Here is a 49,269-nt window from a genome sequence, read left to right as displayed (position 1 = left end):
TCGTTGCGACGATCGAACCCGGCGAATGCAAAAACTACTTCGCAAACGCCGGATACGCTTCCGTCAAAACGTGAAAGACTCTAGCCGCGTCCAAACGCGCGGAGCGACAAGAATGCCAACGTTCATTCCGATTACGATATACCTCAATGGCAACGCGACGGTGGTCAAAACGATAGCAGACGCCGCTAAGGCGCTTGAACAACCATGGCCATATACGGCCAAGCCAGGACGGCTCAAAGCGATGCGGATGATCAAAGAATGCATGGCCGGCCATTGCAGCCAATATGCTGCATTCGGTGCCTTCAAGGCGGCGGCAACGGAACAGGGGCTTCTTAGAAAACGTCTGTGACCACCGCCAAATGAATCAGGTCGACCCGCACGCCTGGCCCACCCCGCCCCTCGAGCGCACCGCCAGTGGCCGGCTATACAGCGATATCGACGCCGTTACGCCATGGAACTACCTGCGCTGAACGGCCTTCGCTGCACGACGCACGCACGGGACCAGGGCCTCGATCAGTGAGCTTATCGCTTCGCGTGGCTCATCACGATGGTGCGAACCCAGAGGCGCGATGCTGACTAGCGAGTCCGCTAGGCGCACGGCTGGCTCACTCCCATGCTCAAACCTGAGTGCTATGACCGGCTTCGCCGCTAGGCGACAAGTTGGTCCCCAGCCTCCTTCGGCGTTTCGGTGGGAGGTGCGATGACATCCCCCTCCATGTGAAGAGCGTGATTACATGCGTACGACCATAATGAGCATCATCAAGCCCCTTCTGGGTGTTAGCTTTCACAGCGCCGCTATCTGCGTAGCTCTGTGCCCGTCCCCATCATAGCCAGGACCATGGCGGCTGTGCCGTCGAGGCTACCCCTTGACCGCTGAGCCGATGATTGAATCCACGAAGAAGCGCTGCAGAAAGACGAAGAGCACCAACGGCGGCAGCACAGCAAGTGTGGCCCCAGCCATCACCAGTCCCGTATTGAGGGCGCCTCTGTTGTAGCTGAGCAGGCGGCTCAGGCTGATAACGATAGGATAGTCGTGTGCATTGCCCTGTAGAACCGTCAGCGGCCATAGATAGCTGTTCCAGTGGTAGACGAAGGCAAACAGCGCCAGTGCCGCGATTGCCGGCGCCACGCTCGGCGCGACGATCTTGAACAGGATCAGGAGTTCCGACGCCCCGTCCATCCGCGCGGCGTCGATCAGATCGTCCGGCACGCCGGCTATGAACTGGCGCATCAGGAAAATGCCGAACGCATTGGCGAGGTTGGGTACGATAATGCCGGCAAGGCTGGCATTCAGGCCGATTGATCCGACGAGACGGTACAGCGGGATCAGGGTGACGATCGGCGGCAGGAACATGGTGGCGATCAGCACCGAAAACAGCAGTGAGCGGCCGGGAAAGTGATGCTTGGCGAAGGCATAGCCAGCCATCATGCTGGTGACCAGAATGCCGGCGGTGGTGATCGTGGCGATCACCAGCGAATTCCACATCGAGCGGCCGACATTGATGACGCCGGACACTTTCTCATACGCTTCAATGCTCGGCGTGCGCGGTATCCAGACCGGCGGCACCTGCATGGTTTCGGCCGTCGTCTTCAGACTGGAGAGCACCATCCACAACAGCGGAAAGGCGGAGGCGACGGCAACCAGCAGCATCAGCGTGGCGAGCAGCGCTCTGCGGCCTGCCAGGCGCTTGCGCGCCAGCCGGCGCGATCCTGAGCGGCCCGGCGCGCTCATTCGTCATCCTTCCGGTTGGCATAGGCGAACAGCGCGCACACAACGACGATCAGCGCCAGCATCAGCATCACTGCCATGGCCGAGCCCAACCCGCCTTGCGCGCGCTCGATGCCGACTCGGCGGATATGGTAGGTCAGCACGTTGGTCGAGCCGACCGGCCCGCCTTGGGTGATCAGCGCCACCGGCTCGAATACCTGCACGGCGTTGATGATGGCGATGACGGCGCTGAACAGGAGCGTGCGGCGCATTAGCGGCAAGGTGATGAAGCGGAACTGTTCGCGTCGGTTGGCGCCGTCCAGCGTCGCCGCCTCGTAAAGACTGCCCGGGATCTGGGTCAGCCCGGCAACCGCCAGCACCGTAAAATAGCCGATCTGCTGCCAGACATTGAGCACGACGATTGAGATCAACGCCGATCTTGGCGAAGACAGCCAGGGTTGCGGGCCGATGCCGGCGAGGCCGAGCATCTGGTTGAGCGGCCCTTCGCTCGGCGAATAAAGCTTCGACCAGACCAGCGTCACGGCGATCATCGGCACCATGTAGGTGGAAAACAACACGGTCCGCAGCGCCGTGCCGCCTGCGACATCGCGCTGGTAGACCATCAAGCCGAACGCTACCGAAAGGGGCAGGATAAGCATCACCGACAATGCCGTGTAGATGGCGGTGTTGAGCAGCGCTCGCTTGAAATCCCGCCCGACCGAGGTCGGGCCGAATATTTCGCGAAAATTGTCGAAGCCAATGAAGCTCGCATTGGAAAAAGGTGTCTGCGCCGACCAGTCCTGGAATGACAGCCAGATGGTGAGCAGCATCGGCAACAGGATGAAAATGCCGATCAATGTCACGGCGGGCGCCAGCATGATGCCCGCCGAGGCACGATAGGTCTTGATCATCGCTCTGCTTCCAAAGCGTTGGGCTCTCGAAACAGCGCCTTCGCTATTTGGCGGCACGCTCCAGGATCGAGACGGCATCGGCCTGCGCGTTCGCCTGCGCATCCTTGGCCGAGAGCTGACCATACTGCAACGCCTCGAGCGTCTGCTGCAGCGATTCGCTGAACTCCTGGCCGCCCGGCACGACGGGGAAGGGCTTGGCGTCGGCGAGCACGCTGACATAGCCGGATAGGAACTCGGAGCCGAGCTTGTCCTTATGGGCTTCGATGTCGGAGGTCCGCGTCGGCAGGATGCCCATCGACATCAGAATATCCGACATTGCCGAGGCGCCGTTCTTGCCGGACTTCGGACTGTTCAGCCATGCCAGGAAATCCCATGCCGCTTTTTGTTCGGCCTGACCGGCATTGGCGTTGACGACGGTCATCCATGAATAGGAGATCGAGTGCGGCTTGTCGCCGCTCGGACCGACCGGGATGGGTGCGGTGGCGATATTGGAGAACTTGTCGCCCATGCCGGTCTTCAATGCGCTTTCCCACCAGTTGGCCATGATGATCATGCCGGTCTTGCCGGAGACGAAATTGTCGAGGAAGGGACCGGTTGTGTTGGCGTCGGCGGTGGCCATCGCCGGATCGCTGACGCCGGATTTGATCAGATCCTCGTAGAGCTGGAAAGTCTCACCGGCTTGAGGACTGTCGAGCATCGGTTTGCCGTCCTTGACCAGCTCGCCGCCATTGGAGACCAGCAGCGAGGCGAAGGGATGGACGACGCCCGCCGCCCAGGAATTGATCATGCCGAAACCTTGCTGGCCGGCATCTTTCCTGGTCAGCTTCTCGGCCGCATCCTTCAACTCGGACCAGGTCTTCGGCGCGGCCGTAATGCCTGCCTGTTTGAACAGCTCCTTATTGTAGTTCAGCGCATAGACGTCGATCTCGTTCGGAATGCCGTAGAGCGTGCCACCAACGGAGGCTGCGCTGACGACACCGGCCGGCCACGCACTTTTGACCTCGCCGGCAACCACATCGGGGGCCGGCGCGACCAGCTTGTCTCGCGCCAGTTCGGGCAGCCACAAATCATAGATGCCGCCGATTGTCGGCCCATCGGAACTGCCGCCCTGGGAACGCAGTGTCGTCAGGAGGTCGCCGAAGGGAACGGCGCGAATGGCGACGGTCACATCTGGATTGGTCTTGGCGTAGTCCTTGGCCGCGGCGTCCAGCAAGGCCACCGTCTCCGGCGACCAGTGGGTCAGATAGGAGATGTTGACCGACTGAGCCCAGCCGACGGTGGGCGATGTCAACAACCCTGCAGCCAGTGCCAGTTTCGAAATCCAAGCCAAAGACATCCAGACCCTCCGCACAGCCGCACAGCGATGTCAATGACGTTATGACAACATGAAGCAGCGATGCAAGCGCTATCTTCGTGGAGAGCTCCTGCCGGAACTGCGGCGTTTTCTTACTGTGGCCCATAAAGGCGCGAGATCACGTTTTGAAAACAGGTAATTAGCTGAAATCGCTCGAGCTGTTTCTCCCTGCCGGCCATGCCCCACCTACCGCAAAGGCCCTTGCGATCGAAGTCATGTCGTTATAATGAGATGAGAAAAGCTATGACTGCCTTTGCGGCTTTTGAACCGTCGTAGGGATCACAATATCGACAAGAATGGGAGACTGAGCATGTTTTCAATTCATCGACGCGCTGCACTCGGCCTGATCGGCGGCTTTGCCGCAGTCTGCGCCGGGGTCTTCACCGCACTGCCGGCCAAGGCCGACGACACCGTGACCCTGTGGAGCTGGCGCACCGAGGACGAGGCTGCGATGCGCCGCATCTTCGACGCCTTCGAGGCCAAGACTCCCGGCATTAAGGTCAACATCCAGTTCACCCCCGACGCCGACTACCAGAACCGGCTGAGCACGGCGCTGCGTGGCGGCCGCGGGCCTGATATCGCTCAGCTCAAGGCTTACGGCGAACTGCAACCGTTCATCGAGGGTGGGTATCTCGACGCGCTCGACGACAGCGTGCCGGAGCTGAAGAACATGCCCGATAGCGCGCTGGGCGGCGCTCGTGGCCGTGCCGACGGCAAGATCTATGGCGTGCCCTATTCGGTGCCGATGATGGGGGTCTTCTACAATCAAGACATCTTCGCCGCCCAGGGCATCGAGATTCCCAAGACCTACAAAGATTTCGTCGCCGCCTGCGAGAAGCTGAAAGGGGCGGGGATAACGCCAATAGCCGCCGGCGGTGCCAACGGCTCCGCCTGGGCGCTGGAGATCGGCGTCGGTGTTGTCGGCCCGACTATCTATGGCCCGGGCTTCTACGACGAAATGATGAGCGGCAAGGCGACCTTCGAGGATCCGCGCTACGTGGCTGCCCTGAAACGCTATGCCGAGTTGAAGCCGTATTTCTCCGACGGCTTTGCCGGTGTCGATTACACCACTTCGACACAGCAATTCATCGGCGGCAAGGCGGCGATGTTCTTCGGCGGCTCGTTCGAGAACGGCAGCTTCAAGGCGCAGAACCCGAAGCTGAAATTCTCGATTTTCCCATTCCCCGCCGACGATCCTGCCACCAAGCTCTACACCTCGGCCTTTTCGGACGGCTCCTATGGTCTCGTCTCTGAAAGCACCAACAAGGAGGCAGCGATCAAGGTGCTCAACTTCATGGCTTCGGCCGAGTTCGCGCAGCTCTTCGCCGACGAGTTGGGCTGGCCGCCGGCCCGTACCGACGTCACCGTGAAAGACCCGGTACTCGCCACGATGATGGAGATGTCGAAGAATTCCACACCCTATCTGACGCTTGTCGGCTTCCGCTGGCAGACGCCGACGGCCTCCTCGATCCTGCAGTCCGAGATCATCGACATGGTCGAAGGCAACATTACGCCGCAGAAGCTGGCGGCGGATATGCAGGCCGCTGTCAGCAGCTGGTTCAAGCCGAAGCAGTAGGCCGTCACACCCTGCGCGAAACAGCACATGATCGCCCGTCGCCGCAAAAGCAGCCTTCAGCGCACCCAGCAGCGCATGGCCGTGCTGTTCATCGTGCCGGCACTGGCCGTTTATGCGCTGTTCGTCCTTTATCCCCTGGTGATGTCGCTGTGGGGCAGCTTCTTCGTCTGGAGGGGCCTGCGCATGCTGGAGTTCGCCGGCGTCTCGAATTTTACCCGCCTGTTCGTTTTCCCGAGCGGTGGACGGCTCTATGGGGCGCTCTGGCACAACGTCGCCTGGTTCTTCGGCATCATGCTGTTCCAGAACGGCCTTGGTCTGCTGTTTGCCTGGCTGCTGTTCCTGCGCGACAAGGGCGCTGCCTTCTTCCAGTCGGTATTCTTCTTCCCGGCGGTGCTGAGCCCCGTCATCGTCGGCGCCCTGTGGCGGCTGCTGCTGGCTCCCGGCGGCACCATCGAATGGATGCTCAACGGCCTTGGCCTGCATCAAGGCAGCCTGACCGTCCTCGGCAACAGCCATACGGCACTAGTGATGCTGATCGCCGTCGACGCCTGGAACTGGATGGGCCTGCCGGTGCTGATCTACACCGCCGGCCTCAGGCAGATTTCGGCCCAGATATTCGAGGCTGCCAGGCTGGACGGCGCTGGCAGCGGCCGCATGCTGGTCTCGGTTGCCGTGCCTTTGCTGATGCCGGCCATCGGCACGTTGACGACGCTGTCGTTCATCAACACCTTCAACCAGTTCGACATCGTCTATGTCATGCAAGGCGTGCAGGGCAACCCAAGCTATTCCACAGACACGCTGGTGACCTATTTCTACCGGCTCGCTTTCGGCGCCGAAGGCGCAGTCGGTATCACCGATATAGGCCTGGCGCTTGCGCTCGGCACGCTGCTGTTCCTGATCCTGAGCGTCGGCACGCTTTTAATGTTGCGCTTCTTCGACCGTCGCACGGTGCAAATGTGAATATGCTCGCCATCCCTCAACAGCTTGCACGGCTGCCCGGCTGGACGGCGCTGGTTGTATGGACCGCAGCGGTGCTGTTGCCGCTCTACATTCTCGTCGTCTCGTGTTTCAAGACCACGGCGGAAATCTACGACAATAGGCTCGGCCTGCCGCAAAGCTGGGTTTTTGACAATTTCGCCGCTGCCTGGACGCGCGCCGATCTCGGCCAGAATTTTCTCAACAGCCTGATCGTCACCGCTGGTGCGGTGCTCCTGACGATTGTCGTGTCGGCAATGGCCGCCTATCCGCTGAGCCGCTACCGGCTGGGATGGAACGGCATCATGCTCGGCCTGTTCCTGGCCGGCATCATGCTGCCGATCCGGCTTGCCTCGGTGGAGCTGTTCACGTTGATGCGCAACCTTGGCCTGCTCGATTCGCTGACTGGCCTGATCCTCGTCTATTCGGCGATCCGCATTCCCTTCGCCGTCTTCATCTTCGCAAACTTCATGCGGGTCCTGCCGTCCGAGATCGACGAGGCGGCGCGCATGGACGGGGCCGGTGAGGCGCGCATCCTGTTCCAAATCGTGCTGCCGATGGTGAAGCCCGCTATATCGATCGTTGCCATCTTCACCGCCATCGCCGTCTGGAACGACTTCTTCTTCCCGCTGATCTTCATTTTCGACGACCGCTACAAGACCGTGCCGCTGGCCATCAGCGTGTTTGTCGGCCAGTTCCGCACGGATTGGGGCCTTGTGTTCGCCTCGCTTGCCATCTCCATGACGCCCATCCTGATCATGTACTGTCTGCTTGCCCGCCAGATTCGCGAAGGCGTCGGCTCCGGGGGAGGCGCGAAATGATCGAGGACAAGGTCTATGCCGCACGTACGATCCTGGTCGTCGGGGCGCATGCCTTCGATGCCGAGGTGATTGCTGGTCCACTGGCGGCGGCGGCAGTGCAAGGTGGCGCCGAAGTCACCTTCCTGCATCTCAGCATGGGCGAGCGGGGCCATCCAAGCCTCATCCCCGAGCGCTATCGCGTCCAGAAGGAGGAGGAGGCGGCAAAGGCGGCAGCGAGGCTCGGGGTTACCATGCGCAGTCTCGGGCTGCACGACGCCTTTGTGCCTTGCGACGACGAGACGGCGCTCAAGGTTTGCGATGTTGTCCGCGATTTGAAGCCGGAAATCGTCATCACCCATTGGCATGGCAGCTGGCACAAGGACCATCGCGCCGCGGGCCGACTGACGCAGGCCGGCATTTTCTTTGCGGCATTGCCGACGTTGAAGCGCGACCACGCCGCACACACGCCGCAACTGCTGCTGTTCGGCGAAAATTGGGAGGATGACGAAGGCTTTCGCACCGAGCACCTCGTGGATGTCAGTGACGGCTTCGACATCTGGAGTGAGGCGGTGCAGGAATACGAACTGGCACGTGGCCTGAGCAGTTTTCCCTACGTCGATTATTACAGCGCACTTTATCGGCTGCGCGGGTGCCTGCGCGGCACGCGCTACGCGCAGGGTTTTGTGGCGGCTTCGCAATCCTGGCATGCCGGCAGCGGGTTGTTCGCGCCGGCTGCCAATCGGAGCCGCTCTCGATGACACGCGTTCTCGCCATCGATGTTGGCGGCACCAATTTGCGCGCCGCTATCCATACCGGCGATGTTCGCTGGCTGGAGATGCTGAGCCGCGAGCCTGCGCCGGCAAGCCTTGATGCCTTCGTTGCTCGTATCGACGCCTTGCGCGCCGAGGCCGGCCCGGTCGAGGCACTCGGCCTGGCGGTGCCGGGGCTAGTCGAAGGCTCGGTCTGCCGCTGGGTTCCCAACCTGCCCTATCTCGACGGTATCGATGTGGCGGCCTTGTTTCCTCGTCTGCCTGTTGCCATTGGCAATGACGCGCAGATCGCCATGCTGGCCGAGGCGGTCGAAGGTGCTGCAAAAGGCATGTCCGACGCGATCCTGCTGGCGATCGGCACCGGCATCGGCTCCGCCGTTCTGGCCAATAACCGCATCGTCGCCGGTGCACATGGCGGCGCCTGCTCATTCGGCTGGGCTTGCGCCGACGTCGAAGATGAAGGCGAAGACCGGAGCGGCTGGCTGGAGCGCTTCGCTTCCGGGCGGGCGTTCGACGCCGCGGCGCGCCAGATCGGGCTGGCCAATGGCGGCAGGCTCGTCGAGGCCGCCCGGGCTGGCAAGACGGCCGCACTTGACGCCTTGGAGCTGCCGGCGCGCCGGCTGGGCACCGCCCTTGCGGGTGCGGTCGCGCTGCTCGATCCGCACGCGATCCTGATTTCCGGCGGCCTTGCCGATGCGCTGGACGTGGTAGGGCCGCCGCTGCTTTCGGCTTTGCGGCGTCAGCTGCCGCCGCATCTGCGCGACATCGTTCTGCGTTCCGGCGAATTCGGTTCCCGCGCCGGTCTCGTCGGCGCCTCGCTGGCCGGCCTCGCCGGAGCGCAGTGGAGGCAGATAAGATGAGCGAGCCGAGCTTTCAGCAGCCCGACCGCCGAAGGCCCGAGCCGCTGTGGTATCAGGTGGAAGAGGCCATCCGCGCCATCGTCAAGAGCGGCGAGTGGGCGACCGGCGACCAGATTCCGGCCGAAGACAGACTGTGCGCACTGTTCGGGGTGAGCCGTATCACGCTGCGTCACGCACTCCGCAATCTTGAGGAGCACGGGCTGCTCAGGCGCGAACATGGCCGCGGCACCTTCGTGCGCTCCACCACGCTGGTCGCCGGCACCCGCGAACTCACCAGCTTCACGCAGGAAATGGGCAATATGGGCGTGGTCGCCGGCTCGCGCTTGCTCGACTGCAGCCTGACCACCGCCAATGCCGCCGCGGCCGGGGCGCTGGAGATCGAGGAGGGCGACCCGGTGGTGCGCATCCGGCGGCTCAGGCTCGGCAACAACGAGCCGATCGGTATTCAGACGGCGCAGCTCTCGTCCGCGCGCGTGCCCGGCTTTCTCGATGCCGGCCTCCTGCAGGGCTCGCTCTACGAAGCGCTGGAACGCCATTACGGCATCGTGCCGGTCGCGGCGCGCGAAAACTACCGTGTCGGCGCTGTCGGGGCGGCGGATGCCGAGTTGCTCGATCTGCCCACCGGAAGTCCCGCTTTCGTGGTCGAGCGCATCACCACCGACGAGCGCGGCCCGTTCGAATTCACCGTCTCCGTGATGCGTGGCGACCGCTACGAAATCCGCTCGACGCTGCGTGCCGGCCGCGCCCCGCCAAACGCAAGAAGCTGAGCCATTACCGAAGCCGACACACAACAGGAGTACCGACGTGTCCGATCTTTACATACCCCGCCTTGCCGCCCTCATCGAACAGGCCTCGAAAGCCAATGCCGAAGCCTTTGGCGAGGCGGCCAGCCGCTTTGCCGACACGCTCGAGAGCGGTGGCTTGGTTCATCTCTACGGCTCGGGCCATTCGGTGTTGCCGGTCCAGGAAGTGTTTCCGCGCTACGGCAGCTATGTCGGCTTCAATCCGCTGACCGACCCGCGCGTCATGTGGCACAACGTGCTCGGCGCCGGCGGCGTGCGCGAACTTCTGTGGCTGGAGCGGACCGAAAAATACGCCGAGAAATTCCTCGACCACCAGCCGCTGAACAAAGGCGATTCCATCATCATCTTCGGGCACAGCGGCCGAAATTCGTCCGGCATCGACACCGCGCTCTACGCGAAGAAACGCGGCATCTTCGTCGTCGCGGTGACCAGCAAGAACAATCTCGACAAGCCGGCGACGCACTCGTCCGGCAAGCGGCTTGCCGATGCCGCCGACCTTGTCATCGACACCTGCTCGCCGATCGAGGATGCCATCGTGCCCGTCGAGGGCTGGAGCCGGCCGGTCTCCGGTTCCTCGACCGTGCTTGCCATGATCCTGGCGCATGAGCTGATCGCCCGCACCGCCGAGGCGCTTTCGAAACGCGGCATCGAACTGCCGGTCTTCGCCTCGCCGACTATTGCCGGCGTCACACTGCACGACACTGACGTCATTTATGGCATCTATCGCGAGAGAATGCTCGAGGCGCAGAAGAAGCACCTGCCGACCTTCCAGGCGACCATGCGCGGCGAATGACAAACCGGGGAGGCCACGCAGATTGCGAGGCCTCCCGAAACGGGTAGTCAGGTCGCGATACCGGGCGGCCCCGCGATCCGCGGGAGCCGATCACCGTTTTCTTCGGGTTCGGGGTGCAAGATCGGGAGCAGCTGTTTCCGGGGACAGCGGCGAGCCATCCCGCATGGCTGGGGCGCCAGATTGCTCGCCGTGTTGGCCCCCATCTTCGCGGCCGATATGCTGGTGAGTGGGTAGCAGTTCCGGAATGGTGAAAACCGGCACCTCGCCCTTGAAACCCTGGAGCTCAAAGGCGCCCGCCTGGACGACCGGCATCGGCGCTCCTGCCGCAAAGCCGGGACCAAGCACCAGGGGGACGCCAAGCTTCTTGGTCGTCGATTCGAGCCGTGCCGTGCGGTTTACCGGCGAACCGATCGCGGTGTAATCGAAACGCCGTTCGGAGCCGAAATTGCCTACCGAGCAGATGCCGGTCTCGATGGCGACGCCGATTGCGATGGAGTGGTGGCCGTCCGCGGTGAAGGCGGCGTCTTCGCGCTTCACCCGCGCGATCAGGGCAAGCCCCGCTTCGAGCGCGCGCTCGCGATGATCCGGCTGATCAAGCGGCGCGTTCCAGAAGGCGAGCACCGCGTCGCCCATGAACTTGTCGATGGTGCCGTCGCGCTTGAGGATCTCATCGGTCGCAATGCCGAGGAAGTGGTTGACCACCTTTGCGATTTCTTGTGTATCGAGTTGTTCGCTCATCGTCGTGAAGCCGCGTATGTCGCTGAGCAGGATTGTGATCTCGCGCTTCTCGCCGGACAGGATCGCTTCGGTGTCCGAGCTTGCGAGGCGCTGCACCACGGAAGGCGACAGATACTGGGAGAACTGCCGTGCCAGGGTGGACCGGCGCTGCTCGCTGCGCCTGTAAAGGACATAGCCTTCGAAGCCGGCTACGAGGACCGTCGCAAGCGCCGGCTGCAGCGGGTCATAGAGTGCACCCTGCAGGCTGTATTCGAGAGCGCCGAACACGAACGGCGTGACGGCCAGCAGCGCCAGAGCGAGGGCACCAAGCACGACACGTTCGGCGAGCACTCCGGAAAGTCCGATGAAGACGATGGCACTGAGGACAAACCAGAGCCGCTCGAGCATACGCGCGTGCGTTGGTTCTGTAAGATAGCGCCCGGCGAGCATCTGGCCGATTGCATCGGCGTGTATGTCCGCGCCTGGTCGCGCCGGACGCGTCGGGGTGGGCAGGTACTGCGTCAGTCCGACGGCCGACAGATCGACAATGGCGATGGCGTCCCGCAGCCGCGGATCACTATCGCCCGAAAGGATAGTGCTGGCGGATAAGCGGAGCGTATCGGTGGCCGTTTCCCAGAGGCGGATGCTCCCCTCGGGCTCAAGCGGCACAATGGCGCCGGCCATTCTGAGCGCATTAAACCCGGCGGCATTCATCCGCGCTATGTAGCCGTCCTGCCCGGCATAAAGGCGCAGGAGCTCGAGCGCGAAGGAGGGCCACAGCTGCACGCCTTGTGCGGTATTGCGAAGCCACAGCAGCGGCACATGGCGCAGTTCGCCGTCGGGATCGGGCAAGGTGCGAATTACGCCGAGGCCCGCGGCGGCATTCGAGAATTCGGCAAGCGAGCCGGTCAGGCCGGTGAAGCCGGGAAGTGTGTCGGGTACTTGCCCGACGATCGACCAGCCGGCCTTGGGCTCTGCTTCTGAAACCGTCGCCTCGTTGCCCAGGCTGACAGCAAGCGCGGTTCGATTTTTCGCCAGTGCCGCTGCCAGGCGCTTGTCTCCGGCGATGCCCTCGGGCGAGGTGTCGGCCTCGGGCAGCACCAGCGCAAGCCCAATCACCGCGGCGCCGGATTGAGTGATGCCATCGACCAGATCGGCCAAGAGGCCCCGGTTCCAGGGCCATCGCCCATGTGCCTTGAGGCTGGCGTCGTCTATCGAGACGATCACGACAGGATTGCTCGTCGCCTGGCGCGGGGCGAGAAACTGGTAGAAATCGTAGGTGCGTTCGCGCAGGCGCGACAGCGGCTCGTCGAAAGCTAAATGGCAAGCGAGCAGCAGGAGCACGACGACAAGACCGGATACTTTGCGCCTGGCAGCTTGCCGCCAATCAGCCCAGCGCGAACCCGCCAAGAGGCTCATGTCGTGCCGCCGGGCTTAATTGCAGTCGGAGCAGCAACCCTCACCCTCACACCCACCCTCATCCACGCCGCCGCCCACAGGTGGCGTTGGGCTGTCGGGGAACTCCATGACCACCCCTGGCAATGCGCCGTCGGTGGAGTCGCAGACTTTGAGCGAGCCGCCGAGTGCCGACGCACAAAGCGCGCTTACGTCCAGTCCCGGACCCGGTTCGCCTGGCAGGCCGGTGCCGGCTATCCGGTCGATGCTGTCCAATATCGGGAAGGTGTCGATTCCGCCGTAGCCGGTCAGCAGCTTGCCATCTTCCGATGTGCAGGCGAAGCCCGGGTTTGTGATGACCAGCCGCTTGCCATTGATCGTGCAGGTCATGCGGCCGGCGCGCAGTATGCCGACGGTCTGGCCGGCTGCCACGAGCACTTCGATGATGCCGCCTCTGGCCCCGAGCACCATGTGCGGCGTCGCAACCTGCATGACGCCGCCTTTCGAAACCTGGCCGCCATAAAAACGCGCCAGGCCGCTGTTCATCCCGATGTCGATCTTTCCCGATCCGGAGCCCGGATTGTAGACGAATTCATCGATCGTGAGGCTGGTGTTCGGACCAATCTTGGCGCTCGATTCATCCCGGAACACCAGCATTCCAAGACCAGTGGGATTGCTGCGCAACTGGTCGCCGAGTTCGACGCCGGCACCGACGTTCATCGTCCCGCCGTTGTTGCGGACGATGTTGGTCTGGTAGGCTGTCATCGACCCGACCGTTTCAGCGGCGGATGGTGCCGCGAAGGCAAGGCAGCCGATAAAAATGGCGATCTGACGGTACGGGGTCCTCATCGCGGCCTCTTTCAATTGAGCGTCAACGTGTAGCTCATGAGTATTTCGAACGATTTTCGGTCGCGGTTGGCGATGTCGAAGTTGGTTTCGCGATAGGCGAGATCGACGCTGATCTTCTGCGCCTCCGTCAGCTGAAAATCGCTTTCCGAAGCAATGCGCCAGAAGTCGCTCTTGATACTTGTGCCGATGCCGACGGACAGATCGGGAGCGTCGCTATGGCCGGCCGAGAAGGCGACCTGGTGCGACCATGCGAAAAGATCCGGTACGTTCATCAACAGGCCGCCATAGCGGACCTCGCCCGTGTAGCTGCGGCCGATTTCAGATCCGGAGGCGAAGTCATTCGAGCCGACAAAGCGCAATCCGAGCGCCTGGCCATTGCGGAAGCGGTAGCTGCCGCCTGCCTCATAGAAAACCCTGCTATCGGCGAAAATGCCTTGCGAGGCGCTTAGATCGATGTAGCCGCCACCGGCGAAAAGCGTCGTCTCGACCGTCGGGCGCACAAGAAAGCGCCCACTGACGCCGATGCCAGTTTCCTGGATATCGCTGTCGAAACGATCTGTAACGGCGAATGCGGAAAGCAGCAGGCGCAGCGAATCGATCCCACTATTGGGTAATCCCTTGTCCCAGGTGATCGCGGCGTTCCCGTGGATGAAGGTCTCCTCGCCACCCGGAACCGACAGGTCTTCTGTGAAAAAACGCTGTGTCGCCGTCAACGATCCCGAAAGGACGAGAGCGTCGGCGCTTGGCGTGCCGAGGTCCCACCGGACAAAGCCTTCTGCCCGCCCATAGGGCGAGACGAAGCTGTCGTCGTCTTGCGCCCCGCCGGGCTCAAAATCGGTAAACGCGCTGAACACGCCGCCGGTCAGAGCGAGTTCCCAGGTGACGCCGCGCAACGCGCGATCGATGCGGGCGAGCAGGCGAGCAGCTTCCTGCTGCTCACTTGCGGTCAGGCCGCCGACTTCGATGCCGTACTGCACCTGCCGCCGGGCCAATTCATAGGAGCCGACATGATAGTACAACCGGCTGGCCGCCAGTCGGGCGCGCGCATCGCGGGGATATTTGATCAGATACTGCTCGATTGAAGAGATCGCCTGATCGTACTGCCCGGCGTTGACGGCAACCGTGACGAACTGAGCGAGCGTTCCGTTGTCGGCCGGACTGGCGATGCGGGCTGAAAAAGCATCGTCATAGGACGAAAACAGACCCTGCGCGCCGGCCGGCAATGCACCGGCACAAAGCAGCGCCGCGGCGCAGCCGACGATCGTTCGAAACGAAGATTGCATGCCGAGAACCCACCCCAAACCCGACCACTACGAGCGACTTAGCACGACTACAAGAAAAAAGGCGACTGAACTTTGACGAAATCGTCCGAGTTTTCAACAGCTGTTGCAGCCGCGCAACAAACTATCGGGTTCATTCGTATTTCGGCTGCGCTGGTTGCCAAAACACCTTCTCAGCGTTGCTGTATTGTCGAAGTATTATGTCACGATAGAAACTAACAAAACTCATCGAACGATAGCCAATATAGCTTTCTTCAAGATCAATATAGTTCGCGTGATTCTGCGCGTATTTGGTCGCTGCCTGATCCATCGATGTGACATGTGGCTCATCCGAAGGTCTTCGGTCGCATTGCGGAGGCGATCGGAGAGCTGGCGGGCAATGCTTCACGCCCGCGGTGAGTTCCCGGGCCAGAGGGCCCATGCCTGCGCTTAAACGACGCGCAAAGTCCGTCTGTATCGCAACCTGCTCAGTCACGGCGTTTCAAAGCCCCAAAAATCCCACAGTGGTGATCCCGCCGACCGCGTCCTTTTGTAGGACGCGCATCGGCGGACGCGCCAAAACTACAGAACGAGCATGGTGGCCAGCCCCAGCATCAGGCCCATGCCTACTATATCGGTGACGGTGGTAAGAAAGATCGCCGAAGCGACGGCCGGATCGGCGCCGATCCGCCGCAGGCCCAATGGGATCAGCACGCCGGAGATTCCGGACATGAGGCACGATCCGGACATGGCGAGCAGGATGACAAGTGCCAGCATGGGCGCCTGGGCTGCCGACTCCGGTTGCCGCGAGGCGTAGAACCACATGGCCGCAGCCGCGACAAGACCGACGAGCACGCCGTTGGCGATCCCGAGCGCGCCCTCCCTCATCACCAGGTGCAGTTTCGGTCGTTTGTCCACATCGCCCAGGGCAAGGCCACGCAGCGTCATAGCCAATGCCTGGCAGCCGGTGTTTCCGCTCTGCCCGGCCAAGACCGGGAGGAATGCCGCCAGGGCGACAATCTTCTCGATCGTGCCTGTGAACGAGCTGACCACGAAAGCGGCCATGAAGGCCGTCAGCAGGTTCAGCTGCAGCCACGGATGACGCTTCAGGAAGGCTGAAAACAGCGGCGTGAAAGAACGCTCCTCCTTCTGCACACCCACCATCTGGCCAGACTGAGCGGAAATCTCGATGATCTGCTGCTCGAATAAGCGCCAGCCGCGGACCTGCCCGAGCAGTCGGTCCTCCGCGTCCACCACCGGATAGACAGGGTAGTGCCGGCGGACCGCAGCCTTGCAGGCGTCGCTCAAGGACAGACCGACGGGGAGGGCGAACGGCTTTGGCAGCATGATCTGATCCACGGTGGCGTCCGCTTCGCTCAGCATCAGATCGCGCAGGACCACGAGTCCAACCAGTTTGTCGCCCTGGTCGGTGACGTAGAGATAAGTGAGCTCGGTCGGCACCGGGGTGCGTCTGACGGCCTCCACTGCGGCGGCTACTGTCGTGCCGACAGGAACGCTGGCGGGAATCGGGTCCATCAGCTCGATGAGCGACTCGGGGATCGCGAGGTCCTTGCCATCGCCATGAGGCTTGATAGGCCGCATATGCGGCGGCAAATGCTCCGCCACCTTACGGGCGTGCCGGTCCGGCAACAACTTTAGTGTGTCCCGGATGAACTCGGGAGACTCTCGGGCCAGCAACACCGCCGCGTCATCAGGTGCTCGAGCACGCAGCGTGCGCACCAGCTTCTCAACGTCGTTCTCTTCCTTCATCTGTTCCCCCAATTGCGAGTGTCTTGCCTCTGACGGTATGACACGAATCTGATCGCTCCGCCCTGGCGCAGTGGCCTAAGCGTCTCGATCCGGGAATCTTCGCCTTCTCCAGGTGCCGAGTAGACCGCACCCAAACAAATCTGAGCCATTGCGGGTGCATATAGGCGGGCTGTAACGTCTGCGTGTCGCCGAGAATTTCAAGGTGTTGCGAACTTCACCGATCTTTTCCTGGGCTTTGCGAGCACGCCGCACCAATGAAACGCAAACCCGGAAATTCTGCTGAGGCAGGGCCTCCGGCGCTCGAATTGATTTGCCTCATCCGGCTTATCTTGTCAGTTCCACCAGCTCTGGAGGCGGATGAATTCCCCAGGATGACAAGGTGATTTGGGTGAAACCGTAATAGCCTGAGGCATTCTCTGTATGAGGTCTGTCCGGAACGAGAGGCGCTCTAGAGAGCTTGCACGTCCAGGGCAGGCAGTCTGCTTTGTGAGACTCGAGGTCGTCGCGGTCCGTCCGAGTTAATGTAGGCCCACTGATTATAGCGGTAGACCGCTCGATCGCACCTGGTGGACGAACGAGACCCGTTTCGAGAGTGGCATCGGTTCGGCAATTGCCATCTCACCTACAGTGATCCGGACCGGCCCGGTATTCCTGGCCGTCCGTCATCGGGGATGCATATGAGCAGCTTTATCGCCACAGGTTTTAACTCAATCTCTGCCAATGGCGAGTTGGAGACCATTGAGGCGGACTATCCCAGCTTTGCCGATAGGGGCGTCGAAGCCGTCTACTGGGCCTGACGACCCTCGATCTCATAGCGGGTGGTCGCGTCATCCCCGATGGGCCGACAGGCTTATCACACTGACCAGCCAATTCGATTTCCGCTATTCGGTTCACGGCGTCGTCTCATCGAACCTCATAGACCCGGCGGTCTGCCGCTAGCAGATTGATACCGCCAAGGCGTTGGTCGAACTCTGCGATCGGATCGATGCGCGCGTGCTTGTCCAGCATAGTGGGCATTTTCGCGCCGACCAGATTCCCGGTGGTCCCGGTTTCGAGGCTAGCGAACGCGAAGTGTTGTTCTAGCTCGCTGAGTTCAGCAAGCCCTATGGTGTGCGCATGGCCTTCGAGAACCTCTTCGCCATGGAACCGGGTCAGTGCCGGCAAACCCGGGCGAAGTGGCGGAGTCGGTGAAGTCGGTCGATCATCCCAACCTGGTGGCGCTCATTGATTTCAGTCAAGCCTATATCGAATCCACCCGACGCGGCCTGGACTTCCGCGCACAATTGCGGGTTATGGCGCCGGTCGCGGGGCACCTGCATGTCCATGATTCCTTGGGGCGCCCGCAGGGTTTCCATCGAACCTACTTCCCGCAGGAGCATGCAGCGGTAGGTCTGGGCGACCTGCACTTGCCGCTCGGTTGGGGCGATATCGAATGGGATGACATCTTCAGCGAGCTAGTCTTCTTGCCTGGGACTGTGCATATGAAGGATATAGGGCCCCGATATCGCAATGAGCAGCCTGGCAGCCTGGCGCAGGCAAAAAAACTGATCGCCCTGAACAATCGCGCTGGGCGCAGAGCGGCGGAGTAGAAGGTGGGAATGGCCCGCCGTGGGAACGTCGGTCAGAGGTGGCGAATTCGTAGGTAGGGAGCCGCTCCATATTAAGAGATGGGCCGAGCGTGTCTTTCGATGCTGTTTTTCGATGAGATTGTACGAAGATGCCGGTCTACGATACTACGGCAGAATTTGACTTGGCCAATCCTTAGCTGTCGAGTGCGGGCAGGGGCCAGCCAACCGCCCGTTAGGTCAGCGAGCATCGAAACACTGGCCTTACATTGATGGATGAAGCCTTTACCACCAGTTTGCTGAAAGTCATTTGCTTTCCAGAGGGCGTGCCAGCCGAACGCCAGGCCCGCCGCCATTTTCGGGAATGAATTCGACGCCGCCTGCCTCCAATGCGCGCTTCAGGGCTTCGATCGTCACTTGGTTGGCCTTCAACATGCCAGCGGGTGGCTCAAGCCGCTTAATGGTCGCGACTGACACTTTTGACTTCTCGGCGAGGATCTTTTGATCCCATTGCAAAAGTGCGCGGGCTGCTCGCAATTGCTCACTCGTTATCATTATTTTATACCTTACGCATCATTTGATACCAAAAGTCTTGATTGTGCCGACGGTTTCGTTTAGGACTATAGAGTGGAACTTGCGCTCGCTCAGCCCGGACAACACTCGACCGGTGGCAAACGAGCCCGTGTGAAACGGCCGAATAAGGTGGTGCAACACCTTACCCGGCCTGACCACAACCTAAGCTTCTAGGGAGCTCGGATCATGACTGATTCCGACAATATCATGAGTCTGCCATTCGTCACGCGCAGGCGAGTGCTTGCGGCAACAGTGGTGGCTACCACCGCATGGACGGTCAAAGGTAACGCGTCGGCAGGCGACGCCGAGAGGACCTATGTGCCTTTTGACCCAGCGCTAGCGCTTCGGCGGGAATGGCAGACAGCCCGCAAGTTGACCGATCGGCTTTGCCGCAGGCAGCAGCGCCTGGAGACCAGGCTTGCCGAATCTGTCGGTTTTCCTTGTGTAGACGTCCACCTGCCCGATGGCGAGAAATTAACACTCTACTCAATCGAGGCAGTCAAACAGGTACTCGGCAACAGGCCGGATACCGCCACTCTCCGAGAGAAGGCCGAAACTGAGTTTGCTGCGCATCAGGCACGCTGGGAAGCTGCTGCCGAGAAGTCCGGTTACATTGCCGCGCTCAGAGCCGAACGCCAAGCTGGCGAGCGAACGAAGGATCTTCTGGACGCCTTCTCAATCACCCCCGCTACGACTCTCGCCGGCGTGGCGGGCAAGCTCGATGCGGTGTTGCGCGAGGGCGAAGCCTGGGAGGAATGCTCTGAGTTTCCTTGGCCGCAAATCCGCTCAGCGCTCAGCGATCTGGTGCGCATCGCCGAAGGCTCTGGTGCTCACCGAGTGCGGCGTCGAGGGACCCATCCTGAGCAAGCTGAAGCTCTCCGCCATTCCCGATGACCGCCCGGTCAAGATTACGGTCGAACTGCTCGGCGCCGTTCATCGTGATCTCGTCGCCTATCCTGAATTGCTCGGCCGCGAGACCGGACAGATAGTCGCCGATCCGGCACAGCTGACAGTGCCGATGCTGTGACTGTTCGGGTCATGCCGGTCGGATGACTGTCAGCACAAATATCGATCGCGCAGAAATGAGATGAAGGTCGGCAGGGCCGGATTGGCGTTGTCGGGGCGCCAACGGGCCAAACTGGAGATCTGGATTGGTTTGCCGCCGATCCGCAGCTTGCGACAGACCGCATCCTGAGGAACACTGTCGGCATCTCGATCATGGATCAGAGCGACTCCAAGCCCGTTGCCGACAAGGCGCAAAAGAATGCCCGCACTGACGTGATGTTCGACGATTGGAGGAAGCTGCACGCCGCGTCCAACAGCGTCGGCGAGCTGAAATGCTTCGCCCCTGCGCACCAGCAACGTCTCCTGGTGCAACTCGTGCCACTCGATCACGGAACGGCTTGCGAGAGAATGATTTGAGGCAAGAACGACAGCCAGAGTGTCTTTCCACAGCGTCAATTCGAACGCGCCGCCGGTAAACCGGGAGGAGGAGGTCACGACCACGTCGACCTGGGTGGCACCCAGAGCAGCCTCAGGCGAAGGGTAAGGACTCTCTGTCAAGCTGACGGTCACATTGGGATGAGATTGCCCGAACTCGATGATTGCATCCAAAGCTCGCCCGGCGAGGATGATCCCGTTGGAGCCGATGGAAAGCTTTTGTTGGTCATCTTTGGTGCCGGACCTGGCCAGGGTGAGCGTATTGTCGAGCTCGAGCAGCACCGAGCGCAGACGCTCCAGGAAGCGCTCGCCGGCCGGGGTTGGGCCGACGCCGCGAGCATGGCGATGGAATATCCTCGTACCCACCGCAATAATTGAGGGTCGCAAGTTGGATGGAGCTCCGCATCTCTGCTCAAAGTCAGTTGGCGACAAAACGCGTTTGAGCGCTTTTGGCCGCTGCGGGCTATCGCCAAATCTCAGTATTGACACGGAGTGAGCAGTCCAACCGTTTCCTTTTAGCAAACCGACGAGTTGCTGCGGACGCGATTTGGGCGGTCTTCTCCACCGTTCTCGTCCTGGATCGTCACGGGCGCCGCTAGGGAGAATGCCGTCATCGAGCAGCGCGCGAATTTCGGCGCCGTCGCGGAAAATCTTAAATTCCGGGGGGACCGGTCCGCGGACAGCCATTTGGATGGGCGTTTGCAGGTCTATGCCCACGGGTCGGATCGAGATTGATGATTGGTTCTATCTTAGCTCAAGCTCGACGATTTGGTCGTCTCGACCTGGTGGATCAAGATCGGCAAATGGGTACACGTCTCATGGAATGTGGCGATCCACGACACCAACTCGCATCCGATGGACCGAGGTTCCTGACCAGCCGTTGGAAGTCCACTCTCGCGGTCTGCGGCACCCGTCAGGTTCGACGGGCGTCTCGTTAACATGTCAGGGCACGGCGCTCGAATCGGCCTTGGCGACGTGAACTGCGCAAACCAGGATGTGACCTATAATCGCTGAATCACGGCATGAGGGAGGGTTCGTGTCAGACGGCAGTCCGTGCGGCCAGCAAGGAATTCATCGGTCGCCGTCCGGCATCCGCCGTAATCATTGTAATCGTCCATGATCATGAGCCCGCCTGGGCTCAACACCTCAAGGGTCTTTTCAAGGCAGAATTTGACCGGATCGTGCCAATCGCAATCTAGATGGGCCAAGGCTATTTTGGTTTCCGGATGAAAGTGCACCGTGTCTTCGAACAGGCCCTTGTGAAAGACGATCCTTTCGCCATCGACCGGGACGCCGAAGCCTTTGAAGCTGGCACTCACCTTATCAAACAGGTCGCCTTGATACCCGTAGTACGTGTCACCGCCAATGCCTTTGGATCGTCCAGATCGGATGGTCTGGTAACGGGCCTTGGATTTTTCGTCGTCTTGCTCAGTCGGACTCGGAATCATGCCAAACACATCATAGCCGTGGAAATGACGGCCTCCGTCGAGTTCGGATGCGATGTAGATTGCGGAGCCACCGAGTGCGATACCGTACTCGATGAAGTCGCCGGGGACCTTTTCACGCCTCAGCTGCCTGATTGCATCCCGAAGGCTAATGAACTTTGCGTCCGAAAGATACGTTAGCCGAGCGCGCTGCACTGAACGTGCCACGGCCGGCACTCTCAGCCTGTTTGCATTCTTTAACAGACGGCGGGTCAATCCTGGCAACATCGCATAATGCTAGACATCGCTCTCAGGATTCGCAAGTGCGTCTGAAGACAGTCGTTGACGGCCCGCGTGCCACCGCACTTCTTTTCCACATCAGATATTCATGTCAGGCTCCTGAGCAGGCCGATTCTAGGCTGTTTATGAGGGTGGCAAATTCAGCTTAACAGCGAGATCGGCGGACGATATAGCGTTTTCGAAAAGAGGGGCGAGAAGATGGCCCCCTGCTTTCGAAAAGTGTGTTTTATCCTGGTATAAAATCTCCTCGCCCACTTTCAACCGGCAATCACTTAGCCCGCACAACGCCGGCACGATTGGGATGAATTGAACGGAGGGCGGAAGCAGATCGGACAGCAACTGGTTATCATTCCAGTGCGGTCCGGCCGGCATGGTCGAACAGGGCGCTTCATCCGTTCGCATGAAACTGGCGCGGATTAGGCAATCTAGCACATCGGTGGGTGGTTCTGGCGCCGGTCCAACGACAGCGGTCTTGATACCGCGTGCGGCCAGCTTATCGGCGGTGGCCCGGATGGAAGACGAAAAGTTGGCCCTTGAAGCGTCCGGCGAAGGCCAGGCGCCATCTCTCGAAAGAAGGCTTCTGCCGCGGCCAGTATAGGTGTTCCATCGTCCGGCCAGGATCACGAGCGAGACGTTCGGATCGCCAAGGATTGCCTTTAGCGCGGCCCCGTTGAAGGCCGGGCAACCGGCCCGCATTGGGCTTGAAGGGAGCATCCGTAACTCGGGCAATGGTGCGCATCCGGCCTTTGTGATCTGCCTGACGCGCACACCTATCGCTTTGCCAGCCTCATCGAGAGATGACGCCAAATGTGCGGCGTGGGAATCGCCCCACAAAACGATCGTAGGTGACAGCGTGTCTTCGCTGCCGAGTAAGCATTTGCCCCCGGCGGGAATAAGGGCACCGCGCATGAGGCACGGCGAAGCCTGAAACTTGGCTCTCTCTGCCATCATGGCGGCAACCGATGGAGCCATGGCGGGCCCTCTGTTTGGGAACCCTTGCCCTTTGATAATGACAAGGGATAGGCAGCAAGCGACCACCATGGCGCTGGCAGCCGGTACCGCCCACGTCCAAATGGCCGTTTCTTGATTCTGACGGAATGGGCGCTCCACAAACCGCCAGGAAAGAGCGGAGATGAGCAGTGCTGCAATAACGATGCTAACGCGCTCCGAGACGAACAGGTCTCGGTTCTTGTAGACCCCTGCGAAGACCAGAAGCGGCCAATGCCATAAGTAAAGGGAGTAGGAAATCAGCCCGACGAAAGCGGCCGGAGAAACGGATAGCGCTGTCGAAACCGCGGTCTGGTGGCGGATGCCGGCGGCGATCACAACGGCCGCTCCAATGCAAGGGCCGAGTGCAGAGAGGCCGGGGAATGGCGTATCGCTGTCGATCATGAATAGCGAAGCGGCGATGAGCGCAAGACCGGCGAGAGCGGTGATCTCGGCTGGTCTCCGCTCGAGCCGAGCAACCATCGCTTTAGCCGATGGCAGGGCGATCATCCCGCCAAGGAGCAGTTCCCACGCCCGCGTCGGGAGCATGTAGAATACGAAGGCCTGATTGACCGGGAGCAAATACTGACCAGCGGCAATCGAAGCGACACCGAGCAGGAAGACGACGATCAAAGCCCACGGCCTCAGCCATGCCATCAGCATCATTAGTGCCAGCGGCCACAACAGATAGAACTGCTCCTCGACCGCGAGCGACCATGTATGCAGAAGCGGGAGCGATTCGGCGGCTGCGGCGAAATAGTCCGTGTTCCGATAGAAAAAGATATTCGAGCCGGACAGCGCAGCGGCAGTCGCACTCTTGCTGAAGCTGATGAATTCTCCCGGCGGCAGCACAAACCACGCCGTCGCAAAGCAGGCACCGAGCATCGCGAACAGGGCGGGGAAAATCCGGCGAACGCGGCGATGGTAGAACTCCACCAGCGAAAATGTGTCGTTCTTGATCCGCTCGATGATGTCGGAGGTGATCAGAAACCCGGAGATAACAAAGAAAATATCGACGCCAATAAAACCGCCGCTGATCGCAGAAAACCCGGCGTGGTAGAGGACAACAGGAACAACGGCCACGGCCCGCAGTCCGCTGATGTCGGGTCTGTAATTCATGCTGCGTTCCCTGGGTCGCTGCCATCTAAACGTCTCCCGGCACGTCAAAGTCAACCCAGACTCAGAGGTTACCATGGACCTTTTATTCAAGGGGCCGCCAAGCGTCTCAATAAGATGGATTTGCCAAGGCTCGGCGCCGATAACGCCTGTGATGCGGAGGACTTCATCAGCGAGTTGCGCTCAACGAACGTGACGCCGCACGCGGCGCAGAACACGCACGGCCGCTGTTCCGCGGCTGCTGCACCCTGGTAGCCGGTAAGCGCCAGTCCAGCGGCCGTGACAATCACGATGTTGTTCAACTGAAATCCCCAACTACCACGTTTGACTTTTGGAAGGCGAGCCTGAACTTAACCGCGGCCGTGTCGTCGGGCTTTTGGCGGGACTGCCCTATCAAGAGCTGAGCCGACCGTAAAGCGTAGCGGCCTACCGTCGCGGGCAAACCGCATGACATCCTCGGCCGCATTTGAACACGGCGCGAGCCGGCCCAAGCTAGGACTAGATTCCGACTCGAGTGGCGCCACAGCTTCGACGGCGAGAGCATAGGCTTCCGAGCTACTGGATCATTGCGGGATTAAGCGTGGTCATTGTCTTGAGGGGCAAGGGCTAGCCAGGCAATAGCGGCTGATGGTCGATAATGGCATCGGAGGACTTTATAAACTCGCCACTGCCCACCATGTAAATGCCAGTCACCATAAGATTGTCGGTCGACTCATTGCTGCGGTTACTGACGGTGCCCAAAGGGTCATGTAACCTATTCGCTCTCGCAATTCCGGCTATTCACCTTCGGCTCCGCATGTTGGCGAGCTTTTCAGCTTTGGCGCGCTCTGCCCCCAATTGGGCGAGTAAGCTCGCGACGAGCTTTGCATGTCTTCGTCGGCTGCCCGCTGGGCTTCTACCTGCACGCTGCCTTGGCGTTTTTATGAATGAATCGATGACTTTGCCGCAAGCGAAAATGAACCCAGCGAAACGATCACGCAGGTCACGGTGATGTGCTTCCAATCCTTAGTCAGGAAGGCCATGATGTCCGCGCCAAGCGACGGTTCGGCGGTACAGCAAGCTTGTAGATCGGCTTCGCGTACACCGGCACGCAGGATATAATTCCGGGGGTAAACATCAGCCCAAATTGGGCACCCCCTTCGAAACATCGGGTGGTTGATTAGAGCGGCGGACCGGCTCGAGCAGAAGGTCCGCCGTTCCGGGTCGTTCAGATCACAAGAAACGAACCTGCTGCAAGCGACAGACCTGGAGAGAGAGTGGCGAACTGTATTTGAGCTGCGCCACCGATCCCGTCGCTGTCGAAAGAGAGCGCGCCGGTTGAGCTGTTGTAGATTATATGGTCGGAGCTATCATGCGCGGCCGTGCCAGCAAAGAAAGCATCGGATGAAAGGCTACCCAATTTAAGCCCGGCAAAAACCGCGTCGTCGAGTTGGATCTTGTCCTGGAGCTTGTTGAAGTCGGTGATCCTGTCGATATTGCCGGCCCCAAGAGCGCTGTTGAACACGAATGTGTCGTTGCCTCCATTGCCGGTCAAGATGTCGGCACCACCGACACCGTTGATGATATTGGCGCCAGCGTTGCCCTGGATGGTCTGGCTGAACTCGTTGCCGCTGAGGTTCATTGCCGTCGTGTCGGATGGGTACCTTGCAGCGAGAAGCTCGATCTGGGAGCCCGTCGAAAGCGCATGGCTCACCGATGCGAGCACCTTGTCGGTGCCGCCGCCCACTGCCTCGATGACCTTATCGCCGGCATTGTCGACATAGTACATGTCGTTACCGCCACGGCCAGCCATAGTGTCGGGGCCGCCGCCGCCGTTGATGACATTCGCGCCGGCATTGCCCTGGATGGTCTGGGCGAACTCATTACCGGTTAAGTTGATCGCCGTGCTGACGGAGGGGCTGGTGGTGGCGAGAAGCTCTATCTGCGAGCCCGCCGAAAGAGCATAGCTGGCCGATGCGAGCACTTTGTCTGTGCCGCCTCCCACTGCCTCGTTCACCCTGTCGCCGGCGTTGTCGACATAGTACGTGTCGTTGCCGCCATAGCCGGTCATCGTGTCAGCGCCGGCACCGCCGTTGATGACATTGGCTCCGGCATTGCCCTGGATGATTTGAGCGAACCCATTGCCGGTGAGGTTGATTGCCGTTGTGCCTGACGGGTTGGCTGTGGCGAGGAGCTCAATCTGCGAGGCGGCCGAAAGGACGTGACTCACCGATGCGAGCACTTTGTCGGTGCCGCCGCCCACCGCCTCATTCGCCCTGTCGCCGGCATTGTCGACATAATAGGTGTCGTTGCCGCCATAGCCGGTCATGATGTCGGCGCCAGCGCCGCCGTTGATGACATTGGCGCCGGCATTGCCCCGGATAGTCTGGGCGAACGCATTGCCGGTCAGGTTGATTGCCGTGGTGCCGGACGGGCTGTTGGTGGCAAGAAGCTCAATCTCCGAGCCGGCCGCAAGAGCATGGCTAACCGAAGCGAACACTTTGTCGGCACCGCCGCCCGCCGCCTCAACCTCCTTATCGCGGACATCCTCGACATAATAAGTGTCATTGCCGCCATAGCCGATCATCGTGTGGCCGCCGGCGCCGTGGAACACATCGTCGCCGCTAGTGCCGTACAAAGTGTCGCTTGTGTCGACGGGAGGCGGTTCGGTCCCGGTGGTAGCGAGGTTGTGCTCCCGGAAAACGGCCTGCAGTTCCGGGGAGCTTTCAAGTGCGGTGTCGCCGTTCTGCGTTCCCCACTTATAGGTGTAGTCGAAGGCAGGTGACGGAACCAGTGCGGCCCAATGATCGATCATGATTTGCATCTGTTCGGGGGTGGGCATGACCTGTCTTCCGCCGTCGGAAGTCTCCCAGTTACCGCCGCCAAAGGCCTGATAGACCGGAACGATATTGTTAACCGGGATGCCGGATTTCACCGCTGCAGCCACGGCTCGGTCGATCATGTCGTAGTCGACCGTGTCCGTTCCCGTGCGCACCGGATAGGGGTCTATTCCGAAATAGTCGATATGCGTGTTGGCCGGATTGTAGGTGTTCGTAAAATCCGGATTGGTCGGGGATCCCATGTTCATCATGGTGATGAAGGTCTTGGCGCCCGGAAAATGCTCATGGATCCAGTCGGATTCCGCCTTCAGGTTCTCGGCGGTTGCGTAGGTGCCCCACCTGCCGGTGGGATCGGGCTCGTCAACAAGATAGAACCCAAACACGTTCGGATTGCCAAGGAAGGGGGTCATTTTCTCGATGAAGGATGCGGTTACGCCCTCATGCTCATTGAGATACACCAGGCCCTTCATGCCATCCGGCAATGCGTTGACCAGCGAAACATACTGAACGTCAGCCAGATTGAAGCCGGCGGTTGCGATTTCGGTGGCGGAACCACCCGATGCGTAGTGCAGAGTTGCCATCCAATATTCCTTTGTCTCATTCGATAGCGCCCCGGAGCTTGCCTACTAGAGGGTGTATATTAGCGCCAAATCACATACCTGCAGGCTCTGATAGAATGGTTGATCGATGGCGGGATTGTCACGTTGCGGCGTAAAATATACTTCTGAATATTCAGCTTTGTGCATAAAAAGGCAAATTGAATTGCAGAGATGCTCACGCGTTTAAGGGGAGATGTTTATTAATAATTCTGTGGTATGCTATTTGTTGCCACAATGCAGGAGAAGATGATGGTTGCAATTTAAAAGGAAATTTGAATTTTATTAAAATTGTCGAAATGCGCGCTGATCGACACTGAAGAAGAGTTTGAATATACTGACATTATTAAGAAGAGCGTCAAAAATATGACGATTGGATTATGAAAGTCTCAATCTATAAAATTGAATGCCAGGCCACGGCCCGAAAAAGGAATTTTTCTCCAGAATATGCATTTACCGACCGGTTAATTGAGCTGACGTTAAGCTAAGATGCTAGCTGGACCACGTTCTTTGCCGGCCACACCAATTTGTTGTGGACAGACACTGCAAATGCTGGCCCACGACCAAGTTGTCCGCAACTCATACTACGACACGGAGATGGTCAGACCGTGTGCCCTTCCCGAGAGATGGGTGACAGTTCATTCCGGGCACATGGGTTACACAATCGGGCTTTTTGCGGGAGGGCAAAATGCCCTGGAAGGAGTGTAACCCGATGGATGAGCGTCTCAAGTTCGTCGCCTGCCTATTGGACGGCGAGAAGATAGCACAGCTGTGCCGTGAGTTCGGCATCTCACGCAAGACCGGCTATAAGATTCTTGGCCGCTACAATGACTGTGGGCTGGAAGGCCTGACGGATCGCTCGCGCCGACCTTGCCGGCACGCCAATCAGCTTCCTTTCCAAATCGAGAAGCTGATTGTGCGTGCCAAGCAGGACAAGCCGAGCTGGGGCGCGCCGAAGATCAGGGAGCGGCTGGCTCGGCTCTACCCGGATGTCCACACGCCGGCGATCTCGACGGTGCACGCGGTGCTCGACCGCCATAGCCTGGTCAAACGCCGCAAGCCGCGCCGCAATAGGGCGCAAGGGACGGCGCTCTCGCATGGCTGCCAGCCCAACGACCTGTGGTGCGCCGATTATAAGGGCGAGTTTATGCTGGCCGACCGGCGTTACTGCTACCCGCTGACGATCAGCGACTTCGCAAGTCGTTATCTGTTGGCCTGCGAAGCGCTTCACACCACCAAGGAGGCCTATGCCTTCACCGTGTTCGAGAGAGTTTTCAAGGAGTTCGGCCTGCCCAGCGCGATCAGGACCGACAACGGTGTGCCTTTCGACAGCCCCAATGCCCTCTTCAACCTGTCCAGGTTGTCGGTCTGTTGGTTGAGGCTCGGCAGCGAGATCGAGCGCATCAAGCCCGGCAATCCCCAGCAGAACGGCCGCCATGAACGCATGCATCTGACGCTCAAGCTCGAAACCACCAAGCCGGCCGGAAGCAACTTCCTGCAGCAGCAGGCCAGGTTCGATGACTTCGTTCAGGAGTTCAACACCGAACGCCCGCACCAGGCGCTCGATATGGCTTGCCCAGCCGAGCGCTACAGCGCCTCACCACGGCCCTCTCGCGGACTACCCGACCTCGAGTATCCCTTCCACGACAAGGCCGTCACCGTCACCACCTGCAGCCGCATCTGCTTCGACCGTAAGAAGATCAATCTCAGCCTCGTCTTCGCTGGCCAAAAAGTCGGCATCAAACAGGTCGACGACCGAATCTGGCTGGCTAGCTTCAGGGATTACCATTTGGGATACTTCGACGATGAGACATGCAGGCTCGAACCACTTCAAACCCCTTCGGGCCAAAAGTGTTACCCATGTCTCCGGTATGAACCGTAACCCATGTGTCCAGATGGACCCCGTGAGAAATTGGCTGGGGCGCCAGGATTCGAACCTGGGAATGTCGGTACCAAAAACCGATGCCTTACCACTTGGCGACGCCCCAACAGCTGGGAACGAACCCGCTGCGCGCGGCCTTATAGGATGAGCCGAGGTAAAGCTCAACGGTGAATAGTACCTGCCCGTTTAGATCTCCCGATCTCTTGGACACTGCTTTTGCAACTGATTGGCTTCCGAGTAGCCTATTAGGCCGTGAACTCATAAATGCGGAACGACCGGGATGGGTGGGGAAGCGGATGTAACTGCTGCGACCTTGGGAAGCGCGAGGCAAGCATGAAGGACCTCGCACCGGCGCAGGGCTTGCCTTGCGCTTTCGAACCTAGTTAGGACAAGCGATGATCTCGCTCTCGATCTCTGACTTCGATGCCGATCCCGACAGGGTGACGGCGATCCTAGGCATCGAACCTACATACATAGTCCGCAAGGTCGACCCGATGCGCAGCGGTTCGCCGCGCAAAAGGAATGGCTGGAGCCTCGATGGACCGCGCGAAAGGCTCCGGAACGGGGCCGAGCACGAGATTGCGGTCAACTACCTGATCGAGCAGATGCGAGGTCGGGAGGAAGCCTTCGCCCGGCTGCGGCAGGAAGTGCGGCCAAAGCAGATTACGATCTATGGCGGGTTCTATACGCCCTGCGACGAGCAGTGCGGCATCTGGCTTGAGCCGTCCGGGATGAGGGTGCTCGCGGATTGCGGTGTTGGCTGGGGCCTCGACCTTTTCGTTGAGGACGAAGCTCCCCAAAATGGAAGTGAGGTGTGAGCAGCCGTTTTGTCCGCTTTGGGTCGTTTGTCGACTGGCGGGTTTCAAATTGGAGCGGAATCTGATTCAGGCTCAGCATGAGCCGATATGACCGACGTCGAATGGCGCGTGATTGCGCCGCGGTTGCCCAACAAGCCGCGAGGGGTGCCGCGCGTCGATGATCGGCGGGTGCTCAACAGCATCTTCTGGGTGCTGCGATCCGGTGCCCCATGGCGCGATCTGCCAGAGCGATACGGCCCACGCACCACCTGCTACAATCGCTTCGTCAGATGGCGGAAAGCAGGTGTGTGGGACCGCCTCATGGACGCCATCACCAAACCCCATGACGGCAAGGTGCAGATGATCGACACCTCCATTGTTCGCGTCCATCAGCAGGGTGCGACGGCAAAAAGGGGGATCGAAATCATTGTCTCGGTCGATCCCGAGGCGGGCTGACAACCAAAATCCATGCTCTTGTGGACGCGAAAGGCAGGCCTATCAAGGTGATGCTCACGGCAGGTCAGATGAGTGACATCGCCTCCGCTGCGGACTTGATCACGGAATTGCCAGAGGGCGCGATGCTGCTCGCCGACAAGGGCTATGATGCCAACGCCTTGCGCAATGCCGTCACAGAGCGAAATGCATGGGCCAACTTTCCTCCAAAGGCCAATCGCAAGGACCCGATCTGCTTCAGCCCTTTCCTCTACAAGGCGCGCAACCTGGTCGAGCGGTTCTTCAACAAGGCCAAGCAGTTCCGTCGCATCGCGACCCGCTACGACAAGCTGGCTGAAAACTATCTTGCCGCCCTCAAGCTCGTCTCCGTCCGTATCTGGCTACGCGGTAATGAGTCTACGTCCTAGCTCGGGACCGCAATTTCTTTGCCGGCCGGACCAGAAATGAAACCGCCTGCCGCCGGGGATCGAAAAGATCGGCTCAATGCTCAATGATTGTGCCGCCGGCATTCTCGACGGCGCTCAATGCTTCCTCCAGCCTTCGGAATAGAGCACCGGCAGCGGCTTGGCCGGCGCATCTTGAATATCCGCCTGAAAACGTCCGTCCAGGCCCTCGGCAAATGCTGAATAAGTCGGCCCGTAATGGTGAACAACACGAGAAGGCTGCGCTGTAGAAAGCCTTCACGCTCTCCAGCGTTCCGCCCCACCTCGGGATTTCCAGATAGTCGGGCTTCCGACCATTCTCATTGTATTGCTCCTGGTTCTCATTATGTTCCGCGGCAAAGCTTTCCAAAAAGCAAGTCTTTCAGGCGCTGCTTTTCCTTAATCGATTGTAGAGGCCGGCGGGCGTTGCCGACGGCTTGCCTTTCGCACTGCACCATCATATCGCTCGATTTGCCAATATTTCCAATCTCCTGCAACCGGGGAGCAAGCATGACCAAGTGGGTCTACACCTTCGGCGACGGCGCCGCGGAAGGCCGTGCCGGCGACCGCAATTTGCTCGGCGGCAAGGGAGCTAACCTCGCCGAAATGTGCAGCCTGGGCCTGCCGGTGCCGCCAGGCTTCACCATCACCACCCAAGTCTGCAACGCCTATTACGCCAACGGCCACACCTATCCGGCCTCGCTGGAAGCGGATGTTTCGGTCGCCCTCGACCATATCGGCCGGCTGACCGGGCGCCGTTTCGGCGATCCGTCGAAACTGCTTTTGGTGTCGGTGCGCTCCGGTGCCCGCGCTTCCATGCCCGGCATGATGGACACCGTGCTCAATCTCGGCCTCAACGATGAGACGGTCGAAGCCTTGGCCGCCGATTCAGGCGATCCGCGCTTTGCCTATGACAGCTACCGCCGCTTCATCCAGATGTATTCCGATGTCGTCATGGGTCTCGACCATGAGGTCTTTGAGGAAATCCTCGAAGACCAGAAGGGCGGCCTCGGCCATGAGCTCGACACCGAGCTGACGGCCATCGAATGGCAAGGCGTGATCGCGCTCTACAAGGCCAAAGTCGAGGAGGAGCTTGGTAAACCCTTTCCGCAGGATCCGCACGAGCAGCTCTGGGGCGCCATCGGCGCGGTGTTTTCCAGCTGGATGAACAACCGCGCGATCACCTATCGGCGCCTGCACGACATTCCCGAAAGCTGGGGCACGGCAGTCAATGTCCAGGCCATGGTCTTCGGCAATATGGGCGACACCTCGGCCACCGGCGTTGCCTTCACCCGCAACCCGTCGACCGGCGAAAAGCAGCTTTATGGCGAGTTCCTGGTCAACGCGCAGGGCGAGGATGTCGTTGCCGGAATCCGTACGCCGCAGAACATCACCGAGGCGGCGCGCATTGCCGCCGGTTCCGACAAGCCGTCGCTGCAGAAGCTGATGCCTGACGCCTTCCAGGCTTTCGTCAGCATCTCCGACCGCCTGGAAAAGCACTACCGCGACATGCAGGATCTCGAATTCACCATCGAGCGCGGCAAATTGTGGATGCTGCAGACCAGGTCCGGCAAACGCACAGCCAAGGCGGCACTAAAGATTGCCGTCGACATGGCCAGGGATGGACTGATTTCAAAGGAGGAGGCCGTCGCCCGCATTGATCCGGCCTCGCTCGATCAGTTGCTGCATCCGACCATTGATCCGAGGGCGGCGCGCGACATCATCGGCGTCGGCCTGCCGGCGTCTCCAGGTGCTGCCACCGGCGAGATCGTCTTTTCCTCGAACGACGCCGACGAGGCCAAGACACAAGGCCGCAAGGCGATCCTGGTGCGCATCGAGACCAGCCCCGAAGACATCCATGGCATGCATGCGGCCGAAGGCATCCTGACGACGCGCGGCGGCATGACTAGCCACGCCGCCGTTGTGGCGCGCGGCATGGGCAAGCCTTGCGTATCAGGGGCCGGTTCGCTGCGCGTCGACTACAAAGCTGGCACACTGATGGCGATGGGAGCGACCTTCCGCAAGGGCGACGTGATCACCATCGACGGCGGCAACGGCCAGGTGCTGAAAGGCGTCGTCCCGATGCTGCAGCCCGAACTCTCAGGCGATTTCGCCGCCATCATGGAGTGGGCCGACGGGGCGCGCCGCATGAAGGTGCGCACCAACGCCGAGACGCCGCTGGATGCGCGCATGGCGCGCTCCTTCGGCGCCGAAGGCATCGGGCTATGCCGCACCGAGCACATGTTCTTCGACGGCGACCGCATCGTTGCCATGCGCGAGATGATCCTGGCCGATACCGAAAAGGACCGGCGAACGGCGCTGGCCAAGCTCTTGCCCATGCAGCGCTCCGATTTCCTCGAGCTGTTCGAGATCATGGCCGGGCTGCCGGTGACGATCCGCCTGCTCGATCCGCCGCTGCACGAATTCCTGCCCAAGACCGAGGAGGAGGTGGCCGAGGTCGCCGCTGCCATGAATGTGTCGCCGGACAAACTCAGGCGGCGTACCGAAGCGCTGCACGAGTTCAATCCGATGCTCGGCCATCGCGGCTGCCGGCTTGCCGTCTCCTATCCCGAAATCGCTGAGATGCAGGCGCGCGCGATATTCGAGGCGGCCGTCGAGGCCGGCCGGAAGGCCGGCGCGCTGGTGGTGCCGGAGATCATGGTGCCGCTGGTCGGCCTGGTGAAGGAGCTCGATTTCGTCAAGGCGCGCATCGACGCCGTCGCCAAAAGCGTGATGGAGGAGACCGGCGTCAAGATCGATTACCTCACCGGCACGATGATTGAACTGCCGCGCGCCGCGATCCGCGCCCACGTCATCGCCGAGGCGGCCGAATTCTTCTCCTTCGGCACCAACGATCTGACCCAGACCACTTTCGGGATCTCCCGCGACGACGCGGCCTCGTTCCTCGAGACCTACCGGCAAAAAGGCATCATCGAGCAGGATCCATTCGTGTCGCTCGACATAGAGGGTGTCGGCGAGCTGGTGCGGATGGCGGCCGACAAGGGCAGGGCGACGCGGCCCGACATCAAGCTCGGCATTTGCGGCGAGCACGGCGGCGACCCCGCTTCGATTCATTTCTGCGAGAAGGTCGGCCTCGACTATGTATCGTGCTCACCCTACCGCGTGCCAATCGCCAGGCTGGCTGCTGCGCAGGCGGCAGTGCAGGCTGCAAAAGTCGGAGGGTGAATAGATCCAGACCGAAGATGTCGGACAGACGCGCTGGCAAACCATCGATTTATAGAAATGCCTATCGCCTGACGTCGAACGTGGCACGCGCCGCGATCTTCGGAGCGTGACGGCCTGTTTGCAGCACTGGCTAATGGATCTTCCGCGCAGCAAGGAAGGTTGATGTTTTCGACCCGCCGTGTGAAATGGCCGCGGGATGGTGCACATGTCTGATAATGAACAAACCGCTGCGGCGCGCTGGACGGTGAAGTCCGAACTCCGCGCCGTCGGCCGCGACAAGCCGCTGCTGCTGGTGCTGGCGGCGATCCTCTGTCTTTATTGTGCGTTTATCGCCGGACCGATCGTCTACGCGGTGCTGGCCATCAACGGCATCGCGGATTTCTTCAAATGAAGCCGGTTCCGGCGATCTCGCTCCGGTTCCGGTTCCTGCGTCTACCGCGCCCGAAATTGCTTTACCTGGACGAAATTGCTTAGCCGGGATGAAACTGTTCCCGTCTATCATTCGTATCTTGGGGGGTACCGGGAGGACACGTGACGATAAGAATCAGGCTTCCGGGCGGGACTTTGAAGATCAAGAAAAGGGACGAGCTGCGGCGCCGCGAACAGAAGCGCGAGGTGCCGGTTTGGCAGGTCGGCAATTATTTCGTCATCTGGTGGCCGAGCGGCATGTCCGATCGCCCATCCTCGCCCAACAAGTCCTCGCCCAGGAAATAGCCCACACCCGACGATCCCGACTGGACATGACCCCTCGGTGAAGGGATCAGGAACCACCGTGCGCGCCAAACCTCCGAAGACTGCTCGCCAAATCCTAGAAAAAGTCAGCGGGCAGGCGTTGACTCTTCCGCCACGGAAGGCGATGCTGCATTGCACAATTTGGGGCGGCGGAAGCGATGGCAGTGCGTATCAGAATGCCGGGCGGCACGCTGAAGGTGAAAGTGTACCGCGAATTGCGCGACCGCGAGCGCGCCCGCCGCATACCAGTCGTCAAGATCGGCCGGGTTTATTTCACCTGGTGGTCGAACCGCCAGCGCCTGATTGACGATCAGTCGCCGGGGTGACGCCGCAATTTTCCGACCTGGCATGCGCCTGGGAGAGCCGCGCGGAGCCTCCGCAGGCGAGCTCACAAAATAAGTTGATGACGCTGCTGTTGACTCTTCCGTTACGGAAAGTCTCTACTTGCCGCATTGCACACAATTGCTGCGTTGCACAACGGGAGTTGGACTGATGGCGGTGCGTATCAGGTTGCCTGGCGGCACTCTGAAGATGAAGGCCTATCGTGAGTTGCGAGCCCGGGAACGCGACCGCCGCGTGCCTGTGATGAAAATGGGCTCGCTGTATTTTGTCTGGTGGTCGAAAAGCCAGGAACCTCACCAGAAGCCGCAGGACAGCAGACGGTGAAATCTACTTCGCTCTGACCATGATCAGTGTTTGGGTGGGAGTCAGAGTTCGAGCAAGGCCTGTCGTGAAGCCACGCGCGAGCGATTTTTAACTGAGTCGCCAAAGAACAGTGCCGCTGGTTGAGCGCGAACCGTCAACCAGTTTGTGGCGCACTGCGTGAGCTCTTTCACGCACGATGAAGGAGATGGAGCACGGACTGTAACCTGGTTCCGTGATGCCAGTCTTGGATAGCCGCCTCGACTTAATCTGGTCGCTCTGGAACCGATAGATGCCCCGCGCAAGCGGCGCTGCAGGCTACAACGAACGGCCGCAGATAAGAGTTGCAGTGCGCCAGAATCTGACCTTACCGATTTGTAACCAAATTCACGCGAACGTGCGCGTGACGGCTCCAAATCCCGACATCGTTTCTGCCCAGTTTCCGGCTCCCGAAGCCGCCCAGGTGCCAGAAACAGATGTTTCAGAACCCGCCGCCCACGCAGGTCCGCTCGATTCTCATCCTCCAGACGAAATTCATCGGCGATCTTGTCCTCGCCTCCGCGCTCGCCAGAAACCTACGCCTCCAATATCCAAAGGCCAGGCTCGTGTTCCTTTGCGAGGCGAACTTTGCCAGTTTTCTGATGGCTCATGGCATCGCCTCGGACGTGGTGGCGTTCCGGCGCGTACGGATGCGTGGCACCCCTGTGCAGCGTGGTCGAGAGCTTTACGCGATGGTGCGCGCGCTGCGCCGGTTCCGATTTGACCTGACCATCGACCTGGCCGATTCCAAAACCTCACGCATCATCGTCAGGCTCGTCAACGCCAAGACCCGCGTCGGATATGATCCTCCCGAAAAACCGTTGCGCTGGCTGGAACGCCAGCCTGCCAACGTCCTGGCCAAGCCGTTTGGCTTTGGTGGCCAGCATTATCTCTATCGCTATCTTTCGCCGCTTGAGGCGCTTGGCGTGGAGTTGCGTGCGCCGGTCCCAAAGATTGAGCCGCTGCCGCTGGGGACCGCCAAGGCATTGGCGCTGCTCGACCGGCATCATCTTCGGCGTAACGCCTTTATAGCCGTTCATGCGGGAGCGAGCTTCCGGGGGCGGCAATGGCAACCGGAACGTTTTGCGCTGGCGATCGACGAGCTCTCGCGACAGACCGGGTTGGACTTCCTGCTTGTCGGCGGCCCCGGTGAACGGGCATCTGCCGAGCGCATTGTCGACAAGGCCGCTTCGCCGGTCGTCAACGTGGTCGGGGCGCTGTCGCTGGCAACGCTGCTGGCCGTCCTCGGCCAGGCACGGCTGTTTCTGGGGAACGAGAGTGGCCCGATGCACATGGCCGCCGCCGCGGGAACGCCGGTTGTCGGCCTCTTCGGCCTGACCGACCCCGCCGTCTGGGGTCCTGTCGGCGTGGCCAGTGTTACGCCGCGGCCCTCCATGCCTTGCGAGTGCATAGCCAGGGACCTGTGCCGCCGCCCCGATCCGAGCAAGGCTTGCTGCGTCTGGCGACTTGAGGTCAAAGCGGTGGTCGACGCGGTGCGCGCGATCCTTTCACGTACGGTTAAGGACGTGGAGCACGCATTGTGACCTTGCGCTTGCCAAAGGTCAGGCCGGCGGTCAAATTGCCGCTGCCGACGCTTTTGCAGGGGCATCGTCCCGATTTCCGCCTTGATGCCGGTCTTGGGGTCGCCGCTTCAACTTTGATCCGGCCGACCTGGAATAATCGATGCGCCTGTTCCAAAAGTATTTTTGCGCCATTGCGATGTCGCTGTGGGCTGTCTCTCCTGGCAACACCCAGTTGCTCGTCGTACCGACGCTGCACATCAAGGCCGAGGTGGGCAGCGGCCGCGTCGCGCTGACGCTCGATGCGTGCGGCGGAAGGACCGACACACGGATTCTCTCGGCGCTGGTGGAAAACAAGATTCCCGCCACCATTTTCGTCACCGGCATTTGGCTGAAGCACAACGCCGCCGCCGTGGAGATCATGCGGGCGCATCCAGAACTGTTTGAATTGGAAAACCATGGCGGCCGCCATGTCCCGGCCGTCGACACGCCGCAAAAGATCTACGGCATTCGCAGTGCCGGCAGCCCGGAGGCCGTTCTGGCCGAGGTCGAATCGGGTGCTGCCGCTCTTGCCGTGACCGGCGAACCGGCGCCGAAATGGTTTCGCGGCGCGACCGCCGAATACAGCCCGTCGGCAATCGCGATGATACGCAAGCTTGGTTTCAAGATTGCCGGATTCTCTGTCAACGGCGACGGCGGCTCATTGCTCGGCGCAAAAGAGACCGCCCGGCGCATTGCCGCAGCAAAGGATGGTGACGTCATCATCGCCCACATCAACCAGCCGACCCATGCCGCCGGCGAAGGCGTGGTGCAGGGACTTCTGGCGCTGAAGGCCAAGGGCCTCACCTTCGTGCGTCTCGACGATGCCGACGGCGTCGGCGATGAAGGCACCACCGACTGATCAGTCGGGCGTGGCCTCGATGGTCACCTTGTTCGGATAGAACGCGCCGTGATCGCGGATATCGGCCATCTCGTCGAACGGCCGCTCATAGGCCCACATCGCATCCTTGCCTGCATCGCCGGCGGGCAGCACGCTCCAATAGCTGGCATCGCCCTTGTAGGGGCAATGGGTCGAGTGTTCGGTCTTGCCAAGCTGTTTGAAGTCGATGTCGCCGAACGGAATGTAGAAAACGGGGGGATAGGGCGATTCTGTCAGCACCTTGACCTTGCTGGACGAGGCGATGACGACATCGCCGGCGCGCACCGTCACGGTACCCTTGTAAGGTTCGACAGTGATCGTCTTGCCGGGATTGCGCTGAAAGCCGGGTGACGGGTTTGCGATCTGGTCCATATCGGATCTCCTTGCCTCTACCCCAAGATGTGTCTGGCAAGAGCCTTGCGCAAGAGCTGCTTGCCGCCAGGCGGGCGTCGCCCGCGGGGGAAGTCTCGCGCTTTCCTCCGATACCTCGCCTAGAATTAGGCGGCGGCCTGGAATGCGTCCATCAGCCCGGCATAGGCGGCGGCAATGCCTGCCACCGGATTGGTGCTTTTCGAGGTGGTTTCCACCTTCAGCGCACCACCGCTGGTCGGCAAGGTGAGCAGCAGGAACTGGCGACTGCCGCCATCGCCGACGCAGGCGGCAGCGACGTGCTGGCTTTCGCCCTCGTTCTCGACGCACATCTTGAACAAGAGCGTGCCGCCGACCGCTTCGAGGGCGCCACCGACGACCTCGACGAATTCATCTTCGGAAACGGTTTTGGCGTCGGGCACCAGATCGGCCTGCGCGACATCGGCTGCCACCAGATCGGCCAGACTTTCGGCAACCGTATTTTCGAGGGCTTTGTCGTCGAACTGCGGGTCCATGCGAACCTCTTTCATTCGCCATTCGCGCCTCGCCCGTTAATCAACGTTAACGCCGAGCATGGCCGGATTGTGGCGAATTCCGCCTCATTCGGCTCCATGCACCGCTCCAGCCCGGTTCTGGCTGGACAATCCCCCGGTTCGTCCCACAATGGCGAAAAAAATAACGGGAGGAACAACATGCTCGGGCTGATGCAGGAATGGCCGCTGCTTTGCCACAAGCTGATCGACAACGCCGAGAGGCAGCACGGCAGACGCGAGATCGTGTCGCGCTCGATCGAGGGGCCGATCGTGCGCAGCACATATGCCGAAATCCATAATCGTGCCCTGAAGGTTGCCGAGCGGCTCGAGCGTGACGGTTTCGGGCTTGGCGACCGCATCGCGACCCTGGCCTGGAACACCGCGCGCCACATCGAGGTCTGGTACGGCATCATGGGTGTCGGCGCGATCTATCACACACTCAACCCGCGGCTCTTTCCCGAGCAGATCACATGGATCATGAACAATGCCGGGGATAAGGCGATCTTCGTCGACCTGACCTTCCTGCCGCTGCTTGAAAAGATCGCCAGCGCGGTCAAGTCGCTGAAGCAGATTATCGTGCTGACCGACAAGGCGCATTTGCCGGAGACTGCGCTGCCTAATGTCGTTACCTACGAAGAATGGCTCGCTGAAGCCGACGGCAACTTCACCTGGAAGACATTCGACGAAAACACCGCCGCCGGCATGTGCTACACCTCGGGCACGACGGGCGACCCGAAAGGCGTCCTCTACAGCCATCGTTCGAACGTGCTGCACGCCATGATCGCCGCGATGCCCGACGCCATGGGCATGTCGTCGCGCGATACCATATTGCCGGTCGTGCCGATGTTTCACGCCAATGCCTGGGGCCTTGCCCACAGCGCGCCGATGATCGGCGCCAAGCTGGTCATGCCCGGCTGCAAGATGGATGGCGCTTCGCTCTACGAGCTGCTCGACACCGAGAAGGTGACCTTCAGCGCCGCCGTGCCGACTGTGTGGATGATGCTCCTCCAGCATCTGGAAGAGACAGGCAAGAAACTGCCCTATCTGCAGAAAGTCGTCATCGGCGGCTCGTCCTGTCCACGCGCGCTCACGACGAAGTTCCAGGACAGTTACGATGTCCAGGTGGTCCACGCCTGGGGCATGACCGAGATGTCGCCGCTCGGCACGCTGTGCACCCTGAAGCCGGACTATGCCGGGCTGATGGGCGAGGCCCGCCTCGGCGTCCAGCAGAAGCAGGGCTTTACACCGTTCGGTATCGAAATGAAGGTGACGGACGACGCCGGCAACGAACTGCCATGGGATGGCAAGACCTTCGGCAGGCTCAAGGTCCGCGGCCCGGCCGTCGCGCGCGCCTATTATGGCGGCACCGGATCCGAACAGTTCGATGAAGACGGCTGGTTCGACACCGGTGATGTCGCGCACATCGATCCCGGCGGCTACATGCAGATCACCGATCGCGCCAAGGACGTGATCAAGTCGGGCGGCGAATGGATCTCGTCCATCGAGCTCGAGAACCTCGCGGTCGGCCATCCCGATGTGGCGGAGGCCGCCGCCATCGGCATTCCGCATTCCAAATGGGGCGAGCGGCCTTTGCTCGTAGTGGTGCGTAAGCCGGGTAGGGAGCCGACCAAGCCGGACATCCTCGCTTTCATGGACGGCAAGGTGGCGAAGTGGTGGATGCCCGACGACATCGCATTCGTCGGCGAAATCCCACACACCGCTGCCGGCAAGGTCCAGAAGATTACCTTGCGCCAACAGTTCCGGGACTATCACCTGCCGACGGATTGACCGGAGATGCGGCGTCTTTGCGCCTTCAAGCCGCCGCTGAAAGGCACTATGCCTTTGTTCGGGTTGGGGCAGGGCGGAAAACAATGACGGGAATTCCCGAGCGACTAACGTCGAGGGCTGCCGGTTGGTCGCGGCGCGCCGGCGCGTTTTCGGCGGTCCTGCTGCTGACGGTTCTTATCGGCCACCGATATGACCTCGTCGAGACGCCGGCATTCCTGTGGGTGCTTGGTATTGTCGCCTTGCTGGCCGCGGTTGCGCTTCTGTTTGCCGGGTTTGCCTTTGCCCGACTGTGGAATTTCGGTGATCGCGGCGGTCACGACCTGACCGTCGGCGCCTTGCTGGCGCTTCTGGTGCTCATTCCTTACGGCATCGCGGCCTATTCGGCGGCGATCTATCCGCCGCTGCGCGACATCTCGACGGATCTGGATGACCCGCCGGCACTCGATACTTCAACCCGGACAAAGGACATGAACGAGCTTTTGCCGCCGACGCCCGGCGAGCAGCGCCTGCAAATCGAAGCCTATCCACTCGTTACCGGACGCAGCTACACCTTGCCCTTCGATCGCGTTCTGGAGGCGGTCAAAACCGTGCTCGATCGGCGCGGCTGGCAGCTCACGGCGCCGTTTCCAGACGCAGCAGGGCAAATCGACGTGACGGTCGATGCGCTGGCCAAGAGCTTGCTGCTTGGCCTTCCCGCCGATGTCGCCATCCGCGTGACCGATGACGGCGATGCGGTCATCGTAGATATGCGCTCGGCCTCGCGTTACGGCCGCCACGACCTTGGCGACAATGCAGCGCGCATCACCGACTTCCTTGCCGAACTCGACCAGGAAGTGGCCGGCCAGGTGGGCGTGGCGCCGGCGGAATGATATCGGAAGGGTACTACTTTGCCGGTGAATAGATGCCGTCGATAGCCGGTGCGCCATCGGCGTGGACCAGGCCGCGCGCCACCAGGTCTTCCAGATGGGCAAGCACCGACAGGCCGGCTGCGCCATGCAGGCGCGGTTCGGTGTCTCGATAGATCGCGTCTACCATGTCCTTGATTGTCCGGTCGCCGCTGTTGATCCGCTCCAGAATTGCCCGTTCGCGCGTTTTGCGATGCATTTTCAATCCGCGCATGAAGTTGCGCGGCTCGGTCACCGGCCCACCATGCCCGGGCAGCAGCAGCCGGTCGTCACGTTCGATCAGCCGATCGAGCGATGTCATGTAGTCGGCCATCGCGCCATCCGGCGGCGCGACGATCGTGGTTGCCCACGCCATGACGTGATCGGCCGAGAAAAGGATGCCGGTTCCCTCCAGCGCGAAGGCCGCGTGATTGGCGGTATGGCCGGGCGTCAGCACCGTCCGGATCGCCCAGCCGTCGCCGTCGATCACCATATCGTCCGGCAGCGCGATATCAGGAACGAAGTCGGTGTCGGCGCTGGCATCGAGCGGATTGACCTCGCCGGTGCGCAAGGGCCGCGCCGGGCGATGCCCGCCTTCCGCCAGAACCACCGCACCGGTATGCTGCTTCAGCCGCGCCGCCAGCGGCGAATGGTCGCGATGCGTGTGGCTGACGAAGATATGGCTGACCGGCCTGCTCCCGATCGCTTCGAGCAGTGTTCGAAGATGTGCCTCGTCATCCGGTCCGGGATCGATCACCGCCAGCGTCTCGCGCCCGACGATATAGCTGTTGGTTCCGTGAAAGGTGAACGGGCTTGGGTTCCTGGCGGTGACGCGTTGAATACCAGGCGCAACGGCTACGCCCTGGCCGTAGGCAGGATCGAAGCGTGTGTCGAATTTCAGCGCCATGCGAACGTCGCGACCTTTTTTGGGGAGAGGGCAAAACCGATTGCCGCATAGCACGGAAGCCAATATAGGAAAACGCAAGGCCGCGTTCGGCGGCAATCCGGAACGGGGAAGACCATGGCAATTGCAACAACGATGCGTCCGCTCATTTCTCTCGCTTTGCCTGAAAAGGGCGCGGCCCGCCTGGCGGGACAGCTTTTGCTGGCGATCGCCGGAACGCTGCTGCTGATCTTGTCTGCCAAGACCAAGGTCATGCTCGGACCGGTCGATATCTCGATGCAGACGCTCGCTGTCTTCCTGATCGCTGCCGCCTTCGGCATGCGCCTCGGCGTCGCAACGCTGCTTCTCTACATGGCTGAGGGCGCATTGGGCCTTCCAGTCTTCCAGAGCACGCCCGAAAAGGGCATCGGTATCGCTTACATGCTCGGTTCGACCGGCGGTTATCTTGCCGGCTTCGTCGTTATGGCGGCGATCGTCGGCTGGGCTGCCGACCGTGGCTGGGATCGCCATCCTATCAAGCTCTTCAATGCCATGCTGGTGGCCGAGATCGTCATGATGGCAATGGGCTTTGCCTGGCTGGCGCTGTTGATCGGCCCGGAAAAGTCGTGGCAGTTCGGGGTGGTGCCCTTTATCGTCGGTGATCTGATCAAGGTTGCGCTGGCAGCGAGCCTGGTGCCGGCTGTCTGGTCGCTGCTGAAGCAGTAGTGAACCGGTCGAGCGGAGCTGAAGCCAAAAACGACCTGCACGTTGCGTCGCTGTCACCATGTTATTGCCTGAACCCATGACACGATAGTAACTTGGTCTCCGCGACGACTGTCCAAATGGTTTTTCGTCGTAGTTGGTGTGGCCGTGCAGGATCTTTCTCGTTGGCGGCAGGCTTGTAGCGCGACGCCATGCAGCGAGCCCGTCACATTAGCTTCAAGTCGACGGACTAAGTACCAGAACCAACGGGCGATTCGTCACGACCAGCGTAACCAAGCACCTACGTATGGAAATAAATTGCTCGACATAGCATCTCAGCCAGCTGAAAAAGAAAGCGGCTCGATGATTATTTAGGCACAGCTAAATTTCTGGACAATGTGTAGGAAATTCTTAACCCAACGGCCTTGACTCTGGTGGCTTGGTTGCTTGCTGGTACCCAGACACTGTCGTAACCGTTGACCTGAGATCATGCCGCTGACCGCCGAAGGAAGACACGTGAGTAGCGCGGAAAAAATAACGAGCAACGCGACCACCCCGTCGCCTGAGCGGACCGCCGCGCCGGCAACTCGCTGGTACGCGGCCAGCGTCTTTCCCGGAAAAGAGCATGTCGCCGAGCGGCATCTGCGGATCCAGGGATTCCAGCCCTTTGTGCCTCGCTGCGAGAAAACCGTGCGTCATGCCCGGCGGCTCGAAACACGAGTTGTCGCTTATTTCCCGGGTTATATGTTCATCGCCATCGACGTCGCGTTGCAACGTTGGCGCTCGATCAACGGAACGTTCGGTGTGCGTTCCCTCGTCATGCAAGGGGACCGGCCTTTGCCTGTCCCCTCCGGTCTGGTAGAGCGCTTCATTGGGTTGACCGGCAGGCACGGCCTGCTCGATTTCCGCGGCGGCCTCGCAGCCGGTGCTTCGGTTCGGATCCTTTCCGGCCCTTTCGCGGAAATGATCGGTCGCCTTGACCGGCTCGATCCAGCCGGAAGGGCTCGGGTTCTGGTTGCCATCATGAATGGCGAGATACCTGTCGACCTTGATGCCAGGGAGCTCGTCGCCATCGCATAGTCGTAAGCATCGAAGTGCGGCGAAGCGATGCAAATGTAGTAGGATCGGCTCTCGGGTTTTCACCCGGGAGTGCGGTAGCCGTGTTTCGGTAGGGAGTGGGCGCTGCCTGGCGAGATCGTCTCGTCGGCGCTGATTGAGAGTACGCGATATGCGGATAACAATGATTGGTGCCGGCTATGTGGGGCTCGTCTCGGGCGCCTGCTTCGCCGACTTTGGCCATCAGGTCTGCTGCGTCGATCGTGATGCGGAAAAGCTTGCCATGCTCAAACTCGGCAAGATACCCATCTATGAGCCGGGGCTCGACGACCTCGTCACGACCAACACTGCGCAAGGCCGCTTGCGTTTCGACGACAATCTGGCCGATGCGGTTTCTCAATCGGATGTCGTCTTCATTGCCGTGGGCACGCCGTCGCGGCGTGGCGACGGCCATGCCGATCTGTCCTTCGTCTACGATGCGGCGGCCGAAGTTGGCCGCGCGCTCAAAGGATTTACGGTCGTGGTGACGAAATCGACCGTCCCTGTTGGTACCGGCGATGAGGTCGAACGGATCATCCGCGAGCAAAATACGGCCGCCGATTTTGCGGTGGTCTCCAATCCGGAGTTTCTTCGCGAAGGATCGGCCATCGAGGACTTCAAGCGGCCCGACCGCATCATTGTCGGGACCGATGCCGAACGGGCCAAAGCGGTGATGGGTGAAATCTACCGCCCGCTCTCGCTGAATGTCGCGCCGATATTCTATACGAGCCGGCGTACGGCAGAGCTTACAAAATACGCCGGCAACGCGTTTCTGGCCATGAAGATCACCTTCATCAACGAAATTGCCGATCTCTGCGAGCGGTTGGGTGCCGATGTTCAGGACGTCGCGCGCGGCATCGGCATGGACAATCGCATCGGCGCAAAGTTCCTTCACGCCGGGCCGGGCTATGGCGGCTCCTGCTTCCCGAAAGATACGCTGGCACTGGTCAAGACCGCGCAGGACGCGGCAAGCCCGGTGCGGCTGATTGAAACGACGGTCTCGATAAACGACCAGCGCAAACGGGCGATGGCGCGCAAGGTGGTTGAGGCCTGCGGCGGCTCTGTGCGCGGCAAAACCGTCGGTATCCTTGGCCTTACCTTCAAGCCGAACACCGACGACATGCGCGATGCCCCCTCATTGGCCATCATTCAGGCACTCCAGGATGCAGGCGCTTTGATCAAGGCCTATGATCCGGTCGGCATGGAGCAGGCGCGCAAGATGATCGAGGGCATTGAATTCGGGGAAAGCGCCTACGCGGCAGCCGACGGCGCGCATGCGATCGTCATCGTCACCGAGTGGAATGCGTTTCGGTCGCTGGATCTGAAGCGGCTCTGTGCAACCATGGCGACGCCGGTAATGGTTGATCTTCGAAACGTCTACCGCGGTGAGGACGTCGTGAGGGAAGGGATAGCCTATTTCAGCGTTGGCCGAGAGCGGCACCTTGTCAGGTGAAGGTCCAGGTTTTCATGGCTCTGATTCACAGGGTTCAAATTGATCGCCACCACCATCCATTTACCCAACAAACGGCATCTGCTGCTCCGGATGCGCTTTCAGCTGCTTGGCGGATTAACCTTCGCGATTCTGCTGCCGGCGCTGATCCGCCTGTCGGTCGATCAGGAGGTGATCCGGTCGCCGAACCTGCAGGTTACGATCTTTGCGGCATTTGTCGCTCATACGACAGGTTATCTCTTTTATAAGCGCATCGGCAATTTCCCGGGTGTTGCAGCGGCTGGCTACATCCTGCCAACCTTCGCCCTGACCTACGGCCTGGTGTTCGCGACGATCTTCTTCTTCAGATTCGACTACAGCCGGTTCCAGGCAGCGGCGAGTTTCATTCAATCGACATTGTGGTATTTTGGTTTGAGCTTGGCCACCCGGCGGCTCGATGCACACCGACTGGCGATAATTCCGGGCGGAGACGTCAACAGGCTGGAGAGCATACCTGGCGTTAGCTGGCACAAAATTCATTCGCCTGACACTGTCGTCGAGTACGCGACCGGCGTGGTGGCCGATCTTCGAGCCGACCTTTCAGACGAGTGGGAGCGGTATATTGCCGACAGCGCGCTCTCGGGAACGCCGGTCTATCACGTCAAGCAAATAAGCGAGTCGCTCACAGGCAGGGTAGAGATCGAGCACCTTTCTGAAAACACTCTAGGCTCCTTGAATCCGAACCAGGCTTACCTGAAAATAAAGCAGGCGATAGACTGGGCTTCTGCGCTATTTGTGCTTGTTGTTTTCTCACCATTGCTGTTGTTCGTGGCGATTGCTGTAAAAATCGATTCGCCTGGACCGGCGCTATTTAGACAGAAGCGAATGGGCTACAGAGGGCATCCCTACGAGGTCTACAAGTTTCGAACGATGAAGCTCAGCGACATAGCTGTCGACGAGAAGGAAGCGGCCATCACAAAGGCCGGCGACACACGCATCACCCGTTTGGGGCAGTTCTTGAGAAAGTCCAGGATCGACGAGTTGCCGCAGGCCTTCAACATCGTGCGCGGCGAAATGAGCTGGATCGGACCGCGGCCGGAAGCACTTGTACTGTCGAAATGGTACGAGGCGGAGCTGCCATTCTATCGCTACCGGCACATCGTGCGGCCTGGCATTACCGGATGGGCGCAAGTCAACCAGGGCCATGTTGCAGCCGTCGACGACGTCTTGGAAAAGCTTCATTACGACTTCTACTACATCAAGAATTTCTCCCCTTGGCTCGACGTGCTGATCGTGTTTCGTACTATCCGAACCATGCTGACGGGATTTGGCGCGCGTTGACAAGCGACAGAGATCGCTAGTGGGCGCAGCCATGCCGCCGCGCACGAGCCCTACAGATGGACATAAGCACCAGCTTTTTTAAATGGGTATTTGGAATGCCTGACGTCACGCTGATTAGCGTTGAGAATATCGTCCTATCCACACCGGAGAAGCACAATGACTAGGAAAACCGCACTCATAACCGGCATCACCGGCCAGGATGGCGCCTATCTGGCGGAACTTCTCTTGGCAAAGGGCTATAATGTCCACGGCATCAAGCGGCGGTCGTCGTCGTTCAATACGGGCCGTATCGATAATCTGTACCAGGATCCGCATGAAAAGGACGTAAGGCTGTCGCTGCACTATGGCGACATGACCGATGCCACCAACCTCATCCGCATCGTCCAGGAAGTACAGCCAGACGAGATTTATAATCTCGCCGCACAGTCGCATGTCCAGGTGAGCTTCGAGACCGCAGAGTATACGGCGAATGCCGACGCAATCGGTACATTGCGTCTGCTCGAAGCGATCCGGCTGCTTGGCCTGACAAGAAAGACCCGTTTCTATCAGGCATCGACTTCCGAGCTCTACGGCAAGGTGCAGGAGATCCCGCAACGGGAGACTACGCCCTTTTATCCCCGCTCGCCCTATGCGGCTGCCAAGATCTATGCCTACTGGATCACGGTGAATTACCGCGAAGCTTATGATATCCACGCGTCGAATGGCATTCTGTTCAATCACGAAAGCCCGATGCGCGGCGAGACATTCGTCACCCGCAAGATCACGCGTGCGGCTGCTGCGATCAGCCTCGGCCTTCAGGACAAACTCTACCTCGGCAATTTATCGGCTGAACGCGATTGGGGCCATGCCCGCGATTACGTTGAGGGCATGTGGCGAATTCTTCAGCACGAAGTGCCCGATGACTATGTCCTTGCAACCGGCGTAAAGAATTCGGTCCGCCGTTTTGTCGAGGTTGCATTTAACGAGGTCGGGATCGAGGTTCGATGGGTTGGTTCCGGCATCAATGAAAAAGGCATCGACGCGAGATCCGGCGCCGTCCTGGTCGAGGTGGATCCGCGCTATTTCAGGCCGACCGAAGTCGAGCTTCTGATCGGCGACGCCTCGAAAGCGGAGCGCGTTCTCGGCTGGAAGGCAACGACTTCGCTGGCGACAATGGTCCAGGAAATGGTCCAGTCCGACCTCGAAACTGTAAAGCGGGAATCCGAGCACCGGCGCCTTGACGAAGATCGGATACGCGTTGCGGCCCAGTAAGCGCGTCGGACCGGGTTGACATGAAGGTCTCGGTTCTGACGGTCTGCCGCAACTCGGCCGCGACCATCAAGCATACGATCGACAGCTTCTTTGCCCAGAACCACGCGGACAAGGAACTGGTGGTCGTCGATGGCGGTTCGTTGGACGAAACGCTGGCAATAATCAGGTCTTACCCACAGGGCCAGATCCGGCTGATCAGCGAACCGGACAGCGGAATGTATGACGCGCTCAACAAGGGGCTGCGCCTCTATACCGGTGACGCCGTAGGCGTCCTGAATTCAGATGATTGCTTTCATGACCTCACAGCGCTCGCGCGCATCTCGAAAGGGCTCGAACAGGCTGATATTGTGCATGGGGACCTGAATTTCGTCGAAGACCATGTGACCAAGCGGGTCGTGCGCCGATGGCGCGCTGCTCCCAGGCCGACCAAAGGTTTCCGCACTGGTTGGATGCCGGCCCATCCGACATTCTACGTCAGGCGGAAAGTGGCGGAAGCGGTCGGCACGTTCGACCTCAGCCTTAAGGTGGCATCGGATTACGATTGGATGCTGAGAGCGGTCGAGGTCCATGGCTTCGCATCCGTTACCACCAACCACGTTTTAGTGGACATGATGGTCGGCGGCGCCAGCACGCGGAGCCTTGGCTCCTACATCGGGCACAACTTTGAAGCGTTGCGATCGCGACGGCAATGGCTACGTTCCGGTCCAATCGACTATGCGCTTGTTGCCAAGCCGGTGCGAAAGCTGGGGCAGTTTTTGTCCAGAGCGCAGCGAAACAATGGTCCCCTTGTGTGAAGGCAAGCGAGCCTTGGTTGAATGTCCGTTCCTTGATCGTCAAGCGCTTGCTTGGATTCGGGCGCGACGCCTAGCGGACGATCGCCGAGACGTATATGGATCGAGTTCCGCGATCTATAGACGACTCATGTACCAACAACATTCCCAAGTGGCAGAAGCCTGACGATGAATGACCCGAAGAGCATTTTGGAGCCGATCGGAGGCTATGCCCTCGACCTCATTGCGAAACTCGGCAACCGACCGTTTGT

General features: G+C 60.4%; 45 protein-coding genes, 1 tRNA gene and 3 pseudogenes (1 of these 49 cut by a window edge). 30 read left to right on the top strand and 19 right to left on the bottom strand.

Features of this window, described 5'->3' with window-relative positions:
• The coding region (locus NKI95_RS25330; RefSeq protein WP_352720093.1) for a DUF982 domain-containing protein at positions 1-349 on the top strand (349 nt) is incomplete at its 5' end.
• A 510-nt stretch (positions 350-859) separates the two neighbouring features.
• Here the strand turns inward: NKI95_RS25330 and NKI95_RS25325 are convergent.
• The 3 genes from NKI95_RS25325 to NKI95_RS25315 are packed head-to-tail and all read right to left on the bottom strand — an operon-like array spanning position 860 to position 3,955.
• Positions 860-1,732 (bottom strand): carbohydrate ABC transporter permease, encoded by an 873-nt coding sequence (locus NKI95_RS25325; protein WP_352720092.1) that lies wholly within the window; start codon positions 1,730-1,732, stop codon positions 860-862.
• Complete coding sequence (locus NKI95_RS25320) at positions 1,729-2,619, bottom strand: carbohydrate ABC transporter permease (protein ID WP_352720091.1); 891 nt, start codon at positions 2,617-2,619, stop codon at positions 1,729-1,731. Before NKI95_RS25320 ends, NKI95_RS25325 begins: the two co-directional genes overlap by 4 nt.
• Before the next feature lie 43 nt (positions 2,620-2,662).
• Complete coding sequence (locus tag NKI95_RS25315) at positions 2,663-3,955, bottom strand: ABC transporter substrate-binding protein (protein ID WP_352720089.1); 1,293 nt, start codon at positions 3,953-3,955, stop codon at positions 2,663-2,665.
• 328 nt (positions 3,956-4,283) lie between these two features.
• Between NKI95_RS25315 and NKI95_RS25310 the strand changes: the two genes are divergently transcribed.
• Genes NKI95_RS25310 through NKI95_RS25280 form a run of 7 tightly spaced genes read left to right on the top strand, consistent with a single transcriptional unit; the run spans position 4,284 to position 10,550 of the window.
• A complete protein-coding gene (locus tag NKI95_RS25310) occupies positions 4,284-5,549 on the top strand; it encodes an extracellular solute-binding protein (protein WP_352720088.1) in 1,266 nt (421 codons plus the stop codon).
• 27 nt (positions 5,550-5,576) lie between these two features.
• Complete coding sequence (locus NKI95_RS25305; RefSeq protein WP_352720086.1) at positions 5,577-6,509, top strand: carbohydrate ABC transporter permease; 933 nt, start codon at positions 5,577-5,579, stop codon at positions 6,507-6,509.
• Positions 6,510-6,511: 2 nt separating this feature from the next.
• On the top strand, positions 6,512-7,345 hold the full coding sequence (locus NKI95_RS25300; protein WP_352720084.1) for a carbohydrate ABC transporter permease: 834 nt from the start codon (positions 6,512-6,514) through the stop codon (positions 7,343-7,345).
• Positions 7,342-8,082, top strand: a complete 741-nt coding sequence (locus NKI95_RS25295; protein WP_352720083.1) for a PIG-L deacetylase family protein — start codon at positions 7,342-7,344, stop codon at positions 8,080-8,082. The genes NKI95_RS25300 and NKI95_RS25295 overlap by 4 nt, the downstream gene beginning before the upstream one ends.
• The gene (locus NKI95_RS25290; protein ID WP_352720082.1) at positions 8,079-8,954 is read left to right on the top strand and encodes an ROK family protein; all 876 of its coding nucleotides are present in this window, start codon (positions 8,079-8,081) and stop codon (positions 8,952-8,954) included. The genes NKI95_RS25295 and NKI95_RS25290 overlap by 4 nt, the downstream gene beginning before the upstream one ends.
• A complete protein-coding gene (locus NKI95_RS25285) occupies positions 8,951-9,721 on the top strand; it encodes a GntR family transcriptional regulator (RefSeq protein WP_352720081.1) in 771 nt (256 codons plus the stop codon). The genes NKI95_RS25290 and NKI95_RS25285 overlap by 4 nt, the downstream gene beginning before the upstream one ends.
• 37 nt (positions 9,722-9,758) lie before the next feature.
• Positions 9,759-10,550: a sugar isomerase domain-containing protein gene (locus NKI95_RS25280; protein WP_352720080.1), complete on the top strand. Its 792-nt coding sequence runs from the start codon at positions 9,759-9,761 to the stop codon at positions 10,548-10,550.
• Positions 10,551-10,640: 90 nt separating this feature from the next.
• Here NKI95_RS25280 and NKI95_RS25275 read toward each other — a convergent pair whose 3' ends face one another.
• The 5 genes from NKI95_RS25275 to NKI95_RS25255 form a co-directional block, all read right to left on the bottom strand.
• Positions 10,641-12,686 carry a CHASE2 domain-containing protein gene (locus NKI95_RS25275; protein WP_352720079.1) on the bottom strand — a complete coding sequence of 682 codons (2,046 nt, stop codon included), beginning with the start codon at positions 12,684-12,686 and terminating at the stop codon, positions 10,641-10,643.
• A gap of 15 nt (positions 12,687-12,701) precedes the next feature.
• Positions 12,702-13,511, bottom strand: coding sequence for a FecR family protein (locus NKI95_RS25270; RefSeq protein ID WP_352720078.1), 810 nt, complete (start codon positions 13,509-13,511; stop codon positions 12,702-12,704).
• Positions 13,512-13,522: 11 nt separating this feature from the next.
• A complete protein-coding gene (locus tag NKI95_RS25265) occupies positions 13,523-14,794 on the bottom strand; it encodes a tetratricopeptide repeat protein (protein WP_352720077.1) in 1,272 nt (423 codons plus the stop codon).
• 130 nt (positions 14,795-14,924) lie between these two features.
• Positions 14,925-15,266: a hypothetical protein gene (locus tag NKI95_RS25260; protein WP_352720076.1), complete on the bottom strand. Its 342-nt coding sequence runs from the start codon at positions 15,264-15,266 to the stop codon at positions 14,925-14,927.
• A gap of 86 nt (positions 15,267-15,352) precedes the next feature.
• A complete protein-coding gene (locus NKI95_RS25255; protein ID WP_352720075.1) occupies positions 15,353-16,540 on the bottom strand; it encodes a magnesium transporter in 1,188 nt (395 codons plus the stop codon).
• A 677-nt stretch (positions 16,541-17,217) separates the two neighbouring features.
• Here NKI95_RS25255 and NKI95_RS25250 point away from each other — a divergent pair.
• A pseudogene (locus NKI95_RS25250) lies at positions 17,218-18,129 on the top strand (sugar phosphate isomerase/epimerase family protein).
• Between the two features lie 282 nt (positions 18,130-18,411).
• Here the strand turns inward: NKI95_RS25250 and NKI95_RS25245 are convergent.
• Entirely contained in the window at positions 18,412-18,642 is a 231-nt protein-coding gene (locus tag NKI95_RS25245; RefSeq protein ID WP_352720074.1) for a helix-turn-helix domain-containing protein, read from the bottom strand.
• A 222-nt stretch (positions 18,643-18,864) separates the two neighbouring features.
• Here NKI95_RS25245 and NKI95_RS25240 point away from each other — a divergent pair, with 222 nt between their 5' ends.
• Entirely contained in the window at positions 18,865-19,572 is a 708-nt protein-coding gene (locus NKI95_RS25240) for a hypothetical protein (RefSeq protein ID WP_352720072.1), read from the top strand.
• Positions 19,505-19,705, top strand: coding sequence for a DUF2274 domain-containing protein (locus tag NKI95_RS25235; RefSeq protein WP_502909251.1), 201 nt, complete (start codon positions 19,505-19,507; stop codon positions 19,703-19,705). Before NKI95_RS25240 ends, NKI95_RS25235 begins: the two co-directional genes overlap by 68 nt.
• Positions 19,706-19,734: 29 nt before the next feature.
• On the opposite strand, the gene NKI95_RS25230 is transcribed toward NKI95_RS25235, so the two are convergent.
• The 5 genes from NKI95_RS25230 to NKI95_RS25210 form a co-directional block, all read right to left on the bottom strand.
• Positions 19,735-20,835 (bottom strand): LysR family transcriptional regulator, encoded by a 1,101-nt coding sequence (locus tag NKI95_RS25230; RefSeq protein ID WP_352720070.1) that lies wholly within the window; start codon positions 20,833-20,835, stop codon positions 19,735-19,737.
• A 284-nt stretch (positions 20,836-21,119) separates the two neighbouring features.
• On the bottom strand, positions 21,120-21,770 hold the full coding sequence (locus tag NKI95_RS25225) for a TylF/MycF/NovP-related O-methyltransferase (protein WP_352720069.1): 651 nt from the start codon (positions 21,768-21,770) through the stop codon (positions 21,120-21,122).
• A 195-nt stretch (positions 21,771-21,965) separates the two neighbouring features.
• The gene (locus tag NKI95_RS25220) at positions 21,966-23,948 is read right to left on the bottom strand and encodes an acyltransferase family protein (protein ID WP_352720066.1); all 1,983 of its coding nucleotides are present in this window, start codon (positions 23,946-23,948) and stop codon (positions 21,966-21,968) included.
• Positions 23,949-24,034: 86 nt separating this feature from the next.
• Entirely contained in the window at positions 24,035-24,247 is a 213-nt protein-coding gene (locus tag NKI95_RS34500; protein WP_502909249.1) for a hypothetical protein, read from the bottom strand.
• Between the two features lie 905 nt (positions 24,248-25,152).
• The gene (locus tag NKI95_RS25210; RefSeq protein WP_352720064.1) at positions 25,153-27,345 is read right to left on the bottom strand and encodes a calcium-binding protein; all 2,193 of its coding nucleotides are present in this window, start codon (positions 27,343-27,345) and stop codon (positions 25,153-25,155) included.
• Between the two features lie 703 nt (positions 27,346-28,048).
• Between NKI95_RS25210 and NKI95_RS25205 the strand changes: the two genes are divergently transcribed.
• Positions 28,049-29,242: an integrase core domain-containing protein gene (locus NKI95_RS25205; protein WP_502909248.1), complete on the top strand. Its 1,194-nt coding sequence runs from the start codon at positions 28,049-28,051 to the stop codon at positions 29,240-29,242.
• Between the two features lie 31 nt (positions 29,243-29,273).
• On the opposite strand, the gene NKI95_RS25200 is transcribed toward NKI95_RS25205, so the two are convergent.
• A tRNA-Gln gene (locus NKI95_RS25200) sits at positions 29,274-29,348 on the bottom strand.
• A 289-nt stretch (positions 29,349-29,637) separates the two neighbouring features.
• Here NKI95_RS25200 and NKI95_RS25195 point away from each other — a divergent pair.
• A complete protein-coding gene (locus NKI95_RS25195; RefSeq protein WP_352720062.1) occupies positions 29,638-30,060 on the top strand; it encodes a DUF4279 domain-containing protein in 423 nt (140 codons plus the stop codon).
• 87 nt (positions 30,061-30,147) lie between these two features.
• Positions 30,148-30,899, top strand: a protein-coding gene (locus NKI95_RS25190) for an IS5 family transposase (protein WP_352720060.1) whose coding sequence is annotated in 2 segments (ribosomal slippage) — positions 30,148-30,445 and positions 30,445-30,899 — 753 coding nt in all. Because the reading frame shifts where the segments join, the coding sequence is not laid out codon by codon here.
• Here the strand turns inward: NKI95_RS25190 and NKI95_RS25185 are convergent.
• Positions 30,896-31,284 (bottom strand): annotated as a pseudogene (locus tag NKI95_RS25185) (VOC family protein). The gene NKI95_RS25190 and the pseudogene NKI95_RS25185 sit on opposite strands and share 4 nt — an antisense overlap.
• Before the next feature lie 140 nt (positions 31,285-31,424).
• Here NKI95_RS25185 and ppdK point away from each other — a divergent pair.
• From ppdK to NKI95_RS25150, 7 genes are all read left to right on the top strand, one after another.
• Positions 31,425-34,100, top strand: a complete 2,676-nt coding sequence (gene ppdK / locus NKI95_RS25180; RefSeq protein ID WP_352720058.1) for a pyruvate, phosphate dikinase — start codon at positions 31,425-31,427, stop codon at positions 34,098-34,100.
• Positions 34,101-34,305: 205 nt separating this feature from the next.
• Positions 34,306-34,491: a hypothetical protein gene (locus NKI95_RS25175; protein WP_352720056.1), complete on the top strand. Its 186-nt coding sequence runs from the start codon at positions 34,306-34,308 to the stop codon at positions 34,489-34,491.
• Between the two features lie 140 nt (positions 34,492-34,631).
• Positions 34,632-34,814 (top strand): hypothetical protein, encoded by a 183-nt coding sequence (locus tag NKI95_RS25170; protein WP_031194824.1) that lies wholly within the window; start codon positions 34,632-34,634, stop codon positions 34,812-34,814.
• Positions 34,815-34,990: 176 nt separating this feature from the next.
• Positions 34,991-35,158: a hypothetical protein gene (locus NKI95_RS25165; protein WP_352484420.1), complete on the top strand. Its 168-nt coding sequence runs from the start codon at positions 34,991-34,993 to the stop codon at positions 35,156-35,158.
• Positions 35,159-35,324: 166 nt separating this feature from the next.
• Positions 35,325-35,498: a hypothetical protein gene (locus tag NKI95_RS25160; RefSeq protein ID WP_352720054.1), complete on the top strand. Its 174-nt coding sequence runs from the start codon at positions 35,325-35,327 to the stop codon at positions 35,496-35,498.
• Between the two features lie 452 nt (positions 35,499-35,950).
• Positions 35,951-37,057, top strand: a complete 1,107-nt coding sequence (locus tag NKI95_RS25155) for a glycosyltransferase family 9 protein (protein ID WP_352720051.1) — start codon at positions 35,951-35,953, stop codon at positions 37,055-37,057.
• A 139-nt stretch (positions 37,058-37,196) separates the two neighbouring features.
• A complete protein-coding gene (locus NKI95_RS25150; RefSeq protein ID WP_352720049.1) occupies positions 37,197-37,934 on the top strand; it encodes a polysaccharide deacetylase family protein in 738 nt (245 codons plus the stop codon).
• Here the strand turns inward: NKI95_RS25150 and NKI95_RS25145 are convergent, their stop codons facing one another.
• On the bottom strand, positions 37,935-38,324 hold the full coding sequence (locus tag NKI95_RS25145; RefSeq protein WP_352720047.1) for a DUF427 domain-containing protein: 390 nt from the start codon (positions 38,322-38,324) through the stop codon (positions 37,935-37,937).
• 125 nt (positions 38,325-38,449) lie between these two features.
• Positions 38,450-38,836 carry a hypothetical protein gene (locus tag NKI95_RS25140; protein WP_352720102.1) on the bottom strand — a complete coding sequence of 129 codons (387 nt, stop codon included), beginning with the start codon at positions 38,834-38,836 and terminating at the stop codon, positions 38,450-38,452.
• Between the two features lie 177 nt (positions 38,837-39,013).
• Here NKI95_RS25140 and NKI95_RS25135 point away from each other — a divergent pair, with 177 nt between their 5' ends.
• Both NKI95_RS25135 and NKI95_RS25130 read left to right on the top strand, forming a co-directional pair.
• Complete coding sequence (locus NKI95_RS25135; protein ID WP_352720045.1) at positions 39,014-40,642, top strand: fatty-acid--CoA ligase; 1,629 nt, start codon at positions 39,014-39,016, stop codon at positions 40,640-40,642.
• Between the two features lie 83 nt (positions 40,643-40,725).
• On the top strand, positions 40,726-41,511 hold the full coding sequence (locus NKI95_RS25130) for a DUF1499 domain-containing protein (protein ID WP_352720044.1): 786 nt from the start codon (positions 40,726-40,728) through the stop codon (positions 41,509-41,511).
• A gap of 13 nt (positions 41,512-41,524) precedes the next feature.
• On the opposite strand, the gene NKI95_RS25125 is transcribed toward NKI95_RS25130, so the two are convergent.
• Positions 41,525-42,433 carry an MBL fold metallo-hydrolase gene (locus NKI95_RS25125; RefSeq protein WP_352720043.1) on the bottom strand — a complete coding sequence of 303 codons (909 nt, stop codon included), beginning with the start codon at positions 42,431-42,433 and terminating at the stop codon, positions 41,525-41,527.
• 114 nt (positions 42,434-42,547) lie between these two features.
• Between NKI95_RS25125 and NKI95_RS25120 the strand changes: the two genes are divergently transcribed.
• From NKI95_RS25120 to NKI95_RS25090, 7 genes and pseudogenes are all read left to right on the top strand, one after another.
• Entirely contained in the window at positions 42,548-43,135 is a 588-nt protein-coding gene (locus NKI95_RS25120; protein WP_352720041.1) for a biotin transporter BioY, read from the top strand.
• Between the two features lie 465 nt (positions 43,136-43,600).
• The gene (gene nusG, locus NKI95_RS25115) at positions 43,601-44,191 is read left to right on the top strand and encodes a transcription termination/antitermination protein NusG (protein ID WP_352720040.1); all 591 of its coding nucleotides are present in this window, start codon (positions 43,601-43,603) and stop codon (positions 44,189-44,191) included.
• A 148-nt stretch (positions 44,192-44,339) separates the two neighbouring features.
• Positions 44,340-45,659: a UDP-glucose dehydrogenase family protein gene (locus NKI95_RS25110; protein ID WP_352720038.1), complete on the top strand. Its 1,320-nt coding sequence runs from the start codon at positions 44,340-44,342 to the stop codon at positions 45,657-45,659.
• 39 nt (positions 45,660-45,698) lie between these two features.
• Positions 45,699-46,976, top strand: a complete 1,278-nt coding sequence (locus NKI95_RS25105; protein WP_352720035.1) for a sugar transferase — start codon at positions 45,699-45,701, stop codon at positions 46,974-46,976.
• Between the two features lie 156 nt (positions 46,977-47,132).
• A pseudogene (gmd, locus tag NKI95_RS25100) lies at positions 47,133-48,246 on the top strand (GDP-mannose 4,6-dehydratase).
• Between the two features lies 1 nt (position 48,247).
• Positions 48,248-49,021 (top strand): glycosyltransferase family 2 protein, encoded by a 774-nt coding sequence (locus NKI95_RS25095; RefSeq protein ID WP_352720034.1) that lies wholly within the window; start codon positions 48,248-48,250, stop codon positions 49,019-49,021.
• Between the two features lie 165 nt (positions 49,022-49,186).
• Positions 49,187-49,269: the 5' portion of an rRNA adenine N-6-methyltransferase family protein gene (locus NKI95_RS25090; RefSeq protein ID WP_352720032.1), read on the top strand. 529 nt of this gene lie beyond the right edge of the window; the window shows 83 of its 612 coding nt (coding positions 1-83); its start codon is at positions 49,187-49,189; the stop codon falls past the right edge of the window.

It is taken from the genome of Mesorhizobium sp. M0306, from assembly GCF_040321655.1.
In the GTDB taxonomy this organism is placed as follows: Bacteria; Pseudomonadota; Alphaproteobacteria; order Rhizobiales; family Rhizobiaceae; genus Mesorhizobium.
This window is presented reverse-complemented; position numbering and strand designations above follow the sequence as displayed.

What these genes read in the sequence shown, in the direction of transcription:
- NKI95_RS25325 (WP_352720092.1), bottom strand. Translation starts at nt 1,732, where the DNA reads ATGAGCGCGCCGGGCCGCTCAGGATCGCGCCGGCTGGCGCGCAAGCGC.
- NKI95_RS25320 (WP_352720091.1), bottom strand. Translation starts at nt 2,619, where the DNA reads ATGATCAAGACCTATCGTGCCTCGGCGGGCATCATGCTGGCGCCCGCC.
- NKI95_RS25315 (WP_352720089.1), bottom strand. Translation starts at nt 3,955, where the DNA reads ATGTCTTTGGCTTGGATTTCGAAACTGGCACTGGCTGCAGGGTTGTTG.
- NKI95_RS25310 (WP_352720088.1), top strand. Translation starts at nt 4,284, where the DNA reads ATGTTTTCAATTCATCGACGCGCTGCACTCGGCCTGATCGGCGGCTTT.
- NKI95_RS25305 (WP_352720086.1), top strand. Translation starts at nt 5,577, where the DNA reads ATGATCGCCCGTCGCCGCAAAAGCAGCCTTCAGCGCACCCAGCAGCGC.
- NKI95_RS25300 (WP_352720084.1), top strand. Translation starts at nt 6,512, where the DNA reads ATGCTCGCCATCCCTCAACAGCTTGCACGGCTGCCCGGCTGGACGGCG.
- NKI95_RS25295 (WP_352720083.1), top strand. Translation starts at nt 7,342, where the DNA reads ATGATCGAGGACAAGGTCTATGCCGCACGTACGATCCTGGTCGTCGGG.
- NKI95_RS25290 (WP_352720082.1), top strand. Translation starts at nt 8,079, where the DNA reads ATGACACGCGTTCTCGCCATCGATGTTGGCGGCACCAATTTGCGCGCC.
- NKI95_RS25285 (WP_352720081.1), top strand. Translation starts at nt 8,951, where the DNA reads ATGAGCGAGCCGAGCTTTCAGCAGCCCGACCGCCGAAGGCCCGAGCCG.
- NKI95_RS25275 (WP_352720079.1), bottom strand. Translation starts at nt 12,686, where the DNA reads ATGAGCCTCTTGGCGGGTTCGCGCTGGGCTGATTGGCGGCAAGCTGCC.
- NKI95_RS25270 (WP_352720078.1), bottom strand. Translation starts at nt 13,511, where the DNA reads ATGAGGACCCCGTACCGTCAGATCGCCATTTTTATCGGCTGCCTTGCC.
- NKI95_RS25265 (WP_352720077.1), bottom strand. Translation starts at nt 14,794, where the DNA reads ATGCAATCTTCGTTTCGAACGATCGTCGGCTGCGCCGCGGCGCTGCTT.
- NKI95_RS25255 (WP_352720075.1), bottom strand. Translation starts at nt 16,540, where the DNA reads ATGAAGGAAGAGAACGACGTTGAGAAGCTGGTGCGCACGCTGCGTGCT.
- NKI95_RS25240 (WP_352720072.1), top strand. Translation starts at nt 18,865, where the DNA reads ATGACTGATTCCGACAATATCATGAGTCTGCCATTCGTCACGCGCAGG.
- NKI95_RS25220 (WP_352720066.1), bottom strand. Translation starts at nt 23,948, where the DNA reads ATGAATTACAGACCCGACATCAGCGGACTGCGGGCCGTGGCCGTTGTT.
- NKI95_RS25210 (WP_352720064.1), bottom strand. Translation starts at nt 27,345, where the DNA reads ATGGCAACTCTGCACTACGCATCGGGTGGTTCCGCCACCGAAATCGCA.
- NKI95_RS25205 (WP_502909248.1), top strand. Translation starts at nt 28,049, where the DNA reads ATGCCCTGGAAGGAGTGTAACCCGATGGATGAGCGTCTCAAGTTCGTC.
- NKI95_RS25195 (WP_352720062.1), top strand. Translation starts at nt 29,638, where the DNA reads ATGATCTCGCTCTCGATCTCTGACTTCGATGCCGATCCCGACAGGGTG.
- ppdK (WP_352720058.1), top strand. Translation starts at nt 31,425, where the DNA reads ATGACCAAGTGGGTCTACACCTTCGGCGACGGCGCCGCGGAAGGCCGT.
- NKI95_RS25175 (WP_352720056.1), top strand. Translation starts at nt 34,306, where the DNA reads ATGTCTGATAATGAACAAACCGCTGCGGCGCGCTGGACGGTGAAGTCC.
- NKI95_RS25165 (WP_352484420.1), top strand. Translation starts at nt 34,991, where the DNA reads ATGGCAGTGCGTATCAGAATGCCGGGCGGCACGCTGAAGGTGAAAGTG.
- NKI95_RS25160 (WP_352720054.1), top strand. Translation starts at nt 35,325, where the DNA reads ATGGCGGTGCGTATCAGGTTGCCTGGCGGCACTCTGAAGATGAAGGCC.
- NKI95_RS25155 (WP_352720051.1), top strand. Translation starts at nt 35,951, where the DNA reads ATGTTTCAGAACCCGCCGCCCACGCAGGTCCGCTCGATTCTCATCCTC.
- NKI95_RS25150 (WP_352720049.1), top strand. Translation starts at nt 37,197, where the DNA reads ATGCGCCTGTTCCAAAAGTATTTTTGCGCCATTGCGATGTCGCTGTGG.
- NKI95_RS25145 (WP_352720047.1), bottom strand. Translation starts at nt 38,324, where the DNA reads ATGGACCAGATCGCAAACCCGTCACCCGGCTTTCAGCGCAATCCCGGC.
- NKI95_RS25140 (WP_352720102.1), bottom strand. Translation starts at nt 38,836, where the DNA reads ATGGACCCGCAGTTCGACGACAAAGCCCTCGAAAATACGGTTGCCGAA.
- NKI95_RS25135 (WP_352720045.1), top strand. Translation starts at nt 39,014, where the DNA reads ATGCTCGGGCTGATGCAGGAATGGCCGCTGCTTTGCCACAAGCTGATC.
- NKI95_RS25130 (WP_352720044.1), top strand. Translation starts at nt 40,726, where the DNA reads ATGACGGGAATTCCCGAGCGACTAACGTCGAGGGCTGCCGGTTGGTCG.
- NKI95_RS25125 (WP_352720043.1), bottom strand. Translation starts at nt 42,433, where the DNA reads ATGGCGCTGAAATTCGACACACGCTTCGATCCTGCCTACGGCCAGGGC.
- NKI95_RS25120 (WP_352720041.1), top strand. Translation starts at nt 42,548, where the DNA reads ATGGCAATTGCAACAACGATGCGTCCGCTCATTTCTCTCGCTTTGCCT.
- nusG (WP_352720040.1), top strand. Translation starts at nt 43,601, where the DNA reads ATGCCGCTGACCGCCGAAGGAAGACACGTGAGTAGCGCGGAAAAAATA.
- NKI95_RS25110 (WP_352720038.1), top strand. Translation starts at nt 44,340, where the DNA reads ATGCGGATAACAATGATTGGTGCCGGCTATGTGGGGCTCGTCTCGGGC.
- NKI95_RS25095 (WP_352720034.1), top strand. Translation starts at nt 48,248, where the DNA reads ATGAAGGTCTCGGTTCTGACGGTCTGCCGCAACTCGGCCGCGACCATC.